Source organism: Shewanella sp. 10N.286.48.B5 (assembly GCF_002874355.2).
In the GTDB taxonomy this organism is placed as follows: Bacteria; Pseudomonadota; Gammaproteobacteria; order Enterobacterales; family Shewanellaceae; genus Shewanella.
Genome location: NZ_MCVG02000001.1, coordinates 1211103 through 1268773 on the forward strand (window position 1 = coordinate 1211103; position 57671 = coordinate 1268773).

48 protein-coding genes, 2 tRNA genes and 1 pseudogene (2 of these 51 cut by a window edge) are annotated in these 57671 nt (G+C 39.2%); 41 read left to right on the top strand and 10 right to left on the bottom strand.

Translation table 11 applies throughout. From position 1 onward, the window contains the following. From BCU57_RS05235 to BCU57_RS05300, 14 genes are all read left to right on the top strand, one after another. Positions 1 to 431: the 3' portion of a GAF domain-containing protein gene (locus tag BCU57_RS05235; RefSeq protein WP_102437831.1), read on the top strand. 28 nt of this gene lie to the left of the window's left edge; only the last 431 of its 459 coding nucleotides appear in the window; the start codon falls outside the window, past its left edge; its stop codon occupies positions 429 to 431. A gap of 266 nt (positions 432 to 697) precedes the next feature. Next, the gene (gene proQ / locus BCU57_RS05240) at positions 698 to 1327 is read left to right on the top strand and encodes an RNA chaperone ProQ (RefSeq protein ID WP_102437829.1); all 630 of its coding nucleotides are present in this window, start codon (positions 698 to 700) and stop codon (positions 1325 to 1327) included. A gap of 22 nt (positions 1328 to 1349) precedes the next feature. Continuing rightward, positions 1350 to 3464 (top strand): carboxy terminal-processing peptidase, encoded by a 2115-nt coding sequence (gene prc / locus BCU57_RS05245; RefSeq protein ID WP_198589921.1) that lies wholly within the window; start codon positions 1350 to 1352, stop codon positions 3462 to 3464. A gap of 93 nt (positions 3465 to 3557) precedes the next feature. Further along, positions 3558 to 6122: an aminopeptidase N gene (gene pepN / locus BCU57_RS05250; protein ID WP_102437825.1), complete on the top strand. Its 2565-nt coding sequence runs from the start codon at positions 3558 to 3560 to the stop codon at positions 6120 to 6122. A gap of 80 nt (positions 6123 to 6202) precedes the next feature. Continuing rightward, a complete protein-coding gene (locus BCU57_RS05255) occupies positions 6203 to 6418 on the top strand; it encodes a DUF2835 domain-containing protein (protein WP_102437823.1) in 216 nt (71 codons plus the stop codon). Positions 6419 to 6731: 313 nt separating this feature from the next. Further along, complete coding sequence (locus BCU57_RS05260) at positions 6732 to 8792, top strand: DUF1302 domain-containing protein (RefSeq protein WP_102437821.1); 2061 nt, start codon at positions 6732 to 6734, stop codon at positions 8790 to 8792. A gap of 13 nt (positions 8793 to 8805) precedes the next feature. Beyond that, complete coding sequence (locus tag BCU57_RS05265; protein WP_102437819.1) at positions 8806 to 10170, top strand: DUF1329 domain-containing protein; 1365 nt, start codon at positions 8806 to 8808, stop codon at positions 10168 to 10170. 50 nt (positions 10171 to 10220) lie between these two features. Continuing rightward, entirely contained in the window at positions 10221 to 11231 is a 1011-nt protein-coding gene (locus BCU57_RS05270) for a WD40/YVTN/BNR-like repeat-containing protein (RefSeq protein WP_102437817.1), read from the top strand. Between the two features lie 64 nt (positions 11232 to 11295). Then, complete coding sequence (locus BCU57_RS05275) at positions 11296 to 13650, top strand: efflux RND transporter permease subunit (protein ID WP_102437815.1); 2355 nt, start codon at positions 11296 to 11298, stop codon at positions 13648 to 13650. Positions 13651 to 13916: 266 nt separating this feature from the next. Further along, the gene (locus tag BCU57_RS05280) at positions 13917 to 18761 is read left to right on the top strand and encodes an NAD-glutamate dehydrogenase (RefSeq protein WP_102437814.1); all 4845 of its coding nucleotides are present in this window, start codon (positions 13917 to 13919) and stop codon (positions 18759 to 18761) included. A gap of 64 nt (positions 18762 to 18825) precedes the next feature. Further along, positions 18826 to 19848 carry a quinone-dependent dihydroorotate dehydrogenase gene (gene pyrD, locus BCU57_RS05285; RefSeq protein WP_102437812.1) on the top strand — a complete coding sequence of 341 codons (1023 nt, stop codon included), beginning with the start codon at positions 18826 to 18828 and terminating at the stop codon, positions 19846 to 19848. A 189-nt stretch (positions 19849 to 20037) separates the two neighbouring features. Further along, positions 20038 to 20571 carry a cell division protein ZapC gene (locus tag BCU57_RS05290; protein ID WP_076536309.1) on the top strand — a complete coding sequence of 178 codons (534 nt, stop codon included), beginning with the start codon at positions 20038 to 20040 and terminating at the stop codon, positions 20569 to 20571. Between the two features lie 538 nt (positions 20572 to 21109). Beyond that, complete coding sequence (locus BCU57_RS05295) at positions 21110 to 21592, top strand: GNAT family N-acetyltransferase (protein ID WP_102437810.1); 483 nt, start codon at positions 21110 to 21112, stop codon at positions 21590 to 21592. 264 nt (positions 21593 to 21856) lie between these two features. After that, the gene (locus BCU57_RS05300) at positions 21857 to 22921 is read left to right on the top strand and encodes a LacI family DNA-binding transcriptional regulator (protein ID WP_102437808.1); all 1065 of its coding nucleotides are present in this window, start codon (positions 21857 to 21859) and stop codon (positions 22919 to 22921) included. A 13-nt stretch (positions 22922 to 22934) separates the two neighbouring features. On the opposite strand, the gene BCU57_RS05305 is transcribed toward BCU57_RS05300, so the two are convergent. Continuing rightward, complete coding sequence (locus BCU57_RS05305) at positions 22935 to 23870, bottom strand: LysR family transcriptional regulator (protein WP_102437806.1); 936 nt, start codon at positions 23868 to 23870, stop codon at positions 22935 to 22937. A gap of 201 nt (positions 23871 to 24071) precedes the next feature. Between BCU57_RS05305 and BCU57_RS05310 the strand changes: the two genes are divergently transcribed. Together BCU57_RS05310 and BCU57_RS05315 are read left to right on the top strand one after the other, a co-directional pair. Beyond that, complete coding sequence (locus BCU57_RS05310; protein WP_157936127.1) at positions 24072 to 24224, top strand: hypothetical protein; 153 nt, start codon at positions 24072 to 24074, stop codon at positions 24222 to 24224. A gap of 370 nt (positions 24225 to 24594) precedes the next feature. Next, complete coding sequence (locus BCU57_RS05315; RefSeq protein WP_157936430.1) at positions 24595 to 25692, top strand: GGDEF domain-containing protein; 1098 nt, start codon at positions 24595 to 24597, stop codon at positions 25690 to 25692. Positions 25693 to 26222: 530 nt separating this feature from the next. On the opposite strand, the gene BCU57_RS05320 is transcribed toward BCU57_RS05315, so the two are convergent. Continuing rightward, on the bottom strand, positions 26223 to 26537 hold the full coding sequence (locus tag BCU57_RS05320; protein ID WP_102437802.1) for a hypothetical protein: 315 nt from the start codon (positions 26535 to 26537) through the stop codon (positions 26223 to 26225). Positions 26538 to 26714: 177 nt separating this feature from the next. Between BCU57_RS05320 and BCU57_RS05325 the strand changes: the two genes are divergently transcribed. Both BCU57_RS05325 and BCU57_RS05330 read left to right on the top strand, forming a co-directional pair. Next, a complete protein-coding gene (locus BCU57_RS05325; RefSeq protein ID WP_102437800.1) occupies positions 26715 to 27209 on the top strand; it encodes a putative 4-hydroxy-4-methyl-2-oxoglutarate aldolase in 495 nt (164 codons plus the stop codon). Between the two features lie 59 nt (positions 27210 to 27268). Further along, a complete protein-coding gene (locus tag BCU57_RS05330; protein ID WP_102437798.1) occupies positions 27269 to 29083 on the top strand; it encodes an AsmA family protein in 1815 nt (604 codons plus the stop codon). Positions 29084 to 29328: 245 nt separating this feature from the next. Here the strand turns inward: BCU57_RS05330 and BCU57_RS05335 are convergent, their stop codons facing one another. Together BCU57_RS05335 and gloB are read right to left on the bottom strand one after the other, a co-directional pair. Next, entirely contained in the window at positions 29329 to 30852 is a 1524-nt protein-coding gene (locus BCU57_RS05335) for a LysM peptidoglycan-binding domain-containing protein (protein ID WP_102437797.1), read from the bottom strand. A gap of 141 nt (positions 30853 to 30993) precedes the next feature. Next, positions 30994 to 31791 (bottom strand): hydroxyacylglutathione hydrolase, encoded by a 798-nt coding sequence (gloB, locus tag BCU57_RS05340; protein ID WP_102437901.1) that lies wholly within the window; start codon positions 31789 to 31791, stop codon positions 30994 to 30996. Between the two features lie 290 nt (positions 31792 to 32081). On the opposite strand from gloB, the gene BCU57_RS05345 reads away from it, so the two are divergent. After that, positions 32082 to 32816: a class I SAM-dependent methyltransferase gene (locus tag BCU57_RS05345; protein ID WP_102437795.1), complete on the top strand. Its 735-nt coding sequence runs from the start codon at positions 32082 to 32084 to the stop codon at positions 32814 to 32816. A gap of 49 nt (positions 32817 to 32865) precedes the next feature. Here the strand turns inward: BCU57_RS05345 and rnhA are convergent, their stop codons facing one another. Beyond that, the gene (rnhA, locus tag BCU57_RS05350) at positions 32866 to 33348 is read right to left on the bottom strand and encodes a ribonuclease HI (protein ID WP_102437793.1); all 483 of its coding nucleotides are present in this window, start codon (positions 33346 to 33348) and stop codon (positions 32866 to 32868) included. 76 nt (positions 33349 to 33424) lie between these two features. Here rnhA and dnaQ point away from each other — a divergent pair, with 76 nt between their 5' ends. The 5 genes from dnaQ (at position 33425) to BCU57_RS05375 (ending at position 38793) form a co-directional block, all read left to right on the top strand. Next, positions 33425 to 34159, top strand: a complete 735-nt coding sequence (dnaQ, locus tag BCU57_RS05355) for a DNA polymerase III subunit epsilon (protein ID WP_102437791.1) — start codon at positions 33425 to 33427, stop codon at positions 34157 to 34159. Between the two features lie 11 nt (positions 34160 to 34170). After that, entirely contained in the window at positions 34171 to 35463 is a 1293-nt protein-coding gene (locus tag BCU57_RS05360) for a TIGR03503 family protein (protein ID WP_102437789.1), read from the top strand. Positions 35464 to 35626: 163 nt separating this feature from the next. Then, positions 35627 to 35703, top strand: a tRNA-Asp gene (locus tag BCU57_RS05365). A 49-nt stretch (positions 35704 to 35752) separates the two neighbouring features. Further along, positions 35753 to 35829: transfer RNA gene (locus tag BCU57_RS05370), tRNA-Asp, on the top strand. A gap of 1068 nt (positions 35830 to 36897) precedes the next feature. Continuing rightward, entirely contained in the window at positions 36898 to 38793 is a 1896-nt protein-coding gene (locus tag BCU57_RS05375; RefSeq protein WP_102437787.1) for a cation:proton antiporter, read from the top strand. A gap of 83 nt (positions 38794 to 38876) precedes the next feature. Here BCU57_RS05375 and BCU57_RS05380 read toward each other — a convergent pair. Beyond that, a pseudogene (locus BCU57_RS05380) lies at positions 38877 to 39011 on the bottom strand (thioredoxin-dependent thiol peroxidase); the annotation flags it as partial. A gap of 377 nt (positions 39012 to 39388) precedes the next feature. Here BCU57_RS05380 and BCU57_RS05385 point away from each other — a divergent pair. The 3 genes from BCU57_RS05385 to BCU57_RS05395 all read left to right on the top strand — a co-directional run bounded on the left by BCU57_RS05385 (position 39389) and on the right by BCU57_RS05395 (position 41841). Next, positions 39389 to 39634, top strand: coding sequence for a hypothetical protein (locus BCU57_RS05385; RefSeq protein WP_102437785.1), 246 nt, complete (start codon positions 39389 to 39391; stop codon positions 39632 to 39634). Positions 39635 to 40277: 643 nt separating this feature from the next. Continuing rightward, the gene (locus BCU57_RS05390; RefSeq protein WP_102437116.1) at positions 40278 to 40652 is read left to right on the top strand and encodes a hypothetical protein; all 375 of its coding nucleotides are present in this window, start codon (positions 40278 to 40280) and stop codon (positions 40650 to 40652) included. A 157-nt stretch (positions 40653 to 40809) separates the two neighbouring features. Beyond that, a complete protein-coding gene (locus BCU57_RS05395; RefSeq protein WP_102437118.1) occupies positions 40810 to 41841 on the top strand; it encodes a DUF2157 domain-containing protein in 1032 nt (343 codons plus the stop codon). A gap of 495 nt (positions 41842 to 42336) precedes the next feature. Here the strand turns inward: BCU57_RS05395 and BCU57_RS05400 are convergent, their stop codons facing one another. After that, positions 42337 to 43380 carry an IS110 family transposase gene (locus BCU57_RS05400; protein ID WP_102437120.1) on the bottom strand — a complete coding sequence of 348 codons (1044 nt, stop codon included), beginning with the start codon at positions 43378 to 43380 and terminating at the stop codon, positions 42337 to 42339. A gap of 186 nt (positions 43381 to 43566) precedes the next feature. Between BCU57_RS05400 and BCU57_RS05405 the strand changes: the two genes are divergently transcribed. The 9 genes from BCU57_RS05405 (at position 43567) to BCU57_RS05445 (ending at position 51459) form a co-directional block, all read left to right on the top strand. Next, positions 43567 to 44085: a GNAT family N-acetyltransferase gene (locus BCU57_RS05405; protein WP_102437122.1), complete on the top strand. Its 519-nt coding sequence runs from the start codon at positions 43567 to 43569 to the stop codon at positions 44083 to 44085. A gap of 117 nt (positions 44086 to 44202) precedes the next feature. Then, a complete protein-coding gene (locus BCU57_RS05410; protein ID WP_241903481.1) occupies positions 44203 to 45234 on the top strand; it encodes a glycosaminoglycan attachment site in 1032 nt (343 codons plus the stop codon). An 80-nt stretch (positions 45235 to 45314) separates the two neighbouring features. Then, complete coding sequence (locus BCU57_RS05415; RefSeq protein WP_102437126.1) at positions 45315 to 46157, top strand: hypothetical protein; 843 nt, start codon at positions 45315 to 45317, stop codon at positions 46155 to 46157. Positions 46158 to 46241: 84 nt separating this feature from the next. After that, positions 46242 to 46769, top strand: coding sequence for a hypothetical protein (locus tag BCU57_RS05420; protein WP_102437128.1), 528 nt, complete (start codon positions 46242 to 46244; stop codon positions 46767 to 46769). Between the two features lie 118 nt (positions 46770 to 46887). Continuing rightward, positions 46888 to 47553, top strand: coding sequence for a hypothetical protein (locus BCU57_RS05425; protein ID WP_102437130.1), 666 nt, complete (start codon positions 46888 to 46890; stop codon positions 47551 to 47553). Positions 47554 to 47660: 107 nt separating this feature from the next. After that, positions 47661 to 48134, top strand: coding sequence for a hypothetical protein (locus BCU57_RS05430; RefSeq protein WP_102437132.1), 474 nt, complete (start codon positions 47661 to 47663; stop codon positions 48132 to 48134). A gap of 692 nt (positions 48135 to 48826) precedes the next feature. Then, complete coding sequence (gene ltrA / locus BCU57_RS05435; protein ID WP_102437134.1) at positions 48827 to 50299, top strand: group II intron reverse transcriptase/maturase; 1473 nt, start codon at positions 48827 to 48829, stop codon at positions 50297 to 50299. A gap of 509 nt (positions 50300 to 50808) precedes the next feature. Beyond that, complete coding sequence (locus BCU57_RS05440; protein WP_102437136.1) at positions 50809 to 51015, top strand: carbon storage regulator; 207 nt, start codon at positions 50809 to 50811, stop codon at positions 51013 to 51015. A 45-nt stretch (positions 51016 to 51060) separates the two neighbouring features. Next, on the top strand, positions 51061 to 51459 hold the full coding sequence (locus BCU57_RS05445; protein WP_102437138.1) for a LexA family protein: 399 nt from the start codon (positions 51061 to 51063) through the stop codon (positions 51457 to 51459). A 195-nt stretch (positions 51460 to 51654) separates the two neighbouring features. Here BCU57_RS05445 and BCU57_RS05450 read toward each other — a convergent pair whose 3' ends face one another. Beyond that, positions 51655 to 51891, bottom strand: coding sequence for a helix-turn-helix domain-containing protein (locus BCU57_RS05450; RefSeq protein WP_102437140.1), 237 nt, complete (start codon positions 51889 to 51891; stop codon positions 51655 to 51657). 102 nt (positions 51892 to 51993) lie between these two features. Here BCU57_RS05450 and BCU57_RS05455 point away from each other — a divergent pair, with 102 nt between their 5' ends. Both BCU57_RS05455 and BCU57_RS05460 read left to right on the top strand, forming a co-directional pair. Continuing rightward, complete coding sequence (locus tag BCU57_RS05455) at positions 51994 to 52518, top strand: hypothetical protein (protein WP_102437142.1); 525 nt, start codon at positions 51994 to 51996, stop codon at positions 52516 to 52518. Further along, the gene (locus BCU57_RS05460) at positions 52515 to 53948 is read left to right on the top strand and encodes a DEAD/DEAH box helicase (protein WP_102437144.1); all 1434 of its coding nucleotides are present in this window, start codon (positions 52515 to 52517) and stop codon (positions 53946 to 53948) included. The genes BCU57_RS05455 and BCU57_RS05460 overlap by 4 nt, the downstream gene beginning before the upstream one ends. 355 nt (positions 53949 to 54303) lie before the next feature. Here the strand turns inward: BCU57_RS05460 and BCU57_RS05465 are convergent, their stop codons facing one another. Beyond that, positions 54304 to 54861 carry a carboxymuconolactone decarboxylase family protein gene (locus BCU57_RS05465; RefSeq protein ID WP_055024802.1) on the bottom strand — a complete coding sequence of 186 codons (558 nt, stop codon included), beginning with the start codon at positions 54859 to 54861 and terminating at the stop codon, positions 54304 to 54306. 18 nt (positions 54862 to 54879) lie between these two features. Then, a complete protein-coding gene (locus BCU57_RS05470) occupies positions 54880 to 55698 on the bottom strand; it encodes a peroxiredoxin family protein (RefSeq protein ID WP_055024801.1) in 819 nt (272 codons plus the stop codon). A 109-nt stretch (positions 55699 to 55807) separates the two neighbouring features. Here BCU57_RS05470 and BCU57_RS05475 point away from each other — a divergent pair, with 109 nt between their 5' ends. From BCU57_RS05475 to BCU57_RS05485, 3 genes are all read left to right on the top strand, one after another. Next, a complete protein-coding gene (locus BCU57_RS05475) occupies positions 55808 to 56401 on the top strand; it encodes a TetR/AcrR family transcriptional regulator (RefSeq protein ID WP_055024800.1) in 594 nt (197 codons plus the stop codon). A gap of 165 nt (positions 56402 to 56566) precedes the next feature. Continuing rightward, complete coding sequence (locus BCU57_RS05480) at positions 56567 to 57388, top strand: helix-turn-helix domain-containing protein (RefSeq protein WP_198589623.1); 822 nt, start codon at positions 56567 to 56569, stop codon at positions 57386 to 57388. A 141-nt stretch (positions 57389 to 57529) separates the two neighbouring features. Next, a protein-coding gene (locus BCU57_RS05485; RefSeq protein ID WP_055024799.1) for an SDR family NAD(P)-dependent oxidoreductase crosses the window boundary here: on the top strand, positions 57530 to 57671 show its beginning. It continues 659 nt past the right edge of the window; only the first 142 of its 801 coding nucleotides appear in the window; the start codon lies at positions 57530 to 57532; its stop codon lies beyond the right edge, outside the window.

A 57671-nucleotide genomic window follows, 5' to 3' on the forward strand; every position in this document is an offset into this window, starting at 1 on the left:
ACCGCCAAGTACTGGCATTAATGACCGGTGAAGACGACCTTATTGCAGGAATGGCAAACTTTTCAGCGTTATTAAATGACAACTTAGATGATATAAATTGGGTTGGCTTCTATATTAAGCGTGAAGAACAACTCGTTCTTGGTCCGTTTCAAGGAAAAGTTGCTTGTACACGTATTGTGATCGGTAAAGGTGTATGCGGCACAGCAGCGGCAAATGATGAAACACAATTAGTGGCAGATGTGCATCAATTTGCAGGACATATTGCCTGTGATGCTGCCAGTAATTCTGAAATTGTAGTCCCTGTTCGCCAAGGCAATGACGTAGTTGCGGTATTAGATATTGATAGCCCATCATTGAATCGTTTTGATACAGACGATAGAAAAGGCTTAGAAATGCTAGTAAAAAGCTTTGAATCTTGCCTATTTGCTTAATTAGCGACCAAATATAGCAAATTGCGGGTCGCAATCGCTGCCATGAGCTTTATAATACCGAACAGCGCGCATTGCTATGGATAAAATTTATTTACTGTAAAATTACAGCTAAGTGAGTTAATTTGTTAAAGCATGTTTCAATTGCTTTAGCAATCGAATAAGAAGTGCTAATTTGAACGTTAAGCAAGATCTGTTTAACGAAAGATAAACGACTGTACTCGCAAAGAAAGCTGAGACTCAGTCCCTTTTATAACGTGGAAGTAAAAATGGAATCAACAGACAAGTTGACCGACACCAACGCAGTTTTAGCGTATTTATATGAAACATTTCCTTTATGCTTTATTGCAGAAGGTGAAACTAAGCCATTAAAAATTGGGTTGTTTCAAGATTTAGCTGCTAGGTTGGCTGATGATTCTAAAGTAAGTAAAACACAATTACGTGTAGCACTTAGACGTTATACAAGCAGCTGGCGCTACTTGAAAGGCGTTAAAGCGGGTGTTCAACGTATCGATCTTGACGGTCAAGATTGTGGCGAATTGGAGCAAGAACATATTGACCACGCTCAACAAACGTTGAAAGAAGGTCAAGAAAAAGCCAAAGCTAAGCGTCAAGCTGTAGCGGCTAAAGCGGCCCCTAAAAAGCCAGCAAGAAAACCTGCAGCTAAAGCGCCGGTTAAAAAAGACCGTCCAGCTAAGCCTGCAAAACCTGCAGCGCCTAAAATTAATTATGTTGCTGCTAAATTTGACGAGCTTAAGCAAAAACAACGTGTTAGTGTCAAGTTAGGGCAAAACCCTGTACCTGGTGTTATCACTGACATCAAGAAAGAAGATATCCATGTACAGCTTGATACGGGTTTAATTGTTAAAGTTCGTGCAGAGCATATTTTATTATCGTGATCATTTAAGGAGTAACTTGTTGATGCGAAAACTCACTTTGGCTGCGTCGATTGCCACTTTATTTGTCGGTTTTTCGGCTTGGGCAATAACACCAACGATTCAAATCAACGAGTTACCTAAACTTGAGCAAGAGCCTCAACACAAGGTTGCGAGTAAAAGGGTAACGAATTTATTTACTCGTTCTCACTATCATCGCTTTGAACTTGATGATGCTTTTTCTGAGTTGATTTACGAAAGATATTTGCAACAACTTGATTTTCGTCGCAATGTTCTAACTCAAGCTGATGTTGATACTTTTAAACAGTATCAGCATTCGTTTGACGATATGGTCAAATCTGGCAATATCGAACCCGCCTTTGATATGTACTCCTTAGTGCAAAAACGTCGTTATGAACGTTTTGCTTATGCGCTTACTTTACTTGATAAAGAATTCGACTTTACCGAAGCCGGCGATGCTTACGAATTCGATCGTGAAGAAGCTGCTTGGCCAAAAGATGAAGCTGAGCTCAATGAGCTATGGCGTCAACGAGTTAAATATGACGCACTGAATCTAAAACTTGCTGGTAAAGATTGGAAAGAAACCGTCGAAGTATTAGGCAAGCGCTATAACAATGCCATCAAGCGTTTAAGTCAAACACAAAGCGAAGATGTATTCCAAGGTGTGATGAATGCCTTTGCTCGCACGGTAGAGCCTCATACCAGTTACTTGTCTCCCCGTAATGCTGAACGTTTCCAAATGGAAATGAACCTGAGCCTTGAAGGTATTGGTGCAGTTTTACAAATGGATGATGATTACACAGTAATTAAAAGTTTAGTTGCTGGTGGCCCCGCTGCTACCAGTGAAAAATTATCACCTGAAGATAAAATTATTGGTGTAGGCCAAAAAGACGGTGAGATAGTCGATGTTATCGGTTGGCGTTTAGATGATGTTGTAGAGTTAATTAAAGGCCCAAAAGGCAGTGAAGTTAACTTACAAATTTTACCTAAAAAAGGTGGCGCCAATGCAAAAGCATTTGAAGTGACCATTATCCGCGATAAAATTCGACTAGAAGATCGCGCTGCAACGTCAAAAGTCGTTGAGCCAACTGAAGGTGAATACGCCAACCGTAAAGTCGGTGTCATTCAAATCCCAGGCTTTTACATGAACTTATCTGTTGATGTAGAAAAAGAACTGGCTAAATTAAAAGAACAAAACGTTGAAGGCGTTATCATTGATTTACGTCGTAACGGCGGCGGAGCGTTAACTGAAGCCACATTATTAACGGGTTTGTTTATTGATATGGGCCCAGTGGTTCAAATTCGCGATGCAAATGGCCGTGTTACTCAAAACCGCGATAATGATGGCAAGAGCGCATATGATGGCCCATTAACTGTCATGGTTGATCGTTATAGTGCATCAGCGTCTGAAATTTTTGCAGCGGCATTGCAAGATTACGATAGAGCCTTAATTGTAGGTGAAGCCAGTTTTGGTAAAGGTACTGTGCAGCAGCACAAGAGCCTTGGCAGAATTTATGATATGTACGAAAAACCTATTGGTCATGTGCAATACACCATTGCTAAGTTTTATCGCATTAATGGTGGCAGTACCCAGCTTAAAGGTGTTACACCCGATATTATGTTCCCAAGTGCATTAGAGCCGGGTGAATACGGTGAATCTGAAGAAAAGAATGCACTGCCATGGGACAAGGTTCCTGTCGCGCAATACGGCACGTTAGGCAATATCAAACCAGAGTTAGTGACTAAGCTTGACGAAAAGCATCAGCAGCGTATTAAAGCAGATGTTGAGTTTGGCTATATCTTTGAAGATATCGCTGAGTTTAAGAAGCACCACGATGATAAAACCATTTCATTAGTTGAAAGTGAGCGAATCGCTTCACGTGAAGATGATGATAAACGTTTACTTGATAGAACTAATGAACGTCGTGTTAAAAATGGTTTAGAGCCGTTAGCCTCTTTAGATGACGATGAAGAAATCGAAGACAGTGCAGATACTAGCATTGAGGCAACTGAAGTGGCACAAGCAAATGAGGCTGACGAAGAAACTGAAGACGAGTTAGTTGTGCCAGATGCTTTCTTAGACGAAACAGCATTAATCACCTTAGATATGGTTGATGCAAAGAAACTCGCAGTGAAGTAAACTTTATTTCGTGCCAAAAAAACGCGCTCTAAGCGCGTTTTTTATTAAGTGAATTTTAGCTCTAACAAGAGCAGTGTTATTCAAGGATTACCTATGACTCAAGCACAAGCAAAACATCTTAAAGATTATAAATCACCTTTATTTACCATTAGTCATATTGCATTAGATTTTGACTTAAAAGGTGCTGAAACTCAGGTCGTTGCAACGAGTAAAGTTCAAAGAGTTGGTGAGCACAAAGACGCTTTGCATTTAGTCGGTGAGCAAATACAGTTAACCTCAGTATTGATTAACGGTCAAAAAGCTAACTATAAAGTAGACAGCAATGAGCTTATCATTGACACCGAGCTATCTGAGTTTGAATTAACTGTTGTGACTAAACAAGATCCTGAAGCTAACTCAAGCCTAGAAGGTTTGTATATGTCCGATGGCGCTTATTGCACTCAGTGTGAAGCAGAAGGCTTTAGACGAATTACTTATTTCCTTGATCGCCCCGATGTTTTAGCCATTTATAGCGTCAGAATCGAAGCAGATAAAGCAGCGTTTCCGTTTTTATTGAGTAATGGTAATTTAGTCGAGCAGGGCACTTGTGCTGATGAAAGTCGCCACTTTGTTCGTTGGCAAGATCCTTTCCCAAAACCGAGCTACTTATTTGCGTTAGTTGCAGGCGATTTTGATTTATTAGAAGATAAATTTATCACCCGTAGTGGAAGAGAAGTAAAGCTACAAGTATTTGTGGATAAAGGTAATTTACATAAAGCCAACCACGCCATGGTGTCATTGCAAAAGTCGATGGCATGGGATGAGTCGCGTTTTGATTTAGAGTATGACTTAGATATCTACATGATAGTCGCGGTAGATTTTTTCAACATGGGCGCAATGGAAAACAAAGGCCTCAATGTATTTAATACCAAGTATGTATTAGCAGATACCGCCAGCGCGACAGATGAAGACTATCATGGCATTGAATCCGTTGTTGGGCATGAGTATTTCCATAACTGGACAGGTAACCGAGTGACTTGTCGTGATTGGTTCCAATTAAGCCTTAAAGAAGGGCTCACGGTATTTAGAGATCAAGAATTTAGTTCCGATTTAGGTTCTCGCGCTGTTAACCGCATTCAAGCTATTCGTGTCATGAAAAATCAACAGTTTGCCGAAGATGCTGGACCTATGTCACATCCTATTCGCCCTGAATCTGTCATTGAAATGAATAACTTCTATACCGTGACCGTTTATAACAAAGGCGCAGAAGTCATTCGCATGATGCACACCATTTTAGGTGAAGCTAAATTCCAGCTAGGAATGAAGTGTTATTTTGAGCGTCATGATGGTCAAGCTGTAACCTGCGATGACTTTGTCAACGCGATGGAAACAGCAAGCGGAATCGATTTGTCTCAATTTAGACGCTGGTATAGGCAAGCAGGCACTCCGGTGCTTAAAGTAACAGATCACTATAATGCTGCGACTAAGCAATATTCACTGACTGTTGCACAATCTGTGATGTCTAACGGTGTTGCAGGGGAGGTATTACATATCCCGTTCAGCATTGAGCTACTCGATACTCAAGGTCAGTCAGTTGCTAATACCGTGTTAGATGTAAAACAAGCACAGGAAACCTTTGTGTTTGACAATATTGCGTCAGCGCCAATTCCATCATTATTACAAGACTTTTCAGCGCCAGTAAGACTTGATTATCAATTTAATGTTGATCAGTTAGTGCACTTAACGCGCTACGCATCAAGCGAAGTGGCTCGCTGGGAAGCATCTGTTGGGTTATTTAGCCAAGCCGTGTGGCAAAACGTCGCCAGTCTTGAAGCGAAAGAAACGATGCATTTAGATGCCAGAGTCATTGAAGCTGTTAGAGGAATTATCCTCGATGAAAGCATCGATAAAGCGCTAGTGGCTGAGATTTTGGCATTCCCAAGTGCTGCAGCATTAATTGAACAAGTAGAGACAGTGAACTTAGATGCCTTGGCGGCTGCAAGAGAGTTTGTGGTTAATGAAATCGCAGAGTCTTGTTTAGACGAGCTGGTAACGCGCTATCGTAGCTTGATTAATGAAGATAATGCAGCAAGTCGTGCATTTAAGAATATTTGCTTAAGTTTGTTGTCTAAAGTGTCTTCTGAATATGAAGACTTGGTGATTAACCAATATCAGCAAGCTTCAAATATGACAGATAGCTTAGGCGCATTAAAAGCGGCAGTCTCGGGCCAGTTGACTTGTCAGCAGTCATTAATGCAAGATTTTGAGCAAAAGTGGCTAAAAACGCCGCTAGTGATGGATAAATGGTTCAGCTTACAAGCCTCGCAAAATACCGCAGATGTGTTAGACGTTATTAAAGGGCTCACTGAGCATGAAAGTTTTAGTTTCAATAACCCTAATCGCGTACGCTCATTAATTGGATTTTTCGTAGCGGCAAACACCTATCAATTCCATGATGCTTCAGGTAAAGGTTACCAGTATCTCACTGATGTGTTGATCAAGCTTAACGAGTTAAACCCACAAATAGCGGCAAGAATGATCACTCCGCTTATTCAATTCAGCAAGTTTGACGAAAACCGTCAGCAACTGATGAAAGCATCGTTACAGCGATTAAAAGCATTACCGAATTTATCGAAAGATTTATTCGAGAAAGTTGAAAAGGCGTTAGAGCAAGCTTAACTATTGTTTATAACAATTAACGCCCACAAGGGTTTAAGTAAATTATTGTGGGCTTTTTTATAGGGTTTTACCGAGTCATCATGGAATTTTATTTTTCAATATATGTAAGCTTTAATGATTTTCTGCCTTTTTACCAGGGCGTGGTAAAAAACGTCGAAGTTCTAGACCGTAACGGCAAAGTATTACATATAAATGGTAAGTATTTCAGACCATTTGTAACGGCCTCAGGCATCCATGGCAGTTTCATTTTACACCTCAATACCTCAGGTAATTTCATTTCACTAAACAAGATTTAGAGTATTTACTTCAAACGGTCGATTGATTAGAGGGTGTTAAATTAGTTGGAATTATCACCTCTAACTTATTGAAAGTTAACAATTACATTTAAAGTTTACTCACGGCTCATATATTTAAGCCATTCAATTCAAATCAGTCTGACTTTTTTTACCCATAAAATCATCTAACTGCACCAATTCATTCATAAATTTTCTTTTTTTTGAACTTGCCGAATCATGTTAATTGCTGTAACAATGGTGTTGCCTGTAGGCTAACAGAATGTTGGTTTAAATCCTATAACAACGAATCCGGCAGGTTACGGAGAGAAGCAAAATGAATATTGTTAAAAGACGCTTTAACAAGTCGGCACTCGCTTTGGGGGTGGTGTCGGCATTAACTTTGGGGATGAGCAGTAGCGTTAATGCTGTTTCATTTGATTGGGGAGAAGTACGCGGTACTTTCGATTCTACTTGGACTGTCGGAGCTAGCTGGCGTGTGTCTGATAGAGATTGGGAAGGGCAGATCGGTAAAGTCAACCAACCACAAATGGATTGGTCTGGCTATTCTGCATTTGGTGCCCCTTTCGGCCAAACACCTATCTATTCTAAAGCCCAAATTTGGGATCAAGCAGGGTCGTACTCAAGTAACAACGATTTGAGTAACCTACTTTATTCAAAGGGTGATACCACCTCTGAACGTTTCAAAGGGTTACATGAACTGTCACTAGAGTATAAAAATTTCGGTTTGTTTGTTCGTGGTATGTACTTCTACGATACTAAAATCAGCGATGGTGATTATGACTTTAATGACCCGCTAACTGGCAAAGAATTTGATCCGTGTGAAGATAGCCGCGCATCAGAAGTGCAATGTAAAGACATTCGCTTATTAGATGCTTTTGTATACGGTAATTTCGATTTAAATGATGGGAAAAACCCATTATCAGTGCGTGTGGGTAACCAAGTTGTTTCATGGGGTGAAAGTACCTTAATTCCTCATGGCATCGGTGTGATTAACCCAGTTGATTTAAACATCTTGAATGCCCCAGGAGCTGAGCTAAAAGAAGCATTCCGTCCACAAGGCATGGTTTGGGCTTCATTAGGTCTGAGTGAAAATTTAAACATTGAAGCTTATTACCAATATGATTGGGAGCCAATTTGGGTGCCAACCCCAGGTTCAAATTTTGCCACTAATGATTTTGCTGGTTTTGGCGGCTATAGCCAAAATGCACAATTGGGCTTCAACTCAAATCCAGATATTAATCTTGAATTCTTAATGTCTGAGTATGCCGCATTATATGGTGCGGCATCTCAGGTCACTGATCCTGATCAGCTTAAAGCTATGGCAGCTTATATGGTGCCATACGCAACCAAAGTAGCCTTGATTCAAGATGAAGCAGAGCCTGCTGATGACGGCCAATATGGTATCAAACTAGGTTATTACGCGCCTAATTTCGGTGAGACTGAATTTGGTTTGTATTACATGAACTACCATAGCCGTCGCCCAATTATCAGTGGTACAGCGTCAGATTTCTCACAAGCTGCTATAGGTGGGGATTTCAATAAGTTATTAGCAAGTGGCGGTGATATCGACCGTGAATTGCTATTAAGCATGGATACATTTACTAAGGCTCAGATTGTCTATCCAGAAGATATTCAATTATACGGCGCAAGTTTTAATACTTTAGTGGGCGATACCTCTGTTGCCGGTGAAGTATCACATCGTATTGATGAACCTTTACAAATCGATGATGTTGAATTGTTATTTGCGGGTATGCCACAGCAATTAGCTAATGGCGGAATAGCTCCAGAATTAGATGGTGTATCCCAAATTAGTGGTGTCGAAGCTGGTGAAACAATTGATGGTTTTATCTTGTCAGATACAACTCAAGCACAGTTTACGCTAACCCATTTATTTGGTCCAACTTGGGGGACAGATAATTTAGTGATGCTCGCTGAGGTTGGCGGCGTGTGGATCCATGACATGCCAGGATTTGATGAGCTACGTTTAAATGGCCCAGGAACAGCTCGTTCTGGTGGCAATCCTGATATGCCAGGCATTATCGAAGCACTGCATGATGGTCCTGAAACTAATCCGTTCCCTACTGATTTTGCTTGGGGATATCGTTTAGTTGCTAAGGCTGACTTTAACAATGTCTTTGCCGGTGTGAATATGTCACCGCGGGTGATTTTCTCTCACGATGTTGACGGTATTACACCAGATCCAATGTTCTTATTTACTGAAGGGCGTAAGTCTGTGGCTGTTGGTCTAAACTTTGACTATCGCAGTCGCTGGGGGGCAGATGTGTCCTATAACAGCTTCTTTGGTGGCGTAGGCACAACTAATGCAATGACTGATAGAGATTATGTCTCTTTCAACGTCAAGTATTCGATCTAAAAGGATAATAATAATGAAGAAACTGACGATATTATCGGCTGCTGTCATGTTATCGCTGACTGCACCAGTAGCGATGGCGAAAGTATCAGAAGCCGAAGCTGCAAAATTAGGTACTGAATTAACCCCTTTAGGGGCAGTTATGGCAGCTAATGCTGATGGCTCTATCCCTGCATGGGATAAGGGGATTACATCAGCACCAGCTGGGTATGAGAAGGGCATGCATCATCCAGACCCTTTTCCAAACGATAAAGTGTTATTTACTATTACCAATGCTAACAAAGCACAATATGCTGAGTTTTTAACACCGGGTCAGGTGAAGTTATTTGAGCTTTATCCAGATACCTACAAAATGAATGTCTATGAGACTCGTCGTACTGCGTCTGTTCCTCAGTATGTTTACGAAGCCACTAAAGCGAATGCGGTAAACGCTGAATTAGTTTCAAATGGTAATGGCGTGAGTGGGGCATCTATTGGTGTACCATTTCCTATTCCATCAACTGGTTTAGAGGTGATTTGGAACCATATCTTACGTTATCGCGGTGTTGATGTGGAAACTTATCGTAGCCAAGCTTCACCAACAAAAAGTGGCTCTTACACCTTGATCGAAACCGCTGAAGAGATCCGATTTGAATATAGCCGTCCAGAGATCACGCTAGATAAACTGGCTGAAACGAATACCTTGTTTTTCTTTAAACAAGTTGTTCGTCAGCCTGCACGTCTTGCTGGTACTGCATTGTTAGTTAAAGAAACCATGGATCAAGAAGCATTACCTCGTCAAGCATGGACTTATAACACTGGCCAACGCCGCGTGCGTAAAGCGCCAAATGTTGCTTTTGATACGCCGGGTACTGTTTCAGATGGTCTAAGAACCACAGATGATTTTGATATGTTCAATGGCTCGCCAGTACGTTATAACTGGGAGCTCGTTGGTAAGAAAGAAGTTTATATCCCTTACAATGATTACAAACTTCATTCTGATGCACTTGAATATGATCAAATCCTAAAACCTGGTCATATCAATCCTGAGTATGCTCGTTGGGAAAAACACCGTGTTTGGGAAGTAAAAGCAACTCTTAAAGACGGTATGCGTCATATTTATAAAACCCGTGTTTTCTATATTGATGAAGATTCATGGCAAGTATCGTTGACCGATATGTATGATAACCGTGATGAGCTTTATCGTGTAGGTACTGCACATTCTATCAACTACTATGAAGTTCCAACTCATTGGAGTACGTTAGAAATTTTCCACGATTTACAATCTCGTCGTTACTTGGCTATGGGATTAGATAACGAAGGCCGCATGTATAATTTTGATGCCAAGCTTTCTGAAGCTAATTTCACACCTGATGCGCTGCGTCGCGCAGGTATTCGCTAAGACCTTTATGGGGCGCATCATGCGCCCCAGCTATTCTTAAGGAAGTTTGTATGTCGTTTCGCACACTTCGCAATGTTGCCGTAATCAGTGTTAGCTGCTTTTTCGGTGTTGCATCAGCAAATGTTCAATTTGATCCGCTCAGCGTTCAACTCCAACCCCTTGCTCAATCATCTTTAGTGTTAGATATTGCTAACGCTGGCGATAAGCTAGTTGCTGTTGGTGAACGTGGCCATGTTTTAGTCAAACAACAACAATGGCAACAAGTGACTACGCCTGTTATCGCGCACTTAACCAAAGTATTTTTCCTCGATGAGATGCAAGGCTGGGCCGTGGGTCATGATGCAACCATCATTCATACCCAAGACGGTGGTTTAACTTGGACCTTACAATTTCAGTCATTTGAAATTGAAAAGCCGTTATTAGATATTTTATTTTTTGATGATAAAAACGGTATAGCGGTTGGGGCATATGGCTTGTTTTATCGCACCGAGGATGGCGGTCAAAACTGGCAAGAAGAATTCCATGAAGAGTTATTATTCGAAGAAGATATTGGTTATTTAGCGGATTTAAAAGCTGAAGATGAAGCACTGTATTTATCTGAACGCGCAGCGTTACTACCGCATTTTAACCGTGTTATTCAATTAGCTGACAATAGTTTATTAATGGTTGGCGAACTGGGGTTAGTCGCCACATCAATTGATAATGGTAAAACCTTTACTGCACATGATTTTATTTATGACGGTTCAATGTTTAATGCCATTGAAACGGATAAAAATATCTTTTTGATGGGGCTTCGTGGTCATGTTTTTGTTACCGATAAACAATTTTCACAATGGAGTGAAATTAAATTACCGGTTAAGTCAACGATACATAACGCTTATATCAACACAGATGGTTCAATTTACTTAGTTGGTAACGCTGGCATGATCATTGAGCTCAATAATAAGCTTGAGGCCAAAGTCATAGCTCGCAGACAAGGTGAAAACATTGTTGCTGTAGCCAGTGATAATCAAGGGGAACTTTGGTTTGCAGGTACTAAAGGCTTATTCCAACTTAAGTAGCCATAACAAATAGCCATCACAAAATGATAACTAAAATTAAAACAACAATAATAGGGCCGATAAGATGTTAGAAAAACTGGTCAATGGATTTGAAAGTTACCTCTTTAGACACAGGATGTGGGTAATATTTTCATTTATATTAATTACCTTCTTTCTAGGTTACCAAGCTAGCCAATTAAAAATGGATGCCGCTTTTAGTAAGAATATTCCATTAAATCATGAATACATGAAAACCTATACCAAGCATCAAAAAGATTTTGGTGGTGCGAATAGGATCATGGTGGCAGTGGAAGATACCAGCGGCAATATTTTTAACCCAGAGTATTTTGAAACCCTCAAAAATGTACATGATCAACTCTTTTTCATTCCTGGGGTTGAGCGCTCTCAAGTTAAGTCATTGTATTCACCTTCGACTCGATTTACCGAAGTCGTTGAAGATGGTTTTGCTGGTGGGCCGGTTATTCCTGCTGACTTTCGTAATGATGAATATGGCTTAAATACTGTCAGAGACAATATCGAAAAAGCCGGTATTGTTGGCCGCTTAGTGTCCAATGATTATTCATCAGCTATGTTAACGGCGCAGTTAATGGAGTTTGTAGCAAAAACAGATGAAGAAATGGCCGCATCTGAAGGCGCTGAAAAGGATGTTACTTTTAAGCCGTTAAATACGATTCAATTTGCTCAGCAACTTGAAAATGAATTACGCGCTAAATATGAAACCGATACCATCAAAATCCATATTATTGGTTTTGCTAAAATGGCTGGTGATGTAGCTGAAGGCGCTAAGGGCGTGCTGCTGTTTTTCTTGATTGCTATCGCAATCACAGCTGTGATGGTTTATTTATTTTCTAAGTCATTAATGCTGACGATTTTGCCTTTAGTATGCAGCTTAATTGCGGTGGTGTGGCAACTTGGGTTGTTAACAGTAGTAGGTTTTGGTTTAGATCCAATGTCAATTCTTGTACCATTTTTGGTGTTTGCAATTGGCGTAAGCCATGGGGTACAAATGATTAATGCGGTTAGGCGCCGTGTTGGTGATGGACAAGCCACTAAAGCTGCAGCTGCATCCGCGTTTCGTAGTTTATTAGTACCAGGCGGTATTGCATTATTATCAGACACCGTTGGCTTTTTAACCTTACTTGCAATCGATATCGGTATTATTAGAGAGTTAGCGATATCGGCATCATTAGGTGTTGCTGTTATTATTTTGACCAATTTAATTTTATTGCCACTGGTTATTTCTTACACCAACATCAAACCGGTTCAAGAGAATAAAGCGCAAAAAGATAAAATTGAAGGGATTTGGCGTAGCTTATCTAAATTTGCCACTCCTAAATATGCTGTCATTGTGCTGATTTGTACTGCACTGTTATATGCTTTTGGCTTGCAACAAGCCAGTAATATGAAAATAGGTGACCTTCAAGGCGGTGCGCCGGCATTGCATCTTGATTCAAGATACAACCAAGATACTTTTTATATTACTGATAATTATTCAATTACCACTGATTATATGACGGTGATTGTTGAAGCAACCCCTGAAGCCTGTACCTATCATTCCATATTAGCTGAGATCGATCAATTCGAATGGATGGTGGCCAATACCCCGGGAGTTGAATCAACAGCCAGTTTAGCGTCAGTGGCTAAGCAGGTTAATGCCGGCTTTAACGAAGGTAACCCAAAGTGGCAAATATTGCCAAGAACCACAGCAAGTTTAGTGCAAGCGGTAGGACGAGTACCAACGACTTCAGGTTTATTAAACGGCAACTGTTCGGTGATGCCTATTTTCTTATTTTTGAAAGATCATAAGGCTGAAACCATTGAAGTGGTGATTGCTAAAGTCAAAGATGTAGCTGAAAAGCTCAATACCGAAACATTACAATTTAAACTGGCTTCTGGCCCTGTTGGTGTCATGGCTGCGACTAACGAAGCTGTTAGTGAAGCGCAGCTACCTATGATGATTTATGTTTATGGCGCTGTATTTATCCTATGTTTAATTAGCTTCAAATCACTTAAAGCGACGGTAGCAGTGATTGTGCCGTTATATGTGGTGTCGACATTAGCACAAGCATTAATGACTTGGCTTGATATCGGCCTTGCGGTGAGCACTTTACCGGTGATTGCATTAGGTGTTGGTATTGGTGTTGATTATGGTATTTATATTCTTTCGACTATGGCAGGTAAACTCAACAATGGTATGGCGGTGCAGCAAGCCTATTTTGAAGCGTTAATTGAGCGAGGCAGTGCGGTTATTTTTACCGGGCTTACTTTAGCCATCGGAGTGAGTACTTGGTTCTTTTCTGCGCTGAAATTCCAAATGGATATGGGAATTTTATTAACATTCATGTTTTTAGTGAATATGTTGGGAGCGATAATTATTTTGCCCGCATTATCAGCCGTTTTCTGGCGCAAACCCAAGTAAGTTAAAGGGTTTATAAATTAAAGAGGAGCTTAGCTCCTTTTTTTTTTTGCATAGTTAGTCTATCTAAACGCTTGATTGGTCAATTAGTGACTATAATTCTTGAATTAACAAGGGATTTAGAGGATCTACCACTAAAATTTAGCTCGAAATAGCATGAAATTAGTAATAAACTTTGCGGCAGATCTCAGTTTAAGACGGGATCAACAAGCCGAAGCATCCAATATAATGATAAAAGCGCTGCCATAAACGCTTAAGGAAACTGCAACATGGCCTTTAAAGATGCAATGCCTTCAGTACTACTAGAAAATGTAGTCAATTTAATTCATAAAAAAATCCCTAATACTCAAGCAAAACAAGTTGAGCAATTTGCCCATTGTATATACGCCCATATGTCAGAAGACGACTTAAACGCTCGTAATGACAGCGATTTGTATGGCGCAGTATTAAGTCTTTGGAATGCCTTAAACAAATCTGCTGCAACCAATACCCACATTCGGGTATTTAATCCAAGTCAGTCAAAACATGGCTGGCAGTCAAGTCATAGTATTATCGAAATTATACAGCCTGATATGCCATTCTTGGTTGATTCAGTTGCTATGGCGTTAAATCGTATGGGGATTACTGCTCATATGATGCTGCACACACCAATGGCGTTGGTGCGTGAAAAAGAATTAGTTAAAGAAGTGTCTTTTATTAAAGATGCTGATGAAAACACAGAAAATGTTGCGGTGTTTTTGATTGAAATTGATCGCCAAAGCAGTGAAGCCGATATTAAAGCCATTGGTAAAGAACTTGAATCAGTTTTTGCTGATGTGGTGTCGTCAGTCGTTGATTGGCAAAAAATGTCTGACAAATTGTCAGAAACAGTAAAATTATTACCTAAGCAGCCTTTTCCAGGCGCGAAATGTGAAAAAGAAGAAGCAATTAGCTTTTTAACCTACCTAAATAATCATCACTTCACCCTACTAGGTTACCGCTATTATGAGTTAAAGCGTGTTGAAGGTGATGTTGAGTTAGTACCTGATTTAGATTCAAGTTTAGGATTAATGAGCCGCTCTGTTAATAAAAACGGCGAGCGTGGCTTATTACTGTCTTCGCTTTCTCAATCAGCAAGAAAAGAAGCTCTAGATGAGAGTCTGTTAGTGCTGACTAAAAGCTCGACTAAAAGCCGAGTTCATAGGCCCGCTTATGTGGATTACATCGGTATTAAACGCTTTGATAAAAAAGGTAACGTGATTGGAGAAGATCGCTTTTTAGGACTTTACGCGTCCAATCTTTATAACCGTAGCCCCAGAGAAATACCGCTGTTAGCTGAAAAAGTTGAACGGATTATGGAGCGCTCAGGTCTAGCACCACGTTCACATGACTACAAAGCGTTGATGAATACCCTTGAGAATTTACCTCGTGATGAGTTAATTCAATCTAAAGAAGATGAATTAGCCAGCGTTGCTCGTGGTGTATTACATATGCAAGACCGTGACAAATTAAAAGTATTTGTTCGTAAAGACGGTTTTGGCCGATTTTTGTCCTGTTTGGTGTATGTTTCAAAAGATCGCTACAACACTAAATTACGTCAAGACACTCAACGTATTTTAGCGCAGCATTTTAACAGCACTGAAGATGTTGAATTTACCACTTATTTCTCAGAATCGACTTTAGCGCGTACGCACTACATCGTGAAAGTTGATAATAATAATATGGATGTCGATGTGGCTGCTATTGAGAAAAACCTAATTGAAGCGGCGCGCTCTTGGGAAGATAAATTACAGAGTTCATTAACTAACTCATTAGGTGAGCAATCGGGTACTGGCTTAGTTAAACGTTACCTCAATGCGTTTTCACCAAGCTATAAAGAAGATGTATTGCCGAGTTCAGCCGTGGTCGATATTCAGCACCTTGAAGCGTTGAATGACGAGCATAAACTAGGCATGCTATTTTATCAGCCGCAAGAAACAGCCTTAAATGATAATAAAGTACGTTTAAAGTTGTTCCATAAAGATGAACCGATACATCTGTCTGATGTACTGCCAATGTTAGAAAACTTTGGATTACGGGTCATCAATGAGCGTCCATATGAAGTGAAAACTGAAGATGGTGCCACCTATTGGATCCTTGATTTCTTAATGATGGTGCAGGGCGCAGCAATTGAAAACTTGGCAGATAGCCAAGATCGATTCCAAAATGCGTTATCTCAAGTATGGCAAAAGAAACTTGAAGATGATGGCTTTAACCGCATGGTGTTGGCAACCAGCCTTACTGGCCGTGAAGTATCTATTTTACGTGCTTATGCCAAATATATGCGTCAAATAGATGCAACATTTAGCCAATCATATATCGAAGAAACCTTTAATCGTTATCCGCAAATTGCTGATTTATTAGTTAAAATGTTTATTCGTAAGTTTAACCCTAAACTTAAAACCCGCACTCTCAGTAAATTTTATGAGCAAATCGATTTACGCCTAGAAGATGTCTCTAGCCTTGATGATGACCGCATTATTCGCCGTTACTTAGATTTGATTAACGCAACGCTGCGTACCAACTTCTATCAAACGATTAACGATGTTGATGTTAAACCTTATATCTCATTCAAGTTTTTACCTGAAGATATTCCTGAGATGCCGCGTCCATTGCCAAAATTTGAAATCTTTGTGTATTCACCAAGGTTTGAAGGGGTGCATTTGCGTGGTGGTAAAGTCGCTCGTGGTGGCTTACGTTGGTCAGATCGTCGTGAAGATTTCCGTACTGAAGTACTAGGCTTAGTCAAAGCGCAACAAGTTAAAAATACCGTGATTGTTCCTGTTGGTGCAAAAGGCGGTTTTGTGTGTAAGCAGCTGCCTACAGACGGCGGCCGTGAAGCCTTCTTTAACGAAGGGCAAGCGTGTTACCGCTTATTCATTCGCGGGTTATTGGACATCAGTGACAATATCATCGAAGGCAATGTTGTACCGCCAAAAGATGTGGTTCGTCATGACGAAGATGATGCCTATTTAGTGGTTGCAGCCGATAAAGGCACTGCAACATTCTCCGATATTGCCAATGAAATCGCCATTGAATACAACTTTTGGTTAGGTGATGCATTTGCATCTGGCGGCAGTAATGGTTATGACCATAAGAAAATGGGTATTACCGCCAAAGGGGCTTGGGAGTCTGTCAAACGTCACTTCCGTGAAGAAGGCATCGATTGTCAAACTACCGACTTTACCTGTCTGGCAATTGGCGACATGGCTGGTGATGTATTTGGTAATGGCATGTTGTTATCCCGTCATACTAAGTTAGTGGCGGCATTTAACCATATGCATATCTTCATCGATCCCAATCCTAATGTTGAAACCAGTTATATCGAGCGTGAGCGTTTATTTAATTTACCGCGTTCAAGTTGGGAAGATTACAATACCAAGCTAATGTCAAAAGGCGGGGTAGTATTCCAACGTTCAGCTAAGTCATTAAAATTGACTAAAGAAATCAAGCTGATGCTGGATACTACCGAAAACACCATGACGCCAAATCAACTCATGCAAGCATTGCTAAAAATGCGTGTAGATTTAATTTGGAATGGCGGTATTGGTACCTACGTTAAGGCGACGACTGAAACTCATGCTGAAGTTGGCGATCGTGCTAATGACGCTATTCGAGTCAACGGTAATGAACTCAACGCTAAAATCATTGGTGAAGGTGGCAACTTAGGTGCAACCCAATTGGGTCGTATTGAATTTGCAGCCAATGGTGGCCGAGTCAATACTGATTTTGTAGACAATGTCGGTGGGGTTGATTGTTCAGACAACGAAGTGAACATCAAAATCTTACTTAATACTATTGTTGCAGACGGTGAACTTACGGTTAAACAGCGTAACCGTCTGTTAGAGTCAATGACAGATGAAGTCGGTGAGATTGTTCTGCAAGACTGTAACGATCAAACCCGCACCATTTCTGTGACTCTGGCACATGGTGTTGCTCAGTTAAAAGAGCATATCCGATACATTCAATATCTTGAAAAAGATGGCAAATTAGATCGCGCCCTAGAATTTTTACCAACAGATGATGAGTTAGCCGATCGCTTAGTAAATAACCGTGCACTGACTCGTCCAGAGCTATCAGTATTGGTTGCTTATGGCAAAATGGTCCTAAAAGAGCAATTGGTCACCGCTGAAATCACTGAAGATAGTTTTTTAAGTAAATTGCTAACGAACTATTTCCCGCAGCAATTGAAAGATAAATATGCAGATAAGATGATTTCGCATCCTTTGCGCGGTGAAATTATTGCAACCTCATTAGCCAATGAATTGGTTAATGATATGGGCTTTAACTTTGTACAGCGTATGCAAGATGAGACCGGTGCCTCAGTTGCTGAAGCGGCAATTTGCTACACTATGGCTCGAGAAATATTTAGCTTAACTGAACTAACACAGTCAATTACTAAGCTTAATGGAATTGTGTCTGCTGACGTTCAAAGTGAAATGTTGCACCAATTACGTCGTAACATGCGCAGAGCTTGTCGCTGGTTAATTCGTCACCGCAAGAAAGGTGAAAATATTGAGCAAACTGTAGCATTCTTCAAACCTGTGTTTGATGAATTAAAAGCTAATGTTGATCAATATATGATTTCTGCAGAAGTTATGGCTATTTCAACTGAAATTAAATTACTCCAGGAACAGCAAGTACCAGAGTCTTTAGCGCATGTTATCGCTAAAATGAGTACCTTATTCTCAGCATTAGATATTGCTCAAATTGCCCAACTTGAGGACAAATCAGTAAAACTGGTTGCTGAAACGTATTTCAGATTAGGTGCAAAAGTTGAATTACATTGGTTCTTAGAACAGATTAGTATTCAACCAGTGTCCAATCATTGGCAAGGATTAGCCCGCGCAGCCTTCAGAGAAGAGTTAGATTGGCAACAGCGCTCATTAAGCTCTACAGTCCTTCGAGCCTGTACAGACTCTTGCGATGCAGATGTGATCATTAACCAGTGGATTGATAATAATCAAAAGTTGTTAGAACGCTGGTTTAACCTACTGACTGAATTTAAGGTGTCTCAAAGCCATGATTTTGCAAAATTCTCAGTGGCACTGCGAGAACTTAATTTATTGATCCTTCATTGCGAAGGACCGAGATAATTATTTATAATAAGTGAACGAGCCCTGGCGATAGCCGGGGCTTTTTTTAGGTTTAGGAGAAAGCATGTTTTTTTATAAAGTTGCACAAAAAGTAATGTTTCAGATGGATCCAGAGATCGCGCATAATATCGCTATCGGAAGTTTAAAAAATACTGGAAACAACCCTTTAAACCTATTTTACAGTCAAAAAGTTGCCTCAGCGCCTGTGACTTGTATGGGCATTAATTTTAAAAATCCAGTTGGCTTGGCGGCTGGATTGGATAAAGATGGCGAATCAATTGATGCATTTCATGCGATGGGATTTGGTCATATTGAAGTCGGTACGGTAACGCCTCGTCCACAACCGGGTAATGAACAACCGCGTTTATTTCGCTTAAAACCTGCAAAAGCAATCATTAATAGAATGGGTTTTAACAATAAAGGTGTAGATAATTTAGTCAGAAATTTAATGGCGAAGAAATCCGATATTATTGTTGGTGTAAATATTGGTAAAAATAAAGATACCCCAGTAGATGAAGGTAAGAATGATTATTTAATCTGCATGGAAAAAGTCTACCAATATTCGGATTATATCGCGGTAAATATCTCATCACCTAATACTCCAGGTCTACGTACGCTGCAATATGGTGAGTTATTAGACGATTTACTATCTTCATTAAAAGAAAAACAAACAGAACTCGCTAAAAAGTACAATAAGTATGTACCAATAGCACTAAAAATTGCCCCGGATTTAACCTCTGAAGAAATTGAAAAGATTGCTGAATCGCTATTAAAAAGTAAATTTGATGGAGCGATTGCGACAAATACCACTTTAACCCGTGATGCGGTTGTTGGCTTAGACAATGCTAACGAAGCGGGTGGCTTAAGTGGTAAGCCGTTGACGGATCTTTCTACTCAAGTGATCAGACAATTAGCGGGATATTTGAACGGTGAGATCCCGATTATTGGCGTCGGTGGAATAAATAGTGCCGAAGATGCCTTAGCTAAATTTGATGTAGGTTCAGAATTGGTACAGATATACACTGGCTTTATTTATCAAGGTCCGGGTTTAATAAACGATATTGTTAATGCTTATAAAGCTAAATAATATAAGTTGATCTAAAAATTAGTCTTTTGATCCAATAAATCAGATCTAATCAAGTTATAGCGATCGCAATCACGATCTTACGATCGTTATAACTTAATGATAAATATATCAAAGTTTTTAAATAATATTTTGATATTGTCTGAAATATAAACTATTATCAGATTGTATTGTTAAAGTAGGTATTTAAAAATGTTATTAATGCCAAATAAGGACTGGCAGTGGGAATATAATGAAACTTTTAAGCAATTAAGTATTTCATTAGGTTCCGAAATGGAGTTCTTAACCCCATATAAAACCAAATCTCTTATCCCTGATGCATTAATGACGTCAGAATTTAGTGTGGATCATGCTAAATTCTATATAAACCTACTTGAAAGTCTGCCTAAAGCGTTAAAAATGTCCGATGCTGCAGTAGTTCAAACAGCGTTAAATGCAACAGCTGCTCATTTTATGATTAAGCCGCAAATGCCAAAATCTTGGTTTTTTGAAATCAGTCAAGAATGTGTTTATTGCGAAGTAGGTAAGTTATTTTCGTTAAATGCCAATGGAACCTCTGTTTTAGTTCTAGTGGTTGAAAACAGCTTGCAGGCAGCGTTAGTGATGGTGTTATCAAGTGAGTGCCCTTTAACAGAATCTAAAGTATTACAGCAATTTGATACCATTAAAGTTATGCACAATCGCTTAAATCCCCTAAAGAAATCTAGGCATGTCGTTGCTGCCTAAGCAATATTTTTAGTTCGTGTTTAATTTACTTGTCTCATGTTGTGTATTTCTTTCTAATCAAGAAATAGATTAATCAGAAAGTCCATGTCAGTTATCCTGCTTATAGAACACCCACCTATATTATTATGTAATAACGCGATTGACTGTGGCGATACATGCTCAGCTTCAGCGGTTTATCTAATAGACTGACAAACAATCTCTCTCATGCTTATTGCACTTCGCATGTTGCATTACCTATATCAGCCTGATGAAAAAATGGCACAGTTCGACGATAAACGATAAACGATAAACGATAAACGATAAACGATAAACGAAAAACAATAGGCTTCAATCATGAAATAGAAGGCCGTTGCTGCGGCCATATTTGAGGGGAAACTCTGTTAACCTACCATAACATTAGAAAATTCACATATATTTCAGAAGCATATAGAGGCAATTAGAGCAAAGATTTACGCCTGAACAAATGTAATGTCTTTTATTGCGGATTTATTTGATAATCTAGTTTAAATACCGGCCTGTTAAGTAACATAAAAAGTTTATGAAAATTGTAATTGAACCAATAATTTCACAGCAAGATCAACAAGTGGCAGCCATCATTGAATCGGTTGGCAAAGAGTTTGGTGCAATTGGCGAAGGCTTTGGCCCATCAGATGCTGAAGTGGCACATATGAGCCAATATTATCATGCAAAAGACCGCAGCATTTATTTGGTTGCTTGTGTTGATAATCAAGTGGTAGGCGGTGCAGGTATTGCAAAGTTCAACGGTGATAACAAGATTTGTGAGTTAAGAAAATTATTTCTATTACCTGAAACGAGAGGGCTTGGTTTAGGTAAGCGCTTAACTGAGCAATGTCTTACATTTGCAAAAGCAAACGGTTTTGAACAATGTTATCTCGATACGTTAAATTCAATGACAGCGGCAATTACACTCTATGAAAAGATGGGCTTTCAACATTTAGATAAGCCCCTTGTTGGTACCATTCACGGTGGCTGTGATGTTTGGATGCTAAAAAGCTTATAGTAATAATTTATAGACATTATTATCAAATGTAGGTTATCGATAACACGATAAATTTATTGTGTGAGTAATAACCAGCTTTAGTCGCTAATAACGATGGTTCGATGATCCTTATTGACTGTTTTAATGTGATAATTATAGATTTTGCCACAATACGCATGAATAAGAATAAGTGATTATAGTATCAGTAATTTATCTGTTATTCTGAGGGTATTATTGTTACTACGAACTTTGTAACATTTATCTTATTTTTAAATGAGTTTCCTAATGAGTCCAATTAATAAGAGTAAATCAAGCACTAAAATCACTATTCAAGATGTTGCTTTAATGGCTGGTGTGTCGAAAATGACCGTTTCTAGGGTGTTAAACAAGGACGAAAAAGTCAGTGACAAAACACGAGCGAAAGTCCAGCAAGCGGCAGATCAACTAAACTATCGCCCCAATATTTCAGCTAGGCGTTTAGCGAGTTCTAAATCTTATTTAATTGGCTTACTTTACGAAAACCCAAGTGAAGGTGGTTATGTTAGTCAGTTCATGATGTCGGCTTTAAAAAGTTGCCGCCAGCAAGGTTATCATTTAGTGGTAGATGAGTGTGAAGGCACCCAAGAAGAAAAGTTAAAAATCACACTTGATTTAGTTGAAGAAACACGAGTTGATGGCGTTATTCTATTACCGCCTTTTTGTAACAATATTGAGATTCTCAAAGAGCTTACTGTATTAAATATTCCTTTTGTACGAGTATCACCAGATGTGGAGTTAACCTTATCTGCTTTTGTTTGTATGGACGATTATCAAGCGGCTTATGATATGACCAATTTGTTAGTCAATAAAGGCCATAAAGACATTGGCTTTATTATAGGGCACCCAGACGTTGGTGCCAGTCGTCTTCGTTATCAAGGATTTTTAGATGCAATGCGATCTAAACAGTTAAACATTCCGCCAGAGTTTATTGAGCAAGGTATGTTCAGCTATAAGTCTGCATTAGGAGCTGCTAAGGCTCTATTAGATAGAGAAAATAGACCAAGCGCGATATTTGCTAGTAATGATGATATGGCTGCAGCAGTTGTTTCGGTTGCCAATTCCTTAGGCTTAAATGTACCCAAAGACTTAAGCGTTGCCGGTTATGATGATACCCCGCTTGCTACTACGATTTGGCCACATATCACAACAGTGAAACAACCTATCAATGCGATGGCTGAAACAGCTATCACATTACTGACTTCTGGCCAAATGAATCAAGTGACTTCAGATAGCCTATCAAATTTACGCCATGTTTTAGACTTTGAATTAAAAGAGCGAGATTCAACAACTCAGTTTAATGAATTAGCTTAATAGTGATTGTATGTTATTTAATATCTTGTTTGTTTAACACGCCATGCTCAACCAGTTGAGACAATAGCTGCTGGGTTTTCTCTCTAAAATAATCACGTAATAAGCGCACTGTTGGGGTAATAGACTGACGGCTGGGGCACACAAGCCACAATTCAGTCGCAGTTGGTTTATATTCCTGCATGACGTTTACCACACGACCTGTTAGCAAATCATCCGCCATATCAAGACATGACTTAATCGCAAACCCGTGTCCCGACACACACCAACGCCGCACCAAATCTCCGTCATTAGATGCACGATTACCTTTAAGCTTTACTTTATGGCTTTGGTTTTGATGACTAAAGCGCCACTCGTTCTGAACAATATCCTGTAACTGGTAAAACAGCCCATTGTGATTTATGAGTTCATCTGGCGTTGTAGGGGCGCCATTTTTGTCTAAATAGCTAGGTGTGGCGCACAGTACTCGTGGAATACTGCAAATTCGAAAACCATACATACTGGCATCGCTTGGCTCACCATAGCGCAGCGCCATATCAACAGAGTCACGATAAAAATCAATATTACTGTCAGTGATATTACTGCGTAAAGCCACGTCGGGATAAAGCAGCAAAAAATCATCCAACCACGGGGTAACCACATTACGGCCTAGATCAGATGATAGGGCAATTCTTATTTCACCTTTTAGTACATCTAAATCTTCCTGAGCATTTTGCTGGGCATTGTCTAACAGTTGCACAGCCAGTTCGCATTGAGGTAAATAGCGCTCACCAGCAGGGGAAAGCCTAAGTTGGCGCGTAGTGCGTACAAATAGCTCAACGCCTAATGCTGCTTCAACACGCTTGACCGCAGCACTAGCGGTTGCCATACGCATATCAAGGCTGTTTGCAGCCGCAGTAATACTTCGAAATTCAGCTACTTTGAGAATGATGTGCAGGTCTTGTATGAGCATATTATCAATCCATATTTGAGAATATTATAATTAATATAGCGTTTTTAGTGGAGTTAACAACAGGTATTATTTACTTATTCGATAAAATAGCACGCACAGGTGATAACAATGCAATAAGTTTATTTTCAACAAGGTCTAATATGTCCGCCATCTGAGTCTGGCAGTCTTCTTATTAGAATCACTCAAGACTGTCGTGAGTTAATGCAGCTTTTACGCCTTATTAAAGACGTTGAGTTTGCTATTCGACCAGTTGAGGGTATTAAACGCGATATTTGGGCAGCAAAAGCTTTTTATGAAAATCGTCAACAAGTTAACTTTGCCACGTTTAGCGACTTTAAATTAAGCGAGTACTAACCCAGTAAAAACCACCTAAAAAGGCGTTTTTGTAACTGGGGTACAGTTACTTTGCCTTCGAGAGTAAATTAAAGGGGTATTCTGACATAAGGTAGGCATTTTCTCTAGCTGATGAGTTGTTCAATCAAGGTCTCAATCGTGCTCTAAATAACGCCTAGCACATGTTTATTTAATGATTTCCAATGGTCTGCTAGACAATTCAGGCGATGCTTCCTATATTTACTATAATGCTCTAATTAACTGTATTTGTGTGTTTTTAAGAACGTTAAAATAAGTATGCAGCCTCATAAAATATTCGTTTATCTCAAGCTGTTAAAATCGATTAATGAGTTGTTTACTAGGGGCAAATTGTGCTGAATATAGGATATGTATGTCTAACGTTCCTGCAAAACTTTTACAAAATGTCGCCGAGCAAACACCCAGAGCCATGGTTGCGATGTTGATTGTCTCTATTACTTACGCCTTAGTATTTAACATCCTCATTCCGTTTAACATTTTGATGACTTGGTTTTGTTTACAAATTCTCTTAGCAATATGCCGAATTTATAATGCAAAAATGTTTGAAAAACATTTAGAAAAAGAAGATAGAAAAAGACTCGCTAATGATGAAGTCATTTTTATCGCGCTTAATGTATTTCAAGCCTTTATGTGGACGGCATCATCGGTGATGCTAATAATTTATGCTCGTCAACCGTTTGAGTTTGTCGGTTTTATTCTAATTATCGGAATTGTCACAGCCGCAACATTATCGATGTCGTCTTTCTTTAAAGCCTATTTGGTGTTTTTCATTTTAATGATAACGCCGCAGATTGCTATTATGCTTTATTTTGGTGAATACCAACATTTTGCTTTATTGGCGTTTATTGTTAGCTATATTCCTGCAACCATTTTATTGTCAAAATCAATGTTAGATAGTCGTATATCTAGCATAAAAGCCCACGAGGATGTAGAAAAGAGCGCCGAAGAATTTCGTAGATTATCAATCATGGATAATCTAACTAACATATATAATCGACGCTATTTTTTTGAAATGGCCAAAAAGATAATGGCGATTGCTTCAAGACAACAAACTAGCGTTTCACTGTTAATGATTGATATCGATCACTTTAAAAAAGTGAACGATAATTATGGCCATCAAGCAGGTGATTTTGTATTAATACATCTCGCCAGAGTCGTAGAAGCTAGTATGCGAGAAAGCGATATTTTCGCACGAATTGGTGGTGAGGAATTCGCTATTTTACTCAACAATACATCAATGAATGATGCCAAGCGTATTGCTGAGAAAATACGAATTATCATTGAGAGTAAAGATTTCCTTTATAATACCATTTTGATTGATACAAGCGTCAGTATCGGTGTCGCTGAAATGACCCAAGAAATCACTACAATTGAGGCATTATATAAACAAGCAGATACCCATCTTTATTTAGCAAAAGGTCACGGCAGAAATAGAGTGTATCCAGTTTAGCTAAAACGGTTTTAATACATTTGAAATTCAAAATTAAAGGGGCTTTTCTCAATTCAAATTGCTATTTTTCAACCCATTGTGGCACCGTGATAGGCAGACCAAGTGGACGATATCCCAAATGACATTAAAGGATTCATTGGCGATATTTATCAAGCATCATTCAAATAGTAGCAACCACAGAGGGGAAAGGGCAGTTCTTGCTAAGCCAAGTACCAACTTAACCCGCAGTGAAGAGGTTTTGTTTGAAAAGTAAAAATCAAAATGAACATATACCTTCGAATAGCGATAAGGTTTTTGTAGGTTTGGTTATGCAAGCTAGTTTTGGGTAGATTTAAAATATAAATTATTTACATAGCCGGATTATAAACAATTTAGACTTACCCCCAAGTAAACCTAAAAAGATATAAAGTAATGCGATTATAAGATTGGACAATTAAATCAGCCAATAAAAATAGTTAGAGTATCAATTTGTGTTGAACTTGAGTCTTTTAGTATGAAGATTTTACTATTTAATTTGGGTTCTAGACTATTTATTTTTGTTTGATTGAAATCATGATTTCAAGTACTTCTTGGTAAGAAATACGATATTCTCTAGACAGTTGTATGACTTTAGATTTGTAGGTTTGAACTTGCTCTTGCTTCTTTAAGGCTGATTTTTTTTGCTCAACCATTTCTGAAACGACTTCATTTAAAATGTTTAATCGACGTAAACTGTAATCAAGAGAGTCAAGATAAGTTTTCATTTGCAGTTTGTTGCGGGCACTTTCAAGACTTTTAGTTGTTCTATTTTCGAAATCTAATTCATCAAAGGCGTTAATTACATTTTGTAAATTAATATCAGTCATATGGATAACTACTTAGGATTATGAGTAAATGAATGCTATTTAGCATGGGTACTCTCTATCTTCCATGAATAGTAACAGAGCATTATTGATAGTTTATTCAGATTAATGATTTGTTTCAATAGAGTATGACGTTTATATTAAACATTAATTTATTTACTTTAGTACAGGATGTGCAAAATGCTAGATTTATTACCTGATTTATTTGACCACTATGGTTCTGAATTAACCTTGATACCCGCCAATTGGCAAAGTTACGGCGCCAAACGGATATTTTATGGTGAAGTGGTTACGGTTAAGTGTTTTGAAGATAACTCTAAAGTGAAGTCAACGTTAGCAACCGCTGGTAAAGGTAAAGTGTTAGTGGTCGATGGCGGCGGCGTGTGTCGGCGTGCTTTGCTAGGTGACATGATTGCGGAGTCGGCGGCCAATAATGAATGGGAAGGTATCATCATTTTTGGTGCGGTAAGAGATGTGGGCACATTGTCGACCATTGGTATTGGTGTGCAGGCGCTAAGTGCTAATCCCATTAAAACAGAAAAAAAAGATGTTGGCCTTGTGAATATAAATATCGAGATTGCCGGTGTCTCAGTAAAACCTGCCATGATGATCTATGCCGATGAAAATGGCATAGCCGTTACTGAAAAACCTTTAGATTTAGCAGTATTAAGCTAAACTTAGATGAATTAATTTATTTTTACATTAAAAATCAATTTGCTTACAAGGATGCAAACATGAAGGCACTTAAATGGCTATTAGCTATAGTCGCTAGCGTAATCTTATTGCTGGTTATTTATTTAACGGTATTTTTTGATCCAAATAGTTTTAAACCACAAATTGTGGATGCCGTTAAAAAGCAAACTGGCCGTGATTTTGTCATTAGCCAAGACTTAAGTTGGAGCTTTTTCCCGACACTTGGGATTAACCTCGGTGGCATTTCACTATCCAACCCTGAGAACTTTTCTCCAAGTACATTAGTTGAAGTAAACCAAGCGGTTGCCAGTGTGGCATTAATGCCGCTTTTAAGCCAACAAGTGGAAATTGCACAATTATCCCTTGATGGTTTGACTATGAATATCGTCACTAAAAAAGACGGTTCAACCAGCTTTGATGGTTTGGGCGGTGCTGCATCACCTGAAACCACAACCGCGTCAGAACCAGCATCATCAGCTAATACACTCGAATTGCAAAGTTTACAAATCGGCGGCGTGTCTATTACCAATACCACCATCAACGTAATTGATGAAGCGGCAGAAACCAAACAAATATTTAGTTTAAATAGTTTAACCCTTGGTGAGTTTTCATTAGGAAACGCTGCAGACTTTGCTTATGAATTTACTGCACAAATGCCTGATATGATGCTGGCAAGTTCTGGTAATGGTCAATTGACCATTAGTGAAGATTTGACTCAGGTTATTATGGCTGATTTAACCATTAATACTGATGTGACCGGTGAGGCTATCCCTAATAAAAGTGTTAGCAGCCAGCTGATTACTGATATTAATTTGGCTTTAGATGCTAAAAAATTAGATGTTGCTATAAAACAATTGTCAGCGATGGACATAAGCGCCACTGGCGATGTTTCAGTCAATTACGGCGCCACAATCCCTAAAATTAACCTGCAATTAGATGTCGGTGATATCGATGTTGATAAATTACTGCCGCCATCAGAGACCGAAGCTAAAGCAGAAGACACTGAACAAGTTGCAGCGAGCAAGCCAGCTGTAGAGCCTGATTTGTCCGCATTAAAAACCATTGATTTAACCTTAGGCATGACGGTTAAATCAATCAAGGTCGCAAACCTACTCACTCAAAACTGGGTAATGAAAGCCAAGGTCAAAGATGGCGTTGCCGATTTAACTCAGTTTTCTGCGAATTTATATGAAGGTAGTATTAAAGCCACAGCACAGCTCGATGGTCGTCAGAAAGTACCTAGTTACCGCTTCGATGAAACATTAACAGGTGTGCAATTTAGACCACTGTTAAAAGATGCGGCGGATATTGATTTAATCTCAGGTGCGGCAAATTTTAAAATTTCTGGTTCTGGTAAAAGTTTAATTACAGATAACTTAAAGAAAAACCTGCTGGCACAGGGTAATTTCGAAATTGCAGATGGCTCGTTATACGGAGTGAATATCCCGCAAATGATCCGTAGTGCTCAAGATAAGTTAAAAGGGGATTTATCTGCAAAAAATACTGAAGAACTTAAAACTGATTTTACTAGTTTAACCGGTAGTTTTAGTTTGAAAAATGCTGTTGCGACTAACCCAGACTTAGCTATGGCGTCGCCACTCATTCGCCTTAGCGGTAATGGCAGTGCTAATATTGATAATGAAACTGTGGACTATAAGCTAACGACGTCAGTGGTGGGCTCATTAGCGGGTCAGGGTGGTGAAGATGCCTTAGCTGGCGTGGACATTCCGCTTACCATAACCGGCAGCATGAAAGATCCTAAATTTGGTATCGATACCAGTGCTTTATTAGATTCTAAACTTAAAGATGAAACCGATAAACTCAAAGGTAAGTTATTTAAGAAATTAGGTTTTTAATGATGTGATTAAGCCCACTTGGGCTTAGTCAGCGGCTATTTTTATCATAAGTAAAAATATCCAAGGGATCATGTTAACCAAGACTTTGGATCTTGTACTGCTTTAAACTTGGTATAGATGAGTTGATTACATCAAGTTTAAAAATCGCTATATAATAAAAAACGGCAAGGATCACCTTGCCGTTTTTTGTTTTAAGTCGCGAAATACTTACTGCGAAATTGCTAAGAAGTTAGCTTATAGACTCACTACGCATTGACCTTGGTGACATCCACAATCAATCTTAACATCTGTCCTGGCTGAATATACTTACTGTTTTGAAGTCTATTCCACTCGATCAAATCATTGACTGAAACGTTGAATTTACTGGCAATTCTAGCCAATGAATCCCCAGAGCGAACTTTGTAATTAACGGTTCTTTCTGCATTGTTTTTGCTACTTGATACTGCGCCAATCTTTAATTGTTTACCAATGCTTAAAGTGCCGTTTTTAGGCAGACGATTCCAGCGAATTAAATCATCAACACTGACATCATTTTTTCTGGCAATGACCCATAATGAATCGCCTGATTTAACCGTGTAAGTTTTAGTCTTAACTGAGCTTGGTTTTGCTTGTGCTAATAACTGTTCAGTTGTGAGGTTTGCGCCTTCAGCAGGAACTGGAATAATAAGGTACTTTCCGGCTCTAATATTATTATTTTTCAGGCCATTACTTGAACGAATAAAAGAAGCCGAAGTATCAAAACGCTTGGCAATATGGCTTACGGTATCGCCAGATTTAATTTGGTATCTATGCCAGTTCAATTTTGATTTAGGATCAAGGTTTGCAAGTTTTTGTTCAAACTGCGCCGCTTTATCAAATGGCACCACCAATGTATTAGGGCCATCAGGTGATGTTGCCCAGCGATCTAAACCTGGGTTTAATGCTTTTAATTCTTTAACTGGCATATTGGCTAAATCTGCCGCAAGTTTAAGGTCAATCTGGCTTTGGGTATCAACCACAGCAATATGCGGTTCATTACTGATTGGAGTTAGTTTGATGCCATATTTGTCAGCATTTTTAACCACATCTGATAATGCAATCAGTTGCGGTACGTAGCGTTGAGTTTCTCTGGGTAATGATAGCGCCCAAAATTCAGTGCTTTTACCTGCGGCTTTATTACGGCGAACAGCATTATTTACTCGGCCTTCACCCGTATTATAGGCCGCAATGGCATATAACCAGTTTTGTCCGGTCCTATCGTATAAGTACTCTAAGAAGTCCAGTGCTGCAGTGGTGGATGCGGGAACATCACGTCTGCCGTCATACCACCAGTCACTTTTAACACCAAAGTAATTAGAAATAGGCGTAGTTAATTGCCATAAACCTGAAGCGGCACTCGCAGAGTAAGCTGAAGGGTCAAACGAGCTTTCAACAATAGGTAATAATGCTAGTTCAATCGGCAGATTACGTTTTTCTAATTCTTCGACAATATAATGTAAATACGGCTCTGCACGTTGAGAGACAATTTCTAAATGTCTTGGGTTCGCTAAATACCAGTCTCGATATTTATTCACCAGTTTTACATCATCAATTGGCATGGTAAGTTGCAAACGGATCCGTTGCCAAACATCGGTGATTTCAACCGGTGCTGCAACTTCGTCTACAACTTTTTCAGGCTTAATTGGCTGAGGAACGACAATCGGTGAAGGCTCGACTTTTGTTGGAGTGGCAGTTTGGCATGCGGTTAGAAATGCCAAGCTTCCAACAAAAAGGTATAAAGGTTTATGCATCTAAAAAAAATCCTAAATCTTGCAAAGCTGGCAGATCAAAGGCGTCTACCAAATGTGTTTGGTCAAAATTGAGGCGGCATTGTAGTGTAAAATGGCTTTAATGTCTTTGCTAACTTAGCAAGTGACGCCGCGCTCAATAGCTTAAAAGTTATTTTTCCACTCTCTGAGTAAAGTAAACGTCTGTAGTGCTGTTGGTTTTTCAACTTGAAACTTAGCAGCGATGACTTGTTTTATTTCTTTACTGTTACTTCTTAAAAATGGATTTATGGCTAATTCTGTTGCGATTGTAGTTGGAATTGTAGCCATATTGTTATTACGAGATAAAGTAACTGACTGACTGTATTGCTGCAACGCTTTATTGTTAGGTTCTGCTTGTAACGCAAATTTAAGATTAGCCGCGGTATATTCATGGGCGCAGTAAACTTGGGTGTGAGGTGGCAAGTCAGCGAGTTTTGCTAACGAGTTTGCCATTTGTTCGGCTGTGCCTTCAAACAATCTTCCACAACCGCCGCTAAATAGGGTGTCTCCGCAAAATAACGCTTCACAGTTTACACTATCTGGCTGTTGATAAAAGTAAGCTATATGACCTAACGTATGGCCCGGCACACTAATGACTTTAAGCTTTGTATCAAGCTCCTTGAGTTTGAGTAATGGCTCGCCTTTTATTGGATGCGTAATACCGCTAATATTTTCACTTTCAGGTCCATAAACCTCGAGCTTATTATTAAAAGCCTGTTGTAATTGCGCAATGCCACCAGTGTGATCTGCATGATGGTGAGTGATTAATATCCCCGCCAGCTCTAATGGGGAGCCCTTGAGGTAATCGAGCACACTTTGGCCACAGCCAGGGTCAACAACATAGGCTTGATTGCTATTTTTTTGATGTATAAGCCAAATGTAGTTGTCATTAAACGCTGAAATACCGATGACTGAAAGCATGATTAAATCCATAAGTGAAATCTTACCGCTAGGTTAACGGATTATATGTAAAAGGCCAATAGAGTGAATATGCTTGGGCTGAACTAGGCTTGTATACTGTTACATTTAAAGTAAACAACTGGTTGAAGTGACTAAATAAGGTTATGTAAACGCGCTAATTAACAATAAATTTAACACTTTATTCGTCCCTTTTTTAAATGATATCAACTATGGGTAAAATGCTAACGACAAAGAGCCATAAGTCGTTATACTCAACCTAGGGCTTTTGAAATTAAGGGAGTATCAGGTTAATGTCGATAAATCAAAAACCACAATTATGGCAAGAGTTACCCTGTGGTGATGAGATTCAATTGGCCCTAGAACAAAAGTTAACTGATTGGTGGCCGAGGATTTTTGGTTACCATTTATTAAAGCTAGGTGCGCTTAGCGCTCAAGTGTCTAGTTTACATTGCAATATTGCGCGGCATTTTTCTATTCATGATGCCCAAGGCGCATCAATTCAAGCCGATCCCCATCATTTGCCCCTGCAAACAAGCACCATGGATGCCGTGCTGATGAGTTTTTTAATGGAATTTGAACATGACCCATATCGTTTATTACGGGAAGTTGACCGAGTAATGATTTCCGGCGGCTATATTTTTGTTTGTGGTTTTAACCCTGTCAGTACCGCCTTTATGGGTAAGCTTCTACCTAAATATCAAACTCAATTACCTTGGTGTGGTCAGTTTTTTATGCCAGCGAGGGTAAAAGATTGGTTAGGTTTATTAGGTTATCAAATCCTGCAGGATGAACGTTTTATTTATCACCCTTTGCTTGGACAAATGAACCAAGGCCGCTGGTGGCAAAATAGATTAGAAAAGTGGTTACCAGGCGTTGGCAGTGTGTATTTGATTGTGGCCAGAAAAATGGAGTCGCCATTAACGCCCATCAGGGAAAAGCGAAAAGCGCGTACTCGTCAATGGGCGACAGCGCCGACAGCAGGCAGAGCAGGGCACAGTAAACATACTAAATTGCTCTCAAAATAAGCTAAAGCGTATAGCCAATAATATATTGGCTATACAACAGATTTGGGTTTTAGGCTTTGGCTTCAGGCAGATAATTAACATCAGCTTGCTGAGGTTTAGCTTCGGCGGCTTGCCTGGCTAAATCATCACAGCGTTCATTTTCAATATGCCCAGCATGTCCCTTAACCCAGCGCCAATCAATTTGATGCAGTTGACTGGCTTTATCTAACCTTTTCCATAAATCGACATTTTTAACTGGGGTTTTAGTTGAAGTTATCCAACCTTTTTTCTTCCAGCCATGGATCCATTGGGTGATCCCTTGACGCATATATTGACTATCACTGGTTAAGATGATTTTACACGGTTCATATAGCGCTTCTAACGCCACAATAGGCGCTAATAATTCCATCCGATTATTGGTCGTCAGCTTAAATCCATCAGACATTTCTTTGGTATGCTGCTTATATTTCATTACAATACCGTATCCGCCGGGACCAGGGTTACCCAGACATGAGCCATCAGTAAAGATATTGATAAGTTTTAGTTCTGACATCAAATTGTTACCATATACACAGCAATAAACATTTCGGCAATTATACCTAAATTATTATCAATTAATTGAGTTACCTATGAATATTATTTCAGGCGCCAGTCGCCAAATCATTTTAGATACTGAAACAACCGGTATGAATCAGGCAGGTGGCCCCGTTTATATTGGCCATAGAATTATCGAAATTGGTTGTGTTGAAGTGATTGACCGTAAACTAACCGGTCGTACTTATCATCAATATATCAATCCAGGTCAGTTAATTGATCCAGAAGCCATTGAAGTACATGGTATTACTGATGAACGAGTTGCTAAAGAACCGCGGTTTCATCAAATCGCACAAGAGTTTATCGACTTTATCGCCGGTGCTGAAATTGTCGCACATAACGCACCGTTTGATATCAGCTTTATGGATCATGAATTTAGTCAGCTTAGGCCCCAAGGCCCCAAGTCAGCAGATATCTGTGACATACTCGATTCGCTAGACATTGCAAAATACCTGCATCCTGGTCAAAAAAATAATCTAGATGCACTCAGTAAACGATACGGTATTGATACTTCAAGACGTACGTATCATGGCGCATTGTTGGATGCTGAAATCCTTGCTGATGTTTACTTAGTCATGACGGGTGGACAAATTGGCTTCAATTTATCAAATGAAAAAGCCGGCCAAGAGGGTGGCGGTATACAATTAATTGATCAAAATGAGTTTAATCTTAAAGTGATCCAAGCAACGGCCGATGAATTAATATCACACGATGAAAGACTTGATTTAGTCAAAAAATCAGGCAAATGCCTCTGGAGAGGTGAAGCATAAAAGTGAGCTTAATGAAATCATACTGTCTGGCGGTTATTTTTATCTTAGTTGCTACCGTTACGCCACAATTGGCAACAGCGGTGCCTTATACCCAAGCAAGTGAGTTACAGAATAGATTTCGTATTGATCATATGGTCGATGAAGTGACCTTATTGGTGCAAAGAACTTATGGCTCCGCTCCAGTGATAATCGTGTTGCCTGACGGTTCCAAATGGTATTCCGAAAGGCACCCTGATAATGTCAATTGGGCCGATGGCTTAACTGGCGATATGATTAAAATCAACAATCCGATGCCCGGTCCTTGGCAATTAATCGGCAGTTTAGCGCCTAATTCCACTATCCAAAAAGTATCGCAACTTGAAATTGACGTTGAGCATATCCCCCAGCCTCTATTTCAAGGTGAACGTTTAAAAGTCACTGCTAAGTTACTTGGTGACGGCTTAACGGTTCGTCTGCCAGGGCTTGATTACATGTTCGAATGGACGGTTAAATTTACCAGCCATCATAAAAATACCGAAGCCAACTTTACTACCGGCACTGTTACAGTCGGTTCTTACAGAGATAATGGTGAAGGTTTGGATGAGATACCCGATGATGGGGTGTTTACGGGCAAACATAATCTAAATCAACCTTGGGGAAGCTACACCTTAAGTGTTGTCGCGCGAAATAATGTATTTGAGCGTGAAATTAGCTACCCAATCTATTTATCAGAAACTCCCATTCAAGTTGAAGTAATTGAACCCGCGGATAAATTAACCGGTGTTTGGCAGATTCAAATAAATGTTGATGACGAAATACTCAAACTTGAGCAAACCCATATTCAATTCGATATCGTTGGCCCTGCAGGGCTTAAGTTACCGATTGTTGTTAATGAGCTCACTGAAACACCAGCTTTAGTCGCGATACCGCAAGTGACCGATTTTGGCAGTTATAGAATCAAAGGCAGTGTTGCCTCAACCAGTATTGCAGGGCGTGAGTTAATACTGGATTTACCGGAATTGTTTTTTAATTTAATTGAACCGCCTCAACCTCCACCCAGCGCTGAAGAGTTAGCTGCAAGAGCTGCGCAGCTAGCAGCGCAAGAAGAGCAAGCTGCAAAAGATAAGGCTATCGTGTGGATTGCATCGATTAATGGCCTACTGTTAATCATAGGAGGGGTAGGGTTAATTTTTTGGCGTAAGAAACTTGCGTTAAATAAAGCACTGGCAACAACCAAATTAAGACTTGAACAAGAAGCTGCGAAAAAAGGTGATATCACTGCTGCTATTGATGATATTGATTTAACCATGCCAGATGAAAAATAATTGTTTGCTGCTAATTATATTAGCTTAGATTAAATTGATCTCTTTTTAGTCAAAAAGTTTATAACTTAATCGCTGTTGTATGTTTTTTAGCTAAACGGATAAAAACTTAAAAAAAACTGTTGACGGTTTTTGACGACGACCTTATTATTCGTGCAACTTAAGTGGAGCGGTAGTTCAGTTGGTTAGAATACCGGCCTGTCACGCCGGGGGTCGCGGGTTCGAGTCCCGTCCGCTCCGCCAGTTAAGTTACTTAAATTTTGTTTATCTGTATTACAGGTGACACAGTTTAGGAGCGGTAGTTCAGTTGGTTAGAATACCGGCCTGTCACGCCGGGGGTCGCGGGTTCGAGTCCCGTCCGCTCCGCCAAACAGATTAGCCCTTGTCATAAGACAAGGGCTTTTTTGTGTCTGTAATTTATGCTGTTGGGCTTATTTTAATGAATGAGTTAATTGGATTAATTACTTGAATTAGTAACTTGAATTAGTTAATTGAATTAGTTAATTGAATTAGTAACTTGAATTAGTAACTTGAATTAGTTACTTGAATTAGTTACTTGAATTGGCTAAATGAATTGCTTGAATAAAAGCAGCAGTTGGTTACTTTGTATTAGTAAGCTGAGGCTGTCACGCTGGGGGGCGCGGGTTCGAGTCTCGTCCGCTGCGCCAAACAGATTAGCCCTTGTCATAAGACAAGGGCTTTTTTGTGCCTGTAATTTATGCTGTTGGGCTTATTTTAATGAATTAGTTAATTGGATTAATTACTTGAATTAGTTACTTGAATTAGTTACTTGAATTAGTTACTTGAATTAGTTACTTGAATTGGCTAAATGAATTGCTTGAATAAAAGCAGCAGTTGGTTACTTTGTATTAGTAAGCTGAGGCTGTCACGCCGGGGGCGCAGGTTCGAGTCCCGTCCGCTGCGCCAAACAGATTAGCCCTTGTCATAAGACAAGGGCTTTTTTGTGCCTGTAATTTATGCTGTTGGGCTTATTTTAATGAATTAGTTAATTGGATTAATTACTTGAATTAGTTACTTGAATTAGTTACTTCAATTGGTTAAATGAACTGCTTGAATAAAAGCAGCAGTTGGTTACTTTGTATTAGTAAGCTGAGCCTGTCACGCCGGGGGCGCAGGTTCGAGTCCCGTCCGCTGCGCCGAACAGATTAGCCCTTGTCATAAGACAAGGGCTTTTTTGTGCCTGTAATTTATGACATTGAATGTATTTATCTTAAGCTGAGTCTATTGTTCTGCGGCTTTAACGTGAAAAATATTAAGCTTTAGATACTTCCAATCAGCAGGTTAAAAGGTTGATGTTAAGTTAAAAAATTACGGTAGATGTTTTAATTAAGCCTTGCTCTGATGTGTAATTTAGTATTTTATTAAAGATACAAACTCGCGAGCTATATCGCAGAAAATATAAAAAAGGAATTGTCCATGGTAGAACACATAACTGGCATGCTCGCGCTGATTGGCGTGCTGTCTTTATTGTGTCAATGGTTAGGTTGGAAGTTTCGTCTTCCTGCAATATTACCGTTATTGTTATGCGGTTTGTTACTTGGTCCGGGGCTTGGCATTTTAGACCCTGATGCTATCTTTGGCGATTTGCTGTTTCCCATTATTTCATTGGGGGTCGCGGTTATTCTTTTTGAAGGCGCGTTAACCCTCAATTTTAAAGAAATCAAAGATCACGGCCGCATGGTGACAAACTTAGTGACCTTTGGTGCCTTTATAACTTGGGCTTGTATCGCCCCAGCCGCTCATTGGCTATTAGGCTTTGAATGGCCCATGGCGCTACTTTTTGGTGCATTAGTGGTAGTGACAGGTCCAACAGTAATAGTGCCGATGCTGCGCACAGTAAGGCCAAAATCAAACCTTGCCAGCATCTTACGCTGGGAAGGAATAGTCATAGACCCTATCGGGGCAATTTTAGCAGTATTAGTTTATGAATATATTGCTGTGGCGACCGCTGCAGATCCCACCACCCATATATTATTCGCTTTAGGCATGACATTACTGTTAGGTTTTGGACTTGGGGCGCTTGCTGGCTATCTCATTGGCATTGCACTTCGTAGTAATGTGTTTCCTCATTATCTTAAAAATACTGCGGTATTAACTATTATGCTGGGCGTCTTTGTTGGTTCTAATTTGATCCAAGAAGAGTCTGGGCTGTTAACCGTGACTGTGATGGGCATTTGGTTAGCGAATATGCGTGGGGTTGATATTGCGGATATTTTAGAGTTTAAAGAGACTCTTACCGTATTACTGATCTCCGCCTTGTTTATTTTATTAGCAGCAAGACTTAACTCGACCGCGATGCTTGATTTAGGTTGGGGCGGTGTCGGTGTCTTACTGGTCGTGTTGTTGGTTGCAAGGCCTCTGAGTATCTGGATTTCTGGTATTGGTACTAGTTTATCTAGAGCTGATAAATGGTTTTTAAGTTGGGTCGCACCAAGGGGGATAGTTGCAGCGGCAATTTCTTCGTTATTTGCCATTAAGCTTGAAGCTATTGGGGTTAATGGTGCCAGCTCGATAGTGCCATTAGTGTTTTTAATTATTATTGGCACTGTTGTAATACAAAGCTTAACGGCAGGCCCATGGGCTAAGTTTTTAGGTGTAAAGGCCGATTCATCACAAGGCTTACTGTTATTTGGTGCCTCTAAGTTTTCACGTGAGTTAGCTAAGGTGTTAACGGCTAAGCAAGTGAAAGTGGTATTAGCCGATAATAACTGGGACAACATTCGTCAAGCGAGAATGGCGAATATCCCGGTTTATTTTGGTAATCCGGCCTCTGAACACGCCGAAAACTTTATGGATTTAAGTGGTATAGGTCGAGTGCTAGTGTTATCTCCCTATCGTCAATTAAACCCTTTAGTGAGTTTTCATTTTCAAGACTTATTCGGTACCAATAAAGTGTATGGCTTAAATAATGCCGAAGGGGGAAGTGCCAGACATCAATTGTCAGAGTCTTATTTAAAGCGTTTGTGTTTATTTGGTGAGTCAATTTCTTATGCCAAAATAGCCAGTTACATGGCGAAAGGTGCTGTTATTAAAGTTACTAATATTACGGATAATTTTACATTTGAACACTTTAAACAGCGTTATGGTGAAACGGCGATGCCGTTAATTTACCTGACTAAAGATCAGAAAGTAAAAATTATTTCAGGTACTGAAATTAATGAATTACCAGTCGGTATCGAGTTAATTAGCCTATTGCCGAAAGAGGCGCAAGAGCAAGATATCATCCAACGTAATTTAGCTGAAGTAACAGAAAATGAAGACGCTAATGAGCAAGATGACTCTGGTGAAACTTTCGGCAATACATCAGCTTGAATTTGATTTTGACTAAAAATCAGCAATAAAAAAGCTTCGTATTAACGAAGCTTTTTTTATGGAATTTTTACTTAAGGCTTAAGTTAAAGCGTTTCTAACACCGATAACACCACTTCATGGTGGTTTTTGGTTTTAAATTTATCGAACACATGTACTATTTTGCCATCTTGACCAATGAGGAAGCTCAATCTATGGATACCGTCATAGATTTTGCCCATGGGATATCACCCTTGGAAATAATTTGAGACATAAAAATTGACAAATATCAATGAAGCCTATACTTAACAGTGAGTTAGATTAATAAATTTTCCTTTTGAATCCTAATTATATCAGTTGTCATATTTTTTTGTAAACAGGGCTGTTTTTGACGCTTTTTAGAGTTGTGAACTGTCATAAAAAGTTTAGGCGGTGCAATGGTTCATAGCTGATTGTCATACGGAAGAGCAGTCTGCAAATTTGGGTAAGAACATTTATCAGGCCTGTAAGCCTCCCTTAAATTATTAGGATTTTAAGGGAGAGTTACAATATTGCGCCTTGATTTTGTAACTTAATCAAGTAGGGTAAGTCTACACTTAAAAATAAGAGGTGAATAAAGATGTCAGAAGAGAAAAAGCATGGGGGATATCGTCAAGGTGCTGGTAGAAAAACTAAATATGAAAAAACAACGGTAATGCGAGTGCCTGAAAAGTATAAAGAGGTCATTAAGCATCTAATTAGCCATCTAGATAACACCGCTGGGCTAAGCCATCATTTTAATGAATCTGAATCAGAGCCTTTATACCTTCGGTCTTTAGAGGATAAAAAACAACATATAACTTTCGTTACTAAACCCTTTAAATGAGGCTAGCGCATATATATTCAGCACATATAATTTCCTATAAGTTATCTTGAAAAAGTTACAGAATCAAGTTGTTTGTTTTCTAGGAGTACTACGAATTTTGAATTCGGGAGTAATCAATCACCACGACAATAAAGTTTGAAACTCACTTATGCCCCGAAATGTGTTTGAAATGGATATCTCTCGAGGTTTAGTCATTTGTATTTACCCACAATAATCTAATATCACCTTCAATAGAGTGGCCAAATTCGCTATACCACTACACTTTTTCTAATCGATTATGACCGCCTTACTTGTCGTCCAAATGACTGGTTGCCTATACAGGTATAACTGATTTTCTTCAAATTGAGATAATTCTGACGCCAAAGGATGCGTAAAATGAGCTTTTTACGCATCGATAATTTTGTAACATTCTAGAAAACCCATACATATCAGTCTACTGCGAAATTTTTTAAAGTGTTGTATAGACCTCGTAAACAAAGACGCATTGTTTTTCCGGCAGTATTTTGAGCATTATTTACGTATTCGCAAAAATATTCGATTTACAACAATAACTTAGCGATGGTATCTTTGAAGTTTGAATTGAGCAGCCTGGAACATTATTGTGCTGCTATTGAATAAGCTGTTATGAAACAAGGAGGCTACATTGGCAGAAGAGTACTATAGGAAGTCGGTAGAGGGCTTCGAAGTTGTTACTGAAGCAGGTAAAAAGCCGGAACCATTTATGGTGACAACGAACGGAGTGGATTATGAGCAACTAAAAGTCACGGTCTTGGAGAAGTTCACTAATGTTGTTGAAGCTACAAAAGAACTTGATAAGCGCGAAAAAACCGATATACAGGATTTTATTGAGTCTAACCAAGAACTAGTCAGCGACGGGCTTGAACGCTGGTTGAATGAATCAGATTTAGTTGGAACCGCACATAGTTACTTGACTGAAATATTCCCCAATCTACCAGAGTTGGATCGGTTGTCAGAAGTCTTAGTTGAATTGCTAATGCAACTGTCAAAGTTGCTGTAACTGTTTCATAACAAAGCATTTAAGACGGATTCCCAACGCTCGGCATTTTTGGTTTGCTTTGAATTTAGTGTTTACGGCACAATGCTTTAAGTTCAGTGGTCTGCGTTGCTCACCACTTAATGCGGCGTTAGATGCTCATCATAGAAAGGAGTCTTGATTGAACGTTACTAAGAAAAACCTTGAAGCCGCTGTAAATGAAAATATTCTTTCATTTGAGCAGTCTGAAAAATTAATCGAATTTTTAAACAAGCAACCAAATACAGCACCTAAGTTTGATTTTACACACGTTCTTTATTACATCGGAGGAATGATTGCCATCGGAGCAATGACTCTTTTTATGAACTTAGGATGGGAGTCGTTCGGTGGAGTAGGTATTGTTTTTATCTCCTTGTTTTATGGTTCGGTTGGTTTGAAACTTACTAATATTTTTAAGTCTAAAGAGTTAGCTATCCCCGCAGGAATATGTGGAACTTTTGTTATAGCATTAACACCACTAGCGGTTTATGGGTTACAGCATGCTTTAGGCGTTTGGCCAGATGACAGTGTTTACCGTGAATACCATCGATATATCAAATGGCATTGGCTTTATATGGAATTAAGTACGCTAGCAGTAGGAGTTATTATTGCTTGGAAATATAAATATCCGTTCTTAATTATGCCAATTGCAGTAACTCTTTGGTATTTAACTATGGATGTTGCAGTCATGATTAATGGTGGAGATTATAGCTGGGAACTCAGAAAAATAGTTTCTATGTACTCTGGACTACTCATGATCGCTTTAGCTTTTTGGGTTGATATTAGATCTCACAATAAAGCTGATTATTCATTTTGGATATATCTCTTTGGCGTAATTGCATTTTGGGGAGGAATGTCTCTCCAACACTCTGATAGCGAATTATCGAAGTTTATCTATTTTACGATCAATCTATTTATGATTTTTACTGGAGTTCTAATTGTCAGAAGAGTATTTGTTATATTTGGTGCAATAGGTTGTTCTGGTTATATAGGTCATTTAGCCTCCGATATCTTTAAGGATAGCTGGTTATTCCCTATAACTTTAACACTGCTTGGTTTGTTCGTTATCTATTTAGGAGTTCTTTGGCAAAAAAATGAATTAATAATAACATCCAAAGCAAGAAGTTTTTTGCCAAAAGCGCTACGTGAATTATTAGAATATAAGCATGCGTAATAGCATCTAACACATATGAGCCTTCCGCCAGTCAATAGGCGAGCCTAACTTATTTGACTGCTTTTGCAGTCAAATAAAAATCAATCAACAAATTCATCTACTTCGTCTGTCATTTAGCTGTCAAATCATCGTTTACAGCAAACACATATAGAGGCTCTCTTAGTGCGATCTTATCGCTGCCTGACGCTTTTCAATCCTTTGAAATATCAGGGGCACTAGACATTTATCGGTTAACCCTAAGATGGCACTATTCAAGTCAGAGGTGCTTTGTGCACAGTTAGTTTCAGGCTCATTTAAGGTGTAAACGACTTTGGTAATTGTACTTATTAATGCGCGCCAATAAGGCGTCTAATCAAGGCGATGTAGCTTAAATAGCATTTGGCATAGTGATGATGGTGTGAAGTCATTGCTTCATTAGCCACATCATTCACGGTCATGCTCGCTTCTCTTTTCAAGAGTATCTAGTTAGATGTTCAGCTCACCTTATTGCGCGACTTATCCTTTCAAGAATCGTTGCTCATCAAATACCGTTTTGTTCTTCAACATGAAATAAACACAGCGACCAAGCTTATGAGCGAGTGCCGATAATGCTTTGGCTTTACTCATTCGTTTTTGTAATTGATTAAGGTAGTTACGGGCTTTGTCATTGCCACGTAGGTAAAGCACCGCTGCTTCAGAGAATGCCCACTTTAAATGAGCATTACCGATTTTATTGCCATTCGTGCCGTAGGTTTTTCCGGCTGATTCAGCTTTGCACTTTACTAAACGAGAGTATGAGGCAAATTTTTGTACCGATTCAAATCGGGCTATATCACCGATTTCATATAGAATTGTCAGCGATAAAACCTTACCAATACCAGGCACGGTTTTAAGCAGTTCTAGATAGACGGGATTATGGTTTTTTGCCTGTTTTTCAATGAACCATTCGACCTGCGCGAGTTCCTTGGCATAGCAATCAAGGAGTGCCATGTCTAAATCGATATTACGTTGCACAATAGGGTCTTGATATTGCTCCCGCAGTTTTTGTCTTGCTGAGATGTTTTTAAGGTTTAGGTCAGTGGCAGGTAAGTTGTATTGGCTGTTGGTGTTAACAACATGACCTTTGAGCATAGCGCCGTGACGGACAATCTTCATACGACGGCGTAACAGATCACGTGCAGCGCGCATTTCACTGGGGTAATCGTAGGCTATGGGGAAGTTACCACCACGAAGCAATGTCGCAATTTTAAAGGAATCGACTTTATCATTTTTAGTTTTGCCGCCATGAATCGCCTTCATATAAAGCGCATGGCCTAACACAAAATCGATACCCAGTTCAGCACACCAGTCTGACACCCAATACCAACAATGCATGCACTCAACCCCGACAATGACATTGCCGATATAGGGTTCAAGTATGAGTAGTAAGTCATCTTTGTCAGCGCCAATCTTTTTATGGACGACAACTTCCCCTTTAGAATCAATGATGCATACATAAAGTAAACGTGCATGTAAATCGATACCACAGTAGTATGGATGTGAGTTATTATAAAATCTCATTGAGCTTTCTCCTGTTGGTTTGGTCACCTTAAGCATACCGCTGTTGCGGCTTGCTAGGGAGGGGGCTCAATGAGTATCAAGTCATTCCAAAGGACAAAAAACAGTTGGTTTTTGCTCCTGCGTCGCTTATTTTAACCAACTATTTTTTGCCTCTGAATGAGGCGTTAGGCAGCAAAGGAAAGCTAGGTGAGTAGTTTCAACATTAGAGCCTTAAATAAAGATGATTGGTCAACATACAGAGAGCTTCGTCTTCTTTCTCTTCAGGACTCTCCGAACTCTTTTGGTAGTAGTTATGAAAAAGAGTTTTCATTTTCACGTGAGGAATGGGTTTCTCGTCTTGACCTAGATAATATGGTTAAATTTGCTCTACCACTTGTTGCAGAGCTTAATGGGCTTGCAGTTGGTCTAGCTTGGGGATTACTTCATAATCCTCAAGATAAAACCGCTCATATTTATCAAATGTGGGTTTCTCCTAATGTTCGTGGTCAAGGTGTAGGTGGTTTATTGCTTAAAAACATCATAGCGTGGTCAAATGAACTTAATTTAGATTATGTTTCATTAGCGGTAACAACCATTAATAAAAATGCAGTAAAGTTATATGAAGCCTATGGCTTTGAGCCTTACGGTGCATTAGAAGCTCTTCGTGAAGGTTCAGCATTATCTGTTCAGCCCATGAAATTGAAACTGTGTGCAATAGCTGCCTAACAAGAAATTAAACAAGTACAAAAAACAGTTGGTTTTTGCTCCTTCGTCGCTTATTTTAACCAACTATTTTTTGCCTGTTAATTGGGCCGTTAAGCAGCGCATCAACATCGTGGGGTTATGATGGATTTATTTACACCTATAGCAGAGGATGAAAAGTTACATCCAATATTTAAAATGATGCTTCAGAAACAATACGGACCTGAACGAGAAGTTTTAAACTCATGGGCTAAAGGTTTTGAAGATAGAGATGGAAAGTTTGTGTATGAACTTCAGACTACTTTCGAATCGTCTATGTGGGAGTTATATCTTAATGCATTTTTAAATGAACTTGGCGCTAATACGGACTTTTCTCAGTATGCTCCAGATTTTGTAACTGAATTAGACAGGCCTATTGTACTAGAAGCAACAATTGCAGCACCACCCCAAGGCGGAGAAGCACCTGCAGGTCATTCTCAAAAATTTGCGCCAACGGATTTTGCTACTTTCAATCAACAATCAGCAATTCGAATATCTAATAGCCTTTCGTCCAAAATAAAAAAATATCGAACTAGTTACTCCAAACTAGAACATGTAAAAGATAAACCCTATGTTATTGGTTTGGCATCTTTTGATCGTCCTTATTCACACTATGCTGTAAATAGAGCAATTGTCGCAGTCTTATATGGACTATATGTTGATGAGGAAACAACGATTGCAACTGGTGCTAATGAATTAATTAAATATCCAGTTGATGCTGTGATAAAAAATGAAAATGCCACAATACCATTAGGTCTTTTCACCACGGATGAATTCAAAGATGTTAGCGCTGTAATTTATAGTTCTTTAGCTACTTGGGGTAAAATTCGTGCTTTGGCAGATAATCCAAGTGCTCAAACCGTCTATCATACTAGTCATTTACCTGTTGATGACAGTATCTTCCCAGAGATGCGTAATTCTATGAAAGCCGATTATGCAGAAGATATTGCAGATGGATTACATATCTTACACAACCCATTTGCAGAGCACCCTTTGGATGTAAGTACTTTCAATCATGAACGAGTAGCTCAATACTTTGTGGATCCTGAAACAGGAATGATGGATGTTATTGCACCGGACGATTTTCTTTTATTGAGACAATTAATGAGTGCAGTCGTACGTAGCGATGCTTAACAAGAGCAAGCAGACAGACAAATTATTCGCTTAGGCTCTTAATTTGCTGCTGTTGCAAGCGTTATGTTTAAAGGAGAGTTATGAGTTTACAGATGGATATCTCGTTTGCGTGCGAATGTGGTGAGCATGTAGAAGATATAGTCTATGTACAAGACCCTGACTTTTCCGCCGAAAAGAATAAGGATAGCCAAACCGACTCTTGGCAGGAGGTGCTTTGCCCTTCTTGCGATAAAGAATATACGGTTCAAGTTACTAACACTTTTTATAGTGCGATGGCATCAATTGATTATGGGCATGTGGATGTAAATTACGGGATGCCGTATTACCCAGAAGATGAAGCTGATGAGCTTTACTGGTATATCGATAGTAAAACTCATCTTGAAATTCTGCAAAACCATTTGAAGAGTGTCAGAACATTACTAGAAGTAGAAGTTCCTCCTGACACCCTGTTTAGCCTATGGGTCATGCTACATGGTCACGTTGTATCAGCAATTGAAGGTTATTTGGCAGGAACATTTATTCATAAAGTTACAAATTCTGAAGAGTTGATACGAAAACTCGTTGAAACAGACCCCGAATTCTCAAAACGGACATTTACTCTTAAAGAGATTTTTGAAAAGCAATCAAGTTTAAAGGTCACGGTGGCTACTTATCTCAAAGATCTAATATTTCATGATCTAAAGAAAGTAAAGCCTATGTTTAAGGATGTTCTTGGTCATGATTTTGGTGATATATCGTGGTTATTCAAAGATGTCATGAAGCGTCATGATTGTGTTCATCGAGCAGGATACAACAAGGACGGGGAAGCAATTGAGGTTTCAATAGAGTCCGTATTGGAACTCTTGGGAAAAGTTGAAGCTCTCGCTGCCTCTGTTGAGGCAACGGTAAGCAAGCTAGATGAACCAGATGACCTGCCATTTTAAACATAACAAACAGCTGCAGCGGAACAATTTCCGCTGCGCTCCAATTGCCCGCTGAGCTGGGCGTTAGATTACAAGGAGAGTGATATGACTGAACAGAGTCGGGTTAAAAAATATATAGATAATATTCTAATTGGCATAATTTCAGGTGTTTTGACAGGAGTTGCAGTTTTCTTTATAACAGATTTTTTTGCAGAAAAGCGAGGAATTGAGATTGGAATCGAAACCGCGAATAGGGTTTATGTAAAGAAAACGGAATCCGCACCGTCACTTTATACTGAACGATTAGGTGAAATGATATATAACGCAACCCCTGGGAAATCAGATGATTTGTTGGTGGATGCGAGAGCGATTGTGAGCACAAGGGACGATTATCGAGGTAGCTTAATCGCTATATCGAAGCTACTAAACTCTGAAATAGATAGATTAAAAGAAGAGATTGAAAAACAAGAGCAATCAATTAAAAGTGGTAATGCATATGATGGTGAGGAGATTAAACGCACTTTAGCTGTTCTCCAAAAAAAGTGGCCATCTAAAAAAGACCAAATAATTATTGAAATTAGAAAACTATTAACAGAATTAGGACTTGAACCGAAAGATCTAGTGGTAAAGTAACCTAGCAAGGCATTTTAACTGAACTAAAACAGGGGGTTACGTTCCGCTTCGCTTCACAGTATAACCCACAATTTTAGTCCGCTTAATGCGGCGTTATGTTGCAAAGGAGTCTCCAGCATTGGATGCTATATCAACTAAAAATTTAAACTCAATGCCAGAAGTGTTGGAGTTAAAAAAGCTACTCCAATCACTCGCAATGCTAGATGCAATTATGTCTCCTGAATGGGATGAACGTTTTTATTCCTTCAACTCAAATTGGGACGTTAATGAACAAATGGGTTCGATGAGAAATGGTTGTGGTGATGACTTCTCTGTACTTTTCAATCAAAATGGCTGCTTTGTTAAAGGTTTTGACCATGAATCAGCAATGTCATCTTGGAGTACTGATGGGCAAGTTCCATGGCCAGATTTATTAAAAGGATTACCTTCTGAATTCATCGCTGCTTCTAAAGAACCCGCTTTCTCTATGGATAATATTTCATTCTGTATTTGGAAACTTCACTCGGCAAACTTTTGGGGTAAAGGTGACTTTGAATTTGCAGATGACGAAGATCCTGATGGCTCAGAGTATCTTTTAGAAATCTTTGACTGTAACCCTGAAACATATAGGGTGTTTGCTCAAGAGTACTATGAAGTAGATCTGGATGTTGCAACTATTGCAAAGATTTATAACCATTTACCTTTAACCGATGAATTGGTTAAAGAAGTAAACTCTGAAGTATCATTAAAACAGCTAGAAAAGGACATTTCAGAAATTGGTTACCCTTGTGGCATTGCAACATAACAAGCTAATAAATAAGGACAAAAAACAGTTGGCTGTTTTCGTTCCTCAACATTTTAGCCAACAATTTTTGCCCATTATTAGGGCGTTATATTTTTTTGGAGAGTTCAATGTCCGATAAGTACACAATATCATTGCCTGTATTTGATACTTGTTTAAGTGCTTGTGGGTTACGTAAAGTAACTGATGCAAGTGAGATTTCGCAAAAGCAAGCTCTTGAACAGTTTGCAACTTATTTTAAAAAAGAGATGCACTACGATTATGTTCAATACGATGCTAATAACCACAGCAGTGATACGGTAGGCTTTTTATTTACTGAAAGCGCAATGGATATTTGCACAGAAGAGCACTCTGAAATGCCCACACGTTGTATTGGTGGAGCTGCATTTCAAAATGTAAGTGGTACATGGGTATTATGCTGGGTTTGGTTTCATCCATTTTTCAGAGGTAAAGGTTTATTATCACGCCAATGGAAACAGTTTTGCTCAGAGTTTGGAGAGTTTGCTGTTGATACGCCAGTATCGCCTTCTATGAAAGGCGTTTTGGGTAAACAGTCAACTACGCATAAACAAGTAAAAATATAGCAAGGCCGTTAAACAAAGGACACTGTAGTGGCCAATTGAAATTGGCCACAGGTTTAGAGCTTATCCATACTTTGGGTAATCTGAAATGCCATGATTACCCAAAGTCCTAACACGAAAATGTCCGTGCGACCTGAGGTCGTATGAAGCGCTGTTCACCGCGATAAGAGTGAACCATCTGTATCACCAGATGACCCTAAGACTCTGAATAAAGCAGCGAGTCTGACAATGTAACGAAGTCCATTGGACGGGAACAAAATCGTGAGAGGACGTTCCTCCTGATAACCACAATCGGGTAAGTGCTAGGGTGTCAGTATGATGAACGTAAGTGAATCCATATAAGGTGCGTTATACGTTAAACAGCGGAAGTGGTTAATACGCTGTGGCCAAAAGGCATGAGAGTTGGAAAGAGATTGGACAGTGCTCCTTCGTGATCAAATAACTCTTCGCACTATAGTGGGCATCTAACCTGACGTTGCGCGACATACGGAACAGGGTAAGCCTGTATTGCTCCCTTTGGGAAAGTGGTCTGCGAAGGCTGCCGATAGTCATGCAGGTAAAGGAGGCTAGAAAAAGCGAATGCCGCATTGTAATGATGCGGATACAGATTGTTATCTGGCGCGAAAGCGAGCTGACTTCTAGCTGGTCTCCCGTTGCAAGATGATTTGAAGAACTTTATTCAAGGAGAAACGCAAATGATGGCTTCAATTGAAGTTAGTGCACCTCCTGACAATGCTCAATGGCAATCCATTAACTGGAAAGCGGTTAAGCGACATGTATTAAAGCTTCAAATGCGCATTGCAAAAGCAACCCGAGAAGGTAAACACGGCAAGGCGAAAGCGTTGCAGTGGATATTAACCCACTCTAAATCAGCAAAATTGCTTGCTGTTAAGAGAGTTTCTCAAAATAAAGGCAGCAAAACACCAGGCGTTGACGGCATCATTTGGAACAGTGATGCTCGTTGTATGACTGCGGTCAATCAACTGAGTCGAAAAGGCTATCATGCCAAACCGCTCAGGCGTATCTACATCCCCAAGAAAAACGGCAAACTCAGACCTTTAGGCATTCCCTGCATGATAGACAGAGCGCAGCAAGCGCTTCATCTGCTCGCCTTGGAGCCTATTTCGGAAACGGTAGCCGACCTCAATAGCTATGGCTTTCGACCCAACCGAAGCGCAGCAGATGCCATTGCACAGTGCTTCAAATGCTTGTGTCAGAGAAACTCTAGCCAATGGGTTCTTGAGGGTGACATTAAAGCCTGCTTCGATAAGATTGGTCATCAATGGCTCATCGACAACATTCAATTAGATAAACGAATGCTGAAACAATGGCTTGGGTGTGGTTATGTTGACAAAGGATTGTTCTATAAGACAGCAGAAGGAACACCACAAGGGGGGATAATATCGCCTACGCTTATGTTGCTCACGCTTGCTGGATTAGAGCAGTTGGTTAAGTCTATTGCCTGTAAAACAGGTAATAGGGTCAACTTTATTGGATACGCAGATGATTTTGTTATCACAGGTTCTTCGAAGGAAGTCCTCGTTAATGACATCAAGCCGCAGCTCATTGGCTTTCTACAGGAAAGAGGCTTAACACTCTCTGATGAGAAAACGCACATAACTCATATCGATGATGGCTTTGACTTTCTGGGATTCAATCTTAGAAAGTACAAAGGCAAACTGCTCATTAAACCGAGCAAGAGCAACGTTCTATCATTTTTGAGTAATCTACGTGAATTCATCAGAAAACATCCAACAATCCCCGTTAACGATTTAATCAAAATATTGAATCCGAAACTGAGAGGATGGGCGAACTATTATCGCCACAGTGTTGCTAAGCAAGTTTTCGGTTATGTAGGCCATCAACTTTTCTGGTTGTTATGGCGTTGGGCAGTTAGGCGTCATCCAACTAAAAGTAAAGACTGGGTGAGGCGTAAATATTATTTGGACGGTAAGGGACAATGGCAATTTCACGGTTGGCAGAAAATAGCTAACATGGATTGTCGATTTAACCTTGTACAAATAGCTCAAACGCTCATAAAAAGACATGTAAAAATCAGGAGTGCAGCCATACCTTACGACCCAGAATACGAAGCTTACTTAAGTAGGCGGAAATGGGCTAAGCAAGGCAGAAACTCTTGGTTCGAACCTGTCTTGGCTGCTATGTAAGGTGCTGGGTAACAGAACACGCCTTAGTGGAGGCTTGAGCCGTATGCAGTGAAAGTTGCACGTACGGTTCTTAGGAGGGCGGCACTTGGTAACAGGTGTCGCCTATCCGACAGAAACATGTCAGAGGTCTAAATTATTTATGTCCATAAATGGGCTAGGGGCGTAACATATTTATACCTCACAAATCAATTTAGCACTTAAAAAGTAAGTAGGCCTAATAAAGCTTTGGCTTTAGAAACGTTAATGTGAAAGGGCCTCGTTCAACTTAGAAGTTATGCCTGTCTTATCTTTTTTGAAACAAAACGCATATCGTTTGGGCAGAAATTCAGAGATTGAATAGTAATTAATAACAGAACTTCATGGATGTAGGATTCAATATTTGTATTTTTACTATCACTTTGACCCATTAAACATCCTTATTATTTATAGCGTTAGGCTTTATCTATTCTATTCGCAATTCATAAAAATGGTCTACACTTTATCGACATATTAAAAACAAGGAATGTTTTATGTTGTATTTAACCCGCCTGAAAGATGAATCAGTTGTGCTCTCTGGGGTGCATGATGCCCATGGCAATCTATTAGATGATATTGAAATCGTGATATTGCCTAATGATAAAGTGGGCATTAGTGCTGATAAAAAAATTACCATTCTGCGAAAAGAGCTAGTGCAGCGATACTTCCAAGATGGAACTCAGAAAGTCTTGCAAAAATAATAGAATTAACTACCATAACTGTATATAAGTACAGTGGTGTTGGTTATGAAGATTATTCCTATATACGCAAGTGCTGGTATTACAGGCTTTGAAAGCCCGGCCGCAGAATATAAGCAATCACCCTTATGCCTTGATGATTTACTAATAGAGCACCCAAGCGCTACGTTTATAGGTCAAGCTAAGGGCGACTCGATGCATGGAGTCGGCATCTTTGATGGCGATATTCTTGTGGTTGATAGGCAGTTAACCGTTAAAAATAACGATGTGATCGTCGGGTGTTATAACGGTGAATTTGTTTGCAAAATTATTGATACTCATAATCAACTGCTGCTGTCAGCTAATACTGATTATGATCCTGCCCTAATAACGAGCAGTGAAATGTTTACGCTAGAAGGGGTGGTATCACGTTCAATAAGATGCCACCGACCCGCTAAGCTCCTATAAAATCCTTGTCGTGTAACTGTAGTGGTTTAGCAAAACTTGATATGCCTGTACTGCCTGTACTGCCTGTACTGCCTGTACTGCCTGTTGCTACGCGCTCTTTACGCGTGTGGGTTTCTTTTGCGTAGGCCACAATTGACAAGAGGTCGTATACGTCGCGGTTAAAGAATCACGAATGTGATACTAGAATGTTTTAGACTAATCTAAATTAATTTTATACTTTATTCTTGGCGGCATGATCTCTTCAAATTCGCAATTTAACGCATTAGCCAATTTGTACAAGGTTTCTAATTTTATATTAACTAAGCCTCGCTCCATCTTGCCGTAATTGCCTCTTTCAATACCTACAAAGGCGGCAAAACCTTCTTGAGAATAACCTGCGTCTTTGCGCTTTAGGCGCAACATATCACCAAACTGTTTAACTAAATCACTCACCCTAGTTTTCCCTTAGGTAAAATGATTAGATTTTCATGTTGAGCGCTAAAGCACCACGCCCTATAATACCCATTATTATATTTAATTGAATCAGGATTTACTTTGAAACTGGACCCTATTGTTGCTCAAATTATTCTGGTGAAAAACTTTGACAACTTCACCACCAATGATGTCCGTTCAGCCTATTTCGCATTGAAAGGAGATATCTCTTTAGACCCTTCGATTGTTCGAAGAAAAATATATGCCGAACTTTTAAAGCTGGTGAAAAAAGGCTGGCTTAAAAAAATAATACCGAAACAAAAAGGGTTAACTCGTTTTAAAAAGACAGTTGGTTTTGACGTTGAAGCAATAGCCTTAAAAGTTAAGTCTGAATCAATAAAATCACTTAAGAAGCCTGATGGTAAGCAAGAGCAATTACTTAGCAAGTTGAATCACTATAAAGCTGAATTGTTATTGAATTTAGGAGAGTCAGAAGCATACAAGGAGCTTTATTCAGAATGCCCTGAATTAGTTGATGAAATACAACCGCAATACAACATAGCCAGAGACAATAACACTAAAATCCTAGGGAAAATTAGAGCCATTGAAGGCCTACTTAAGCAATTAAAACCATTAGAGAAAATATGAAATTAAGACAATGGCAAATGAGTTGTATCAATAAAGCATTAAAGCAATACTTGAATGGCAACTGCCACTTTTTAGCCCTAGCAACACCTGGCGCAGGTAAAACCTTGATGGCATCTGAATTAGCCGACCAATTATTGAAAAACGACCTGATTGATTTAGTCATTTGTTTTTCACCTTCCTCCATCGTATCTCAAGACTTCAGTCAAAGTTTACAATTGAGAATTAATGAACGATTTGATGGTTTGTTGGGTGCTAAAGGGCAATCTATGACATACCAAAACTTACAGCATCTCGATGCAAAATTTTGGGCGCTATTTTCTCGATATCGAGTATTTGCAATCTTTGATGAGATCCACCACTGCGCAGGATCAAATATTGAGAATGCAAATGCATGGGGAGAACAAATAATATTAAACATCAAAGGTAGAGCTAAATACACACTAGCACTAACAGGAACCCCTTGGCGCTCAGACGCTGCTCCTATCGTTCTTTCTAACTATATACACCCAAGCTATAAAATTTCATGTGACTACGTTTATGGGCTTGCTGAGGCTATTCAGGATGGTGTTTGCCGAATTCCGCAGATAATAGCTGTGGATAATAATAACATTTCAGTTATTGATGACGATGAAACTAAAACCTTTACGAGCTTTAAGTCTTTACTGTCTGAGTCAATCATTTCGTATCAGGAAGTTATTGAAAACGAAAAGGTCATTAAGTACATCGTATCTTCAGCACAAAAAAAACTAACATCAATAAGAGCGAAAAACTCCGATGCAGCAGGATTAATCGTCGCTTCATCCATTGAGCATGCAAAACAGATTTCAAGATTAATGAAAGGCTATTTTAACATAGATGCCGTTGTTGTTACGTACAAAGAAAATGATCCTAGTAATATTATTCAACAATTTAGACATGCAAAAACTAAATGGATTATTTCGGTAGGCATGATTAGTGAAGGAACTAATATCCCTCGATTACAGGTTTGCTGCCACCTAACAAATATCAAAACAGAAATGCATTATAGACAAATTTTAGGTCGAATACTTAGAATGACAAGTTCCCCGAATCAAGAGGCTATTATGTATATGCCTGCTGAACCAAAGCTGTTGGAATATGCTTATAGAGTTAAGCAAGATGTACCTATTGAAGCTGATGTCGTTCAGTTTGAAAAGATGAAAGATTGTGATGAAAAAGATGCTAATAATGAAGCTTCTTCAGAGGTAACATTTGCTAAGGAAAGCAAGGCTAGCCCTTCATTAGAACTCAAATTCTGTGAGAATGATAAATTCATTGATCATTCAACCTTTAACGGAAAGAGTGAAACCGTTGAAGAACATTTTTTAACAAGCTCGTATGACAAAACCGTTAATATTTTAGGGCGATTTCGGCAAGAAGCTATAGCTTTGGGGCTAAGTGAATTGCGGTGATTATACGGACGGTCTAGAAACTTAAGAATCGGATTGTAGTGGCTTAGTGAATTTGGCCACTAACATTTAGTTGAACACACTCTTGATATAGAAAAATTATTTGTAAGTTTTTAGTATTACTTACATTCCTAACATTGGAAATGTCCAGAAGTGGGTTAGGGGCTTAACGCGTTTATGCCCCATAACAAGCTAGAGCAGGAATGAGGCTATACTAAAGATTCGTAATTTGACTTACTTTTCTTTATGCCTAGAGTTCTGACTATGTGGCCAAATTTACTAATCCACAACACATATACTTATGAAAATACACGGCCATTAAAAGAGAGTATCAGTAGATACTCTCTTCAGATTGATCTTACCTCTCTGAAGGGTGAGTCCAGTCAAAAGCCTTTAATGGGGCATCAACTGGTGTATGAGATAATGCATTGGTGAAATTTGAAATGAGTTTGCAAGCTAAGCCTGTCAACACTTCAAGTGCATGCCGCTCAGTGTATCCTACCGTTAGAAAGTTCTGCAACTTTTCATCACCTATATGACCACGATTATCTAGTAGCTCTTTAGTAAAGACATGCAACGCTTGTAGTTTGACATCAGGTAACTCATTTCCTTCCCGTAGTGCTTCAATAATGCTTTCTGGCATATTAGCTGATTTCATGATCCACGTATGACCAGGAACGCAATAGTGACAGTTGTTTTCAAAGTTTGAGGTCATCAGAACCACTTGAGCTTCGAGTGGACTGAATAGTGTACTTTGCGTGAATAACTCATAAGTCTTCAAATAAGCTTGATAAGTTGCGGGAGCATCTGCTAGCACTTTATGTAAATTTGGAATTAAACCAAGTGATTTTTTAGATTGCTCCATCATTTGCTTTGAAGCTTCTGGTGCTGTTTCAATATTGTGGTAGTTAAACATAATAATTCTCTCGGTTTATTATTTATTAATGGTGAAAGCGTTACGTAAGGCTTGAGTTAATCGTTCTTCGCTTGCTCTTAGTCGATAGTCTTCAGACTGATCTATCCATTGGATGACACCATGTTCATCAATTAAGACCGATGTTGGGATAGACATTGATTTGTATTCAAATGAAGTAGGAAATGGCAGCCCTAATACTGTTTTTGTTTTAGACGAGTCAGCCCCTAAAGCCTTGTGGTGTTCAACGCCGTATTGTTTAACTACTTTGAGTTCTGGGTCTGACAAAAGAAGAAAATCTAAACTATCTCGTTCGATGTGCATTTTTGCTTGTTCTGCCGTATCTCCCGACAACGCAACGACCTTAACGCCATATCGATCTAGGGTCGGTTTCATATCGTTAAACATTTTTAATTCAGCACTACAGTATGGACACCAAGCACCTCGGTAAAACTTGAGTAGAACGCGTTGATTTTTTATGTCATCAGCCGAATAAATCTCGTTGTCATATGTTGTTGATTCGAATTGTGGGAACTTATCTCCAATTACAACTTTAATATCACCTAGAGGAGTATCTTTTTGACTGAATACCCAAATGAATTTACCACCAAGAAATATGGAAAAGCTGGACATTAAGACAACGAAAACAAAGCTCCAATGCATATTTATAATCCCACTGATAATTGCACCTAGCCCCAAAAGGACACCTGCCGCAAGTGCTAGCATAAGGATGATAGGATTTTTGGGAGGCTTGTTCTTTTTTACTTTTAGAAAGTAATGCAAACTTCCAATCACCGTTGAGGCAAATCCAAGTAGTGATAGTGCTATAGCTGAAAACATCGTTTGTTCCTCATTGTTTTGTTTAATTGTACCAGTTAGTACATTTGCAATTAATGTACTAACTAGTACAATAGGTGTCAATAAGAATTTTATGTAGTTGTATAGATAAATGGCAAAGAAAAGACAGTTTGACGAGATAGAAGTGCTTGGAGTTATGGCCAAATATTTTTGGCAGCATGGTTATGCGTCGACTAAGGTGGATCAATTATCGACCGTTACAGGATTAACTAAAACCAGTATTTACAACGCGTTTGGCAACAAAGAAACCGTGTTTAAATGTATAGTAGATTTCTATGTTGAGCATCACATGTCTGTGGTACTCAGGAAACTCGACTCAGATAAATTAATATCAGAGAATCTTCAATATTTATTTGATAGTGAGTTCTTAAATCCAGAGAATGATCTACTCACTTACGGCTGCTTAATTACAAACAGTATTGTTGAATTAAAATCAAACGAACCAGCCCTCTATGAGTATGTTATTAAGAAGTTTGAACAAGGTCGTATTGCAACACTGGCATTTTTTACTCAATATGAGAAAACAGAACGACTTATTGATGGTATAGATGCGGAGCATTTGACCGACTATTTCCTTACGTTTCGTCAAGGACTCAAAGTTCAATCAAGAGGGCAAAGACCACATGAATCTCTCGCTCGATCTATACACGTATTCATGCTTGTATTGAGTACATTTGAAAAATAGATTATGCGTAGGCTATTCTCGAGCTTTAGTTTTGTTGTCGAGTTTTAGATGTCTAATGATTATGAATGCAGCACCGTAGCAACACGATTCTAGTTGAGCCAATTAGTTAATCGAGCAGGTAGACTGCTTTATCCTTATCGCAATACTATTGAATGGTGCCTTTAAATGAAAACAATAAAATATAATGGACGTATTGTTTTTCAAAAACAAGATATACCCAGTTTCAAACGTATGCCGCGCGTATTTGTAGACAGTGAAGCGTGTTTTGCGTTTGTCACAAATGGCGATTTTAACGTCAGGGAACAGACAGAATCTGCTTCATTGAACAAAAACTGCGGAATACTGGCAAAATGCACTAACTACTTTTATGAAAACACTAGCTATCATAATGATGAAGGTGCAGGTGAAGCGATTGGTATCCTTCTCTATCCTGAAATATTTCAGTCACTGTTTAACTTTGATATTAGCCAGTCAAAATACAGGGTCGATTATAATATTTTGCAGGTTGAAGTGGACAAATTGCTAGAGCACTATCGTGATAGCATCAGTATATTGCTGGATTCTCCAGAGTTGGCGGATGATTTGCTTATCGAGAGCAAACTACGTGAATTTGTCATTCTTATGGCGAAAAGAACCGGCGCACCTTCTGAACTCGATTTTCTTGCTTCTATGTTTAAACCTAACTTTGCCAAATTTGAAGATATTATCCAAAGTAATCTGTATGCGGATCTGAGTGTGGATGAGTTGGCAGCACTGTGTCATATGAGTGTTTCTACTTTTAAACGTAAGTTTAAAGAGGTGTATTCAGAACCCCCAATAAAATACATTAGCAAATTAAAAATCAACAAAGCTAAAGTGTTACTGAAAGATAATAGCTTACGTATCTCCGACATCGTTTTTGAAACGGGTTTCGAGTCGGTTTCCACGTTTAACCGTGCCTTTAAAGGACAAACAGGCCTATCCCCTTCTCAATTTCGTTTAACTTGACACCACCGCATTTTAACCTTTCTATTCAGGTTGGCTCGTTTGAACTAATGTGAGCAATTTTTGAACTTTTATGGAGAGCTCTGTACCTCCAAATTCCATATAGTTACCCCATCAACTAAACACAGAGAAAGGTAACGAATTATGGGTATCAGCTTTAAAGAAAAATATGGTGATTGGGCACTTATCACAGGGGCAACATCAGGCATTGGCGCAGAAATGGCAAGCCAGATTGCGGCAAAAGGATTGAACGTTGTTTTGGTCGCTCGTCGAGAAAAAGAGCTTG

Bases quoted from the DNA above. Each gene is read 5' to 3' on its own strand.
- BCU57_RS05305 (WP_102437806.1), bottom strand. From the start codon at position 23,870: ATGCTCATACAAGACCTGCACATCATTCTCAAAGTAGCTGAATTTCGA.
- BCU57_RS05445 (WP_102437138.1), top strand. From the start codon at position 51,061: ATGAAGATTATTCCTATATACGCAAGTGCTGGTATTACAGGCTTTGAA.
- BCU57_RS05460 (WP_102437144.1), top strand. From the start codon at position 52,515: ATGAAATTAAGACAATGGCAAATGAGTTGTATCAATAAAGCATTAAAG.
- prc (WP_198589921.1), top strand. From the start codon at position 1,350: ATGCGAAAACTCACTTTGGCTGCGTCGATTGCCACTTTATTTGTCGGT.
- gloB (WP_102437901.1), bottom strand. From the start codon at position 31,791: ATGCTTTCAGTCATCGGTATTTCAGCGTTTAATGACAACTACATTTGG.
- BCU57_RS05475 (WP_055024800.1), top strand. From the start codon at position 55,808: ATGGCAAAGAAAAGACAGTTTGACGAGATAGAAGTGCTTGGAGTTATG.
- pyrD (WP_102437812.1), top strand. From the start codon at position 18,826: ATGTTTTTTTATAAAGTTGCACAAAAAGTAATGTTTCAGATGGATCCA.
- BCU57_RS05265 (WP_102437819.1), top strand. From the start codon at position 8,806: ATGAAGAAACTGACGATATTATCGGCTGCTGTCATGTTATCGCTGACT.
- BCU57_RS05315 (WP_157936430.1), top strand. From the start codon at position 24,595: ATGTCTAACGTTCCTGCAAAACTTTTACAAAATGTCGCCGAGCAAACA.
- BCU57_RS05275 (WP_102437815.1), top strand. From the start codon at position 11,296: ATGTTAGAAAAACTGGTCAATGGATTTGAAAGTTACCTCTTTAGACAC.
- BCU57_RS05300 (WP_102437808.1), top strand. From the start codon at position 21,857: ATGAGTCCAATTAATAAGAGTAAATCAAGCACTAAAATCACTATTCAA.
- BCU57_RS05270 (WP_102437817.1), top strand. From the start codon at position 10,221: ATGTCGTTTCGCACACTTCGCAATGTTGCCGTAATCAGTGTTAGCTGC.
- BCU57_RS05480 (WP_198589623.1), top strand. From the start codon at position 56,567: ATGAAAACAATAAAATATAATGGACGTATTGTTTTTCAAAAACAAGAT.
- BCU57_RS05420 (WP_102437128.1), top strand. From the start codon at position 46,242: ATGACTGAACAGAGTCGGGTTAAAAAATATATAGATAATATTCTAATT.
- proQ (WP_102437829.1), top strand. From the start codon at position 698: ATGGAATCAACAGACAAGTTGACCGACACCAACGCAGTTTTAGCGTAT.
- BCU57_RS05260 (WP_102437821.1), top strand. From the start codon at position 6,732: ATGAATATTGTTAAAAGACGCTTTAACAAGTCGGCACTCGCTTTGGGG.
- BCU57_RS05330 (WP_102437798.1), top strand. From the start codon at position 27,269: ATGAAGGCACTTAAATGGCTATTAGCTATAGTCGCTAGCGTAATCTTA.
- BCU57_RS05310 (WP_157936127.1), top strand. From the start codon at position 24,072: ATGCAGCTTTTACGCCTTATTAAAGACGTTGAGTTTGCTATTCGACCA.
- BCU57_RS05255 (WP_102437823.1), top strand. From the start codon at position 6,203: ATGGAATTTTATTTTTCAATATATGTAAGCTTTAATGATTTTCTGCCT.
- pepN (WP_102437825.1), top strand. From the start codon at position 3,558: ATGACTCAAGCACAAGCAAAACATCTTAAAGATTATAAATCACCTTTA.
- BCU57_RS05440 (WP_102437136.1), top strand. From the start codon at position 50,809: ATGTTGTATTTAACCCGCCTGAAAGATGAATCAGTTGTGCTCTCTGGG.
- BCU57_RS05295 (WP_102437810.1), top strand. From the start codon at position 21,110: ATGAAAATTGTAATTGAACCAATAATTTCACAGCAAGATCAACAAGTG.
- BCU57_RS05345 (WP_102437795.1), top strand. From the start codon at position 32,082: ATGTCGATAAATCAAAAACCACAATTATGGCAAGAGTTACCCTGTGGT.
- BCU57_RS05465 (WP_055024802.1), bottom strand. From the start codon at position 54,861: ATGTTTAACTACCACAATATTGAAACAGCACCAGAAGCTTCAAAGCAA.
- BCU57_RS05325 (WP_102437800.1), top strand. From the start codon at position 26,715: ATGCTAGATTTATTACCTGATTTATTTGACCACTATGGTTCTGAATTA.
- BCU57_RS05400 (WP_102437120.1), bottom strand. From the start codon at position 43,380: ATGAGATTTTATAATAACTCACATCCATACTACTGTGGTATCGATTTA.
- BCU57_RS05360 (WP_102437789.1), top strand. From the start codon at position 34,171: ATGAAATCATACTGTCTGGCGGTTATTTTTATCTTAGTTGCTACCGTT.
- BCU57_RS05470 (WP_055024801.1), bottom strand. From the start codon at position 55,698: ATGTTTTCAGCTATAGCACTATCACTACTTGGATTTGCCTCAACGGTG.
- BCU57_RS05410 (WP_241903481.1), top strand. From the start codon at position 44,203: ATGATGGATTTATTTACACCTATAGCAGAGGATGAAAAGTTACATCCA.
- BCU57_RS05320 (WP_102437802.1), bottom strand. From the start codon at position 26,537: ATGACTGATATTAATTTACAAAATGTAATTAACGCCTTTGATGAATTA.
- BCU57_RS05415 (WP_102437126.1), top strand. From the start codon at position 45,315: ATGAGTTTACAGATGGATATCTCGTTTGCGTGCGAATGTGGTGAGCAT.
- BCU57_RS05375 (WP_102437787.1), top strand. From the start codon at position 36,898: ATGGTAGAACACATAACTGGCATGCTCGCGCTGATTGGCGTGCTGTCT.
- BCU57_RS05385 (WP_102437785.1), top strand. From the start codon at position 39,389: ATGTCAGAAGAGAAAAAGCATGGGGGATATCGTCAAGGTGCTGGTAGA.
- BCU57_RS05280 (WP_102437814.1), top strand. From the start codon at position 13,917: ATGGCCTTTAAAGATGCAATGCCTTCAGTACTACTAGAAAATGTAGTC.
- rnhA (WP_102437793.1), bottom strand. From the start codon at position 33,348: ATGTCAGAACTAAAACTTATCAATATCTTTACTGATGGCTCATGTCTG.
- BCU57_RS05335 (WP_102437797.1), bottom strand. From the start codon at position 30,852: ATGCATAAACCTTTATACCTTTTTGTTGGAAGCTTGGCATTTCTAACC.
- ltrA (WP_102437134.1), top strand. From the start codon at position 48,827: ATGATGGCTTCAATTGAAGTTAGTGCACCTCCTGACAATGCTCAATGG.
- BCU57_RS05430 (WP_102437132.1), top strand. From the start codon at position 47,661: ATGTCCGATAAGTACACAATATCATTGCCTGTATTTGATACTTGTTTA.
- BCU57_RS05290 (WP_076536309.1), top strand. From the start codon at position 20,038: ATGTTATTAATGCCAAATAAGGACTGGCAGTGGGAATATAATGAAACT.
- dnaQ (WP_102437791.1), top strand. From the start codon at position 33,425: ATGAATATTATTTCAGGCGCCAGTCGCCAAATCATTTTAGATACTGAA.